General features: G+C 71.8%; 51 protein-coding genes and 1 pseudogene (1 of these 52 cut by a window edge). 26 read left to right on the top strand and 26 right to left on the bottom strand.

The window, feature by feature from the left end:
- The 7 genes from ACFXJ5_RS20380 to ACFXJ5_RS20350 form a co-directional block, all read right to left on the bottom strand.
- On the bottom strand, positions 1 to 62 hold the 5' end (the start) of the coding sequence (locus ACFXJ5_RS20380) for a nucleobase:cation symporter-2 family protein (protein WP_384632561.1). The gene continues 1,309 nt to the left of window position 1, outside the view; only the first 62 of its 1,371 coding nucleotides appear in the window; its start codon is at positions 60 to 62; the stop codon falls past the left edge of the window.
- Positions 63 to 269: 207 nt separating this feature from the next.
- A complete protein-coding gene (locus tag ACFXJ5_RS20375; RefSeq protein WP_384632558.1) occupies positions 270 to 1,658 on the bottom strand; it encodes an 8-oxoguanine deaminase in 1,389 nt (462 codons plus the stop codon).
- A 14-nt stretch (positions 1,659 to 1,672) separates the two neighbouring features.
- Entirely contained in the window at positions 1,673 to 2,587 is a 915-nt protein-coding gene (gene pucL / locus ACFXJ5_RS20370; protein WP_384632555.1) for a factor-independent urate hydroxylase, read from the bottom strand.
- A 5-nt stretch (positions 2,588 to 2,592) separates the two neighbouring features.
- Positions 2,593 to 2,979, bottom strand: coding sequence for a hydroxyisourate hydrolase (gene uraH, locus ACFXJ5_RS20365; protein WP_384632552.1), 387 nt, complete (start codon positions 2,977 to 2,979; stop codon positions 2,593 to 2,595).
- On the bottom strand, positions 2,976 to 3,479 hold the full coding sequence (gene uraD, locus ACFXJ5_RS20360; RefSeq protein WP_384632549.1) for a 2-oxo-4-hydroxy-4-carboxy-5-ureidoimidazoline decarboxylase: 504 nt from the start codon (positions 3,477 to 3,479) through the stop codon (positions 2,976 to 2,978). The genes uraH and uraD overlap by 4 nt, the downstream gene beginning before the upstream one ends.
- Positions 3,480 to 3,590: 111 nt before the next feature.
- Positions 3,591 to 3,914, bottom strand: coding sequence for a helix-turn-helix domain-containing protein (locus tag ACFXJ5_RS20355; RefSeq protein WP_384632860.1), 324 nt, complete (start codon positions 3,912 to 3,914; stop codon positions 3,591 to 3,593).
- 53 nt (positions 3,915 to 3,967) lie between these two features.
- A complete protein-coding gene (locus tag ACFXJ5_RS20350) occupies positions 3,968 to 4,219 on the bottom strand; it encodes a hypothetical protein (RefSeq protein WP_384632857.1) in 252 nt (83 codons plus the stop codon).
- 122 nt (positions 4,220 to 4,341) lie between these two features.
- Between ACFXJ5_RS20350 and ACFXJ5_RS20345 the strand changes: the two genes are divergently transcribed.
- From ACFXJ5_RS20345 to ACFXJ5_RS20325, 5 genes are all read left to right on the top strand, one after another.
- Entirely contained in the window at positions 4,342 to 5,166 is an 825-nt protein-coding gene (locus ACFXJ5_RS20345) for a TIM barrel protein (protein WP_384632547.1), read from the top strand.
- 15 nt (positions 5,167 to 5,181) lie between these two features.
- Positions 5,182 to 6,099, top strand: a complete 918-nt coding sequence (locus ACFXJ5_RS20340; RefSeq protein ID WP_384632544.1) for a 2-hydroxy-3-oxopropionate reductase — start codon at positions 5,182 to 5,184, stop codon at positions 6,097 to 6,099.
- 134 nt (positions 6,100 to 6,233) lie between these two features.
- On the top strand, positions 6,234 to 7,691 hold the full coding sequence (locus ACFXJ5_RS20335) for a catalase (RefSeq protein ID WP_384632542.1): 1,458 nt from the start codon (positions 6,234 to 6,236) through the stop codon (positions 7,689 to 7,691).
- A gap of 153 nt (positions 7,692 to 7,844) precedes the next feature.
- Positions 7,845 to 8,600: a hypothetical protein gene (locus ACFXJ5_RS20330; RefSeq protein WP_384632539.1), complete on the top strand. Its 756-nt coding sequence runs from the start codon at positions 7,845 to 7,847 to the stop codon at positions 8,598 to 8,600.
- Positions 8,601 to 8,708: 108 nt separating this feature from the next.
- A complete protein-coding gene (locus ACFXJ5_RS20325; RefSeq protein ID WP_384632536.1) occupies positions 8,709 to 9,254 on the top strand; it encodes an EF-hand domain-containing protein in 546 nt (181 codons plus the stop codon).
- Positions 9,255 to 9,269: 15 nt separating this feature from the next.
- On the opposite strand, the gene gcl is transcribed toward ACFXJ5_RS20325, so the two are convergent.
- The gene (gene gcl, locus ACFXJ5_RS20320) at positions 9,270 to 11,057 is read right to left on the bottom strand and encodes a glyoxylate carboligase (protein WP_384632533.1); all 1,788 of its coding nucleotides are present in this window, start codon (positions 11,055 to 11,057) and stop codon (positions 9,270 to 9,272) included.
- A gap of 151 nt (positions 11,058 to 11,208) precedes the next feature.
- Between gcl and ACFXJ5_RS20315 the strand changes: the two genes are divergently transcribed.
- Positions 11,209 to 12,021, top strand: a complete 813-nt coding sequence (locus ACFXJ5_RS20315) for an LppU/SCO3897 family protein (RefSeq protein WP_384632530.1) — start codon at positions 11,209 to 11,211, stop codon at positions 12,019 to 12,021.
- On the opposite strand, the gene ACFXJ5_RS20310 is transcribed toward ACFXJ5_RS20315, so the two are convergent.
- From ACFXJ5_RS20310 to ACFXJ5_RS20290, 5 genes are all read right to left on the bottom strand, one after another.
- A complete protein-coding gene (locus ACFXJ5_RS20310) occupies positions 11,967 to 13,445 on the bottom strand; it encodes an FAD-dependent monooxygenase (protein ID WP_384632527.1) in 1,479 nt (492 codons plus the stop codon). The genes ACFXJ5_RS20315 and ACFXJ5_RS20310 overlap by 55 nt on opposite strands.
- Before the next feature lie 19 nt (positions 13,446 to 13,464).
- Positions 13,465 to 15,153, bottom strand: coding sequence for an AMP-binding protein (locus tag ACFXJ5_RS20305; protein ID WP_384632524.1), 1,689 nt, complete (start codon positions 15,151 to 15,153; stop codon positions 13,465 to 13,467).
- A 137-nt stretch (positions 15,154 to 15,290) separates the two neighbouring features.
- Positions 15,291 to 16,253, bottom strand: a complete 963-nt coding sequence (locus ACFXJ5_RS20300; protein ID WP_384632522.1) for a hypothetical protein — start codon at positions 16,251 to 16,253, stop codon at positions 15,291 to 15,293.
- Between the two features lie 156 nt (positions 16,254 to 16,409).
- The gene (gene dmpI, locus ACFXJ5_RS20295; RefSeq protein ID WP_384632519.1) at positions 16,410 to 16,592 is read right to left on the bottom strand and encodes a 4-oxalocrotonate tautomerase DmpI; all 183 of its coding nucleotides are present in this window, start codon (positions 16,590 to 16,592) and stop codon (positions 16,410 to 16,412) included.
- Positions 16,593 to 16,707: 115 nt separating this feature from the next.
- Entirely contained in the window at positions 16,708 to 17,607 is a 900-nt protein-coding gene (locus ACFXJ5_RS20290; RefSeq protein WP_384632516.1) for a LysR family transcriptional regulator, read from the bottom strand.
- 79 nt (positions 17,608 to 17,686) lie between these two features.
- Between ACFXJ5_RS20290 and ACFXJ5_RS20285 the strand changes: the two genes are divergently transcribed.
- The 3 genes from ACFXJ5_RS20285 (at position 17,687) to ACFXJ5_RS20275 (ending at position 24,468) form a co-directional block, all read left to right on the top strand.
- Positions 17,687 to 20,539, top strand: a complete 2,853-nt coding sequence (locus ACFXJ5_RS20285) for an AAA family ATPase (RefSeq protein WP_384632513.1) — start codon at positions 17,687 to 17,689, stop codon at positions 20,537 to 20,539.
- Positions 20,540 to 20,799: 260 nt separating this feature from the next.
- Complete coding sequence (locus tag ACFXJ5_RS20280) at positions 20,800 to 21,594, top strand: S1 family peptidase (RefSeq protein WP_384632510.1); 795 nt, start codon at positions 20,800 to 20,802, stop codon at positions 21,592 to 21,594.
- A gap of 141 nt (positions 21,595 to 21,735) precedes the next feature.
- Positions 21,736 to 24,468 (top strand): SpoIIE family protein phosphatase, encoded by a 2,733-nt coding sequence (locus tag ACFXJ5_RS20275; protein WP_384632507.1) that lies wholly within the window; start codon positions 21,736 to 21,738, stop codon positions 24,466 to 24,468.
- A 4-nt stretch (positions 24,469 to 24,472) separates the two neighbouring features.
- On the opposite strand, the pseudogene ACFXJ5_RS20270 reads toward ACFXJ5_RS20275, so the two are convergent.
- The 6 genes and pseudogenes from ACFXJ5_RS20270 to ACFXJ5_RS20245 form a co-directional block, all read right to left on the bottom strand.
- A pseudogene (locus ACFXJ5_RS20270) lies at positions 24,473 to 24,604 on the bottom strand (XdhC/CoxI family protein); the annotation flags it as partial.
- A 91-nt stretch (positions 24,605 to 24,695) separates the two neighbouring features.
- The gene (locus tag ACFXJ5_RS20265; protein ID WP_384632504.1) at positions 24,696 to 25,829 is read right to left on the bottom strand and encodes an XdhC family protein; all 1,134 of its coding nucleotides are present in this window, start codon (positions 25,827 to 25,829) and stop codon (positions 24,696 to 24,698) included.
- Positions 25,830 to 25,867: 38 nt separating this feature from the next.
- Positions 25,868 to 27,322, bottom strand: a complete 1,455-nt coding sequence (locus tag ACFXJ5_RS20260) for an NCS2 family permease (protein ID WP_384632501.1) — start codon at positions 27,320 to 27,322, stop codon at positions 25,868 to 25,870.
- A 220-nt stretch (positions 27,323 to 27,542) separates the two neighbouring features.
- Positions 27,543 to 29,927, bottom strand: a complete 2,385-nt coding sequence (locus ACFXJ5_RS20255) for a xanthine dehydrogenase family protein molybdopterin-binding subunit (protein ID WP_384632498.1) — start codon at positions 29,925 to 29,927, stop codon at positions 27,543 to 27,545.
- Position 29,928: 1 nt separating this feature from the next.
- Entirely contained in the window at positions 29,929 to 30,579 is a 651-nt protein-coding gene (locus ACFXJ5_RS20250) for a (2Fe-2S)-binding protein (RefSeq protein ID WP_384632495.1), read from the bottom strand.
- The gene (locus ACFXJ5_RS20245) at positions 30,570 to 31,469 is read right to left on the bottom strand and encodes an FAD binding domain-containing protein (RefSeq protein WP_384632492.1); all 900 of its coding nucleotides are present in this window, start codon (positions 31,467 to 31,469) and stop codon (positions 30,570 to 30,572) included. The genes ACFXJ5_RS20250 and ACFXJ5_RS20245 overlap by 10 nt, the downstream gene beginning before the upstream one ends.
- 269 nt (positions 31,470 to 31,738) lie before the next feature.
- Here ACFXJ5_RS20245 and ACFXJ5_RS20240 point away from each other — a divergent pair, with 269 nt between their 5' ends.
- Entirely contained in the window at positions 31,739 to 33,403 is a 1,665-nt protein-coding gene (locus ACFXJ5_RS20240; protein ID WP_384632489.1) for a PucR family transcriptional regulator, read from the top strand.
- Positions 33,404 to 33,516: 113 nt separating this feature from the next.
- The gene (locus ACFXJ5_RS20235) at positions 33,517 to 34,290 is read left to right on the top strand and encodes a hypothetical protein (protein WP_384632486.1); all 774 of its coding nucleotides are present in this window, start codon (positions 33,517 to 33,519) and stop codon (positions 34,288 to 34,290) included.
- Here ACFXJ5_RS20235 and ACFXJ5_RS20230 read toward each other — a convergent pair.
- Positions 34,277 to 35,059, bottom strand: a complete 783-nt coding sequence (locus ACFXJ5_RS20230) for a GntR family transcriptional regulator (protein ID WP_384632483.1) — start codon at positions 35,057 to 35,059, stop codon at positions 34,277 to 34,279. The genes ACFXJ5_RS20235 and ACFXJ5_RS20230 overlap by 14 nt on opposite strands.
- Before the next feature lie 166 nt (positions 35,060 to 35,225).
- Here ACFXJ5_RS20230 and ACFXJ5_RS20225 point away from each other — a divergent pair, with 166 nt between their 5' ends.
- Together ACFXJ5_RS20225 and ACFXJ5_RS20220 are read left to right on the top strand one after the other, a co-directional pair.
- Entirely contained in the window at positions 35,226 to 36,056 is an 831-nt protein-coding gene (locus ACFXJ5_RS20225) for a (2Fe-2S)-binding protein (RefSeq protein WP_384632480.1), read from the top strand.
- Positions 36,057 to 36,241: 185 nt separating this feature from the next.
- Positions 36,242 to 37,297, top strand: coding sequence for a DUF2637 domain-containing protein (locus ACFXJ5_RS20220; protein WP_384632477.1), 1,056 nt, complete (start codon positions 36,242 to 36,244; stop codon positions 37,295 to 37,297).
- 80 nt (positions 37,298 to 37,377) lie between these two features.
- On the opposite strand, the gene ACFXJ5_RS20215 is transcribed toward ACFXJ5_RS20220, so the two are convergent.
- A complete protein-coding gene (locus tag ACFXJ5_RS20215; RefSeq protein WP_384632474.1) occupies positions 37,378 to 37,839 on the bottom strand; it encodes an ATP-binding protein in 462 nt (153 codons plus the stop codon).
- Between the two features lie 195 nt (positions 37,840 to 38,034).
- On the opposite strand from ACFXJ5_RS20215, the gene ACFXJ5_RS20210 reads away from it, so the two are divergent.
- Positions 38,035 to 38,505, top strand: coding sequence for an OsmC family protein (locus ACFXJ5_RS20210; protein WP_384632471.1), 471 nt, complete (start codon positions 38,035 to 38,037; stop codon positions 38,503 to 38,505).
- A gap of 31 nt (positions 38,506 to 38,536) precedes the next feature.
- Here ACFXJ5_RS20210 and ACFXJ5_RS20205 read toward each other — a convergent pair whose 3' ends face one another.
- Positions 38,537 to 39,958 (bottom strand): glycoside hydrolase family 47 protein, encoded by a 1,422-nt coding sequence (locus ACFXJ5_RS20205; RefSeq protein WP_384632469.1) that lies wholly within the window; start codon positions 39,956 to 39,958, stop codon positions 38,537 to 38,539.
- A 104-nt stretch (positions 39,959 to 40,062) separates the two neighbouring features.
- Entirely contained in the window at positions 40,063 to 41,466 is a 1,404-nt protein-coding gene (locus ACFXJ5_RS20200) for a protein phosphatase 2C domain-containing protein (RefSeq protein WP_384632466.1), read from the bottom strand.
- A gap of 212 nt (positions 41,467 to 41,678) precedes the next feature.
- Here ACFXJ5_RS20200 and ACFXJ5_RS20195 point away from each other — a divergent pair, with 212 nt between their 5' ends.
- From ACFXJ5_RS20195 to ACFXJ5_RS20165, 7 genes are all read left to right on the top strand, one after another.
- Positions 41,679 to 42,701 carry a helix-turn-helix domain-containing protein gene (locus tag ACFXJ5_RS20195; protein ID WP_384632463.1) on the top strand — a complete coding sequence of 341 codons (1,023 nt, stop codon included), beginning with the start codon at positions 41,679 to 41,681 and terminating at the stop codon, positions 42,699 to 42,701.
- 52 nt (positions 42,702 to 42,753) lie between these two features.
- Positions 42,754 to 43,236 (top strand): DUF456 domain-containing protein, encoded by a 483-nt coding sequence (locus tag ACFXJ5_RS20190; RefSeq protein ID WP_384632460.1) that lies wholly within the window; start codon positions 42,754 to 42,756, stop codon positions 43,234 to 43,236.
- A 106-nt stretch (positions 43,237 to 43,342) separates the two neighbouring features.
- Positions 43,343 to 44,302: a polysaccharide deacetylase family protein gene (locus ACFXJ5_RS20185; RefSeq protein WP_384632458.1), complete on the top strand. Its 960-nt coding sequence runs from the start codon at positions 43,343 to 43,345 to the stop codon at positions 44,300 to 44,302.
- 175 nt (positions 44,303 to 44,477) lie between these two features.
- A complete protein-coding gene (locus ACFXJ5_RS20180; RefSeq protein WP_384632456.1) occupies positions 44,478 to 45,521 on the top strand; it encodes a LacI family DNA-binding transcriptional regulator in 1,044 nt (347 codons plus the stop codon).
- 52 nt (positions 45,522 to 45,573) lie between these two features.
- Positions 45,574 to 46,224, top strand: coding sequence for a DUF2238 domain-containing protein (locus ACFXJ5_RS20175; protein ID WP_384632454.1), 651 nt, complete (start codon positions 45,574 to 45,576; stop codon positions 46,222 to 46,224).
- A 53-nt stretch (positions 46,225 to 46,277) separates the two neighbouring features.
- Positions 46,278 to 46,493: a type II toxin-antitoxin system VapB family antitoxin gene (locus tag ACFXJ5_RS20170; protein ID WP_384632451.1), complete on the top strand. Its 216-nt coding sequence runs from the start codon at positions 46,278 to 46,280 to the stop codon at positions 46,491 to 46,493.
- Positions 46,490 to 46,906: a PIN domain nuclease gene (locus tag ACFXJ5_RS20165; RefSeq protein WP_384632448.1), complete on the top strand. Its 417-nt coding sequence runs from the start codon at positions 46,490 to 46,492 to the stop codon at positions 46,904 to 46,906. The genes ACFXJ5_RS20170 and ACFXJ5_RS20165 overlap by 4 nt, the downstream gene beginning before the upstream one ends.
- 26 nt (positions 46,907 to 46,932) lie before the next feature.
- On the opposite strand, the gene ACFXJ5_RS20160 is transcribed toward ACFXJ5_RS20165, so the two are convergent.
- Positions 46,933 to 47,577 (bottom strand): class I SAM-dependent methyltransferase, encoded by a 645-nt coding sequence (locus ACFXJ5_RS20160; RefSeq protein ID WP_384632445.1) that lies wholly within the window; start codon positions 47,575 to 47,577, stop codon positions 46,933 to 46,935.
- Complete coding sequence (locus ACFXJ5_RS20155) at positions 47,570 to 48,352, bottom strand: SAM-dependent methyltransferase (protein ID WP_384632442.1); 783 nt, start codon at positions 48,350 to 48,352, stop codon at positions 47,570 to 47,572. The genes ACFXJ5_RS20160 and ACFXJ5_RS20155 overlap by 8 nt, the downstream gene beginning before the upstream one ends.
- Before the next feature lie 226 nt (positions 48,353 to 48,578).
- On the opposite strand from ACFXJ5_RS20155, the gene ACFXJ5_RS20150 reads away from it, so the two are divergent.
- The 4 genes from ACFXJ5_RS20150 to ACFXJ5_RS20135 all read left to right on the top strand — a co-directional run bounded on the left by ACFXJ5_RS20150 (position 48,579) and on the right by ACFXJ5_RS20135 (position 53,791).
- Complete coding sequence (locus ACFXJ5_RS20150; protein ID WP_384632439.1) at positions 48,579 to 49,886, top strand: extracellular solute-binding protein; 1,308 nt, start codon at positions 48,579 to 48,581, stop codon at positions 49,884 to 49,886.
- Between the two features lie 167 nt (positions 49,887 to 50,053).
- Positions 50,054 to 51,004, top strand: coding sequence for a carbohydrate ABC transporter permease (locus ACFXJ5_RS20145; protein ID WP_384632436.1), 951 nt, complete (start codon positions 50,054 to 50,056; stop codon positions 51,002 to 51,004).
- Entirely contained in the window at positions 51,001 to 51,909 is a 909-nt protein-coding gene (locus ACFXJ5_RS20140) for a carbohydrate ABC transporter permease (protein WP_384632433.1), read from the top strand. Before ACFXJ5_RS20145 ends, ACFXJ5_RS20140 begins: the two co-directional genes overlap by 4 nt.
- Positions 51,910 to 52,390: 481 nt before the next feature.
- Complete coding sequence (locus ACFXJ5_RS20135; protein ID WP_384632429.1) at positions 52,391 to 53,791, top strand: GH1 family beta-glucosidase; 1,401 nt, start codon at positions 52,391 to 52,393, stop codon at positions 53,789 to 53,791.
- Here the strand turns inward: ACFXJ5_RS20135 and ACFXJ5_RS20130 are convergent.
- Positions 53,766 to 54,563 (bottom strand): rhomboid family intramembrane serine protease, encoded by a 798-nt coding sequence (locus tag ACFXJ5_RS20130; RefSeq protein ID WP_384632426.1) that lies wholly within the window; start codon positions 54,561 to 54,563, stop codon positions 53,766 to 53,768. The two genes, ACFXJ5_RS20135 and ACFXJ5_RS20130, sit on opposite strands and share 26 nt — an antisense overlap.
- A 99-nt stretch (positions 54,564 to 54,662) precedes the next feature.
- On the opposite strand from ACFXJ5_RS20130, the gene ACFXJ5_RS20125 reads away from it, so the two are divergent.
- Positions 54,663 to 55,874, top strand: coding sequence for an alginate lyase family protein (locus ACFXJ5_RS20125; protein ID WP_384632423.1), 1,212 nt, complete (start codon positions 54,663 to 54,665; stop codon positions 55,872 to 55,874).
- Positions 55,875 to 56,056: the final 182 nt, after the last annotated feature.

Here is a 56,056-nt window from a genome sequence, read left to right as displayed (position 1 = left end):
GTGACGAGCTTTCCGGGCGGGAGTGTCTGGTCTACGGGGTGGGGCTCTACGGGGTGGGGCACGGTGATCCTCCGGTCGGTGACGCGGTGCGGGTTCAAGGAGGTTGCGCGCGAGGGGTGGCGGACAGCGGTGTGCGGCAGCTGGTACTGCTGGTACGACACCGCCCCCGGATTCGGACCGGGGGCGGTGTCTGCCGGGACCTGCGTCAGGGCAGGGACCGGCACCGGTCGGAGGGCCGTCCCTCCCCCGACCGGCTGTGCTTGGGAGGGCTAGGCCAGGCCGGCGATCCGGGCGAGGCGCTGGGCCTCGGCGCGGGTGGAGCGGGCGATGGCGTCCTCGTCGACCGTGGTGAGGCGGCCGGACTCGACGACCGCGCGGCCGTTGACGAGCGAGAGGGTGACCGGGGCCGCGGCGCCGAAGACCAGCGCGGTGACCGGGTCGGCGATGGAGGCGTGGGCGATGGTGTCCAGCTTCCACAGCACCAGGTCGGCGAGCTTGCCCGGCTCGATGGAGCCGATCTGCTGCGAGCGGCCCAGCACCTGCGCGCCGCCGTACGTCCCCAGGCGCAGCGCCTGGCGGGCGTTGAGCGCGGCCTCGCGGTGGGCGCCGAGGCGGTTGATGAGGAGGGCGTTGCGCAGTTCGGTGTGCAGTTCTCCGGACTCGTTGGAGGCGGTGCCGTCGACGCCGAGGCCGACCGGGACGCCGGCGGCGAGCATGTCGGGGACGCGGGCGATGCCGGCGGCGAGGCGGGCGTTGGAGGAGGGGCAGTGGGCGACGCCGGTCTTCGTACGGGCGAAGGCGGCGATGTCGGAGTCGTTCATGTGGACGCAGTGCGCCATCCACACGTCGTCGCCGAGCCAGCCGGTCGACTCGAAGTAGTCGGTCGGGCCCATGCCGAACAGTTCCTTGCAGAACTGCTCCTCCTCCACGGTCTCGCTGCCGTGGGTGTGCAGCCGGACGCCCCTCCGGCGCGCCAGCTCCGCGCCCTGCTTCATCAGCTCGGTGGAGACGGAGAACGGCGAGCAGGGGGCGACCGCGATCTGGGTCATCGAGTCGAAGGAGGCGTCGTGGTGCCGGTCGATCGTCGCCTCGGTGGCGGCGAGGGCGCCCTCCAGCGTCTCGACGGCGAAGTCCGGTGGCAGGCCGCCGTCCGAGGTGCCGCGGTCCATGGAGCCCCGGGCGAGGGTGAAACGTACGCCCATCTCGGAGGCGGCCCGGATGATGGACCCGGACAGGTCGCCCGAACCCCGCGGGAAGACGTAGTGGTGGTCCATGGCGGTGGTGACGCCGCCACGGGCCATCATGCCGAGGGAGCCCTGCGCGGCGGCGTACGTCATCTGCTCGTCGATGCGTGCCCAGGTCGGATAGAGGGTGACCAGCCAGTTGAAGAGGTTGTGGTCGGTGGCCAGGCCGCGGGTGATCCACTGGTAGAAGTGGTGGTGGGTGTTGATCAGGCCGGGGGTCAGCAGATGCCCGGTGCCGTCGACCCTGCGCACGACGCCTTCGAGTCCCGCCGGTGCGGGGCCGGCGCCGACCGACTCGATGCGGTTGCCGGCGACGACGACATACCCGGTGGCGTACTCGGTGTCGTCGGCGTCGACCGTCGCGACCGAACAGTTCTCGATGACAATGCGCTCTGTCGATGCGGATGCAGTCATGATCGGCGCGCCTTTCAGTCCGTGACCGGGATGCGGGCCTCGACGCCGTCGCGCAGGACGGTGCCCTCGATGAGGCCGTAGGGGCGGTCGGCCGCGAAGTAGACCTCGTTGTCGTTCTTGAGGTCGAAGGGGCTCAGGTCCACCAGGAAGTGGTGCTTGTTGGGGAGCGAGAGGCGGACCTCGTCGATCTCGGAGCGGCTGTTGATGACCCGCGAGCCCATCGCGTAGAGGGTCTGCTGCAGAGACAGGGAGTACGTCTCGGAGAAGGCCTCGAGGAGGTGCTTGCGGGCCTGCTCGTACGAGCGCTCCCACTGCGGCGCGCGCTGGTCGTCGTGGGTCCAGTTGAAGCGCCAGCGGGCGTTGACCTCGGTGGCGAGGATCCGGTCGTGGGCTTCCTTGAGGGTCGTGTACTTGTCCTTGACGTAGCCCCAGAACTCGGAGTTGGTGGAGTTCATGACCACCAGCCCGGTGAGACCCGAGATGACCTGCCAGCTCTCGCCGTCGAAGGTGATCTCGCTGATCCGGGTCTCCTGGCCCTTGCGTACGAAGGAGTGCCGGACCTCGTCCGCTCCGATGAAGCGGGAGTTGGCGTCGGAGGCCGGGATCCGCTCCCAGGTGTACTCCTCGATGCGGATGCGGGCCTGCTTGATCGGCTCCTGGCTGGTGACGAAGTGCCGGGCGAGGTGGATGCCGAAGGCCTCCGCCGACTCGATGCCGTGTTCCTTCGCGAAGGCGAAGACGGTGTTCTTGGTGGTGTCGGTCGGCAGGACGTTGGCGTTGCTGCCGGAGTAGTGGACCTCGTCCATGTCGCCGGAGAGGGCGACGGAGACGTTGAGGTCCTTGATGTGGTGGGTCGCGCCGTCGCGGGTGATCTTGACGACGCGGTTTTCCGCCTTGCCGTACTGGTTCTGGCCGAGATACGTGGGCATCGGTGCTAGCTCCCTCGGTATACGGAGTAGCCGAACGGGTTGAGCAGCAGCGGTACGTGATAGTGCTCGCCCGGCTCGACGGCGAAGACGATCGCCACCTCCGGGAAGAAAGCTCCGGCTCCGCTGTCCCTTACGCGGGGGGCGTCCTGCTGTTCCTCGGCTTGCTGGTGGTTGGTGAAGTACGGCTCGGTCTCGAACCGCAGCCGTACGTGTGTGGTGCCCTCCGGCAGCTCCGGCAGGTCCTTGCAGCGCCCGTCGGCGTCGGTCTTGGACGCGCCGTGCGGTGCCCAGGGGGCGTCCGCGCCGCCGCTGCGGACCGCCAGCTCGACGGCCACGGCCTCGGCGGGGCGGCCGATGCTGGTGTCCAGGATGTGCGTGGACACGGACGTCATGACGGGTCCTCCTCGACGAGCCTGGCAAGGCGAATACGGTTGATCTTCCCCAGTTCGGTGCGGACGATCTCGCGTTCGGTGTCCGCGTCGTTGCCGATCCGCTCCTTGAGAGCGGCGAGCATCTCGTCGCCGGTGCGTCCGGTGGCGCAGATCAGGAAGACGTGTCCGTGCCGGTCCTGGTACGCGAGGTTGAGTTCGAGCAGTTCCTCGCGCAGGGATGCCTGCACTCCGCTCTGCTCCCGCGCCGAGGTCGGGTCGCCGGGCCGGGGGCGGCCGATCGGCGGGTGCCCGGCCATCGCCTCGGCGAGGTCGTCGGCGGTCAGCGCCGCCATGGCGGCGTCACCGGCACCGAGGAGTGCGTCGAGGCTGTCGTACGGGCGGCCCGCGGCGACTGCCGCGCCCCATGTCCGGCTGCCGCACACCTCGTGCAGCAGCCGGGCCGCCTCCGGCTCGTCGGCCGAGTTGAACCGGGACAGGCCCGGCGTAGCGCTGGAAGTCACATCCGCAAGCTACGAGCGCCCGACACACCGCGTCAACACTTTGTTGAAAACTTCCGGTTACATTGCGGCCATATGGCTGTCAGTACCCGGATGAGCACCGCCGGCGGCGGGTCACTCCCGCTCCTTGGCCGCATTCTCCCTGTTCAGGTAGTTGTAGACGGTGAAGCGGCTGACGCCGAGGGCCGAGGCGACCGTCTCGACCCCGTGCCGGACCGAGAACGCGCCCCGCTCCTCCAGGATCCGCACCACCGTCTGCTTGTCCTTGCGGTCCAGCTCCGACAGCGCCCTGCCGTGCCGGCGTCGCAGGTCCGCCAGGATGTGCTCCAGCGAGTCCGCGAGGTGCGGCAGCCGTACGGCAACGACCTCCTCGCCTTCCCAGCTGAGCACGACGTCGTCGCCGCGCGCCTCACCGACGGCGACCAGCTCGGCGCCCATGGCGTCGACGAGCGGCTTGACCGCCGCACTGAATGGGTGATCCCCGACCCCGCTCACCGGCCGCCCTCCCCGATAACGTTGACCTGCAGCGAGACCCGCGTGGCCCCGGCGTCCAGGCTCCGCCGCAGCACGTCCCCCACGGCCGCCACCACCTGGTCGACACTGCCCTCGGCGGTGTTGCCGAACGGGCCGACGTCGACCGCGTCCAGGTCCGCCGTCTGCACGACCTCGCGCGCGACGAGCGCGTGCCGTGGGGCCTCGTCCAGGTCGAACGGCTCGGTCGTGAATTCCAATCTCAGTCGCACCATGCCCCCACGGTAGCCGCGCAGGTCGGAGTCGCACCCACCCCCTTGACAACGGCCGCCGGACTCATTCAGTCTTCCGTTAAGCAGAATATTGTTTCCGCAATACGGAAGGAGCGCCCCGGATGAGCCTCGACGACACGCGCTTCGATGTGAACCTCTCGATCCTCTTCACGGAACTCCCGCTCCTGGAGCGCCCCGCGGCCGCCGCAGCGGCCGGTTTCACCGCCGTTGAGCTGTGGTGGCCCTGGATCGACGCCCCCGTTCCGGCGAAGTCCGAACTCGACGCCCTGCGCGAGGCGTTGACCGACGCCGGTACGCAGCTGGTCGGCCTGAACTTCTACGCCGGGCAGCTCCCCGGACCCGACCGGGGCGCGCTGTCCATCCCCGGCGAGGAGTCCGACCGGTTCCGCGCCAACATCGACGTGGCGGCCGACTTCGCCGCCTCCGTCGGCTGCAAGGCGCTCAACGCGCTGTACGGCAACCGGGTCGAGGGCGTGTCCGAGGAGGAGCAGGACCGGCTCGCCCTGGAGAACCTGGTGATCGCCGCACGGGCCGCCGACCGGATCGGTGCGGTGCTGCTCGTCGAGGCCCTCAACCAGCCCGAGTCGCCGCTGTACCCGCTGGTCAGCGCCCCGGCCGCGGTCGACGTCGTCGACAAGGTCAACGCCCTGTCCGGCCTCGGCAACGCGAAGTTCCTGCTCGACCTCTACCACCTGTCGATGAACGGCGAGGACCTGTCCGAGGTCATCGACCGCTACGCCGACAAGACCGGGCACGTCCAGATCGCCGACAACCCCGGCCGCGGCGCCCCCGGCACGGGCGCGCTGCCGCTCACCGAGCTGATCGGCCGCCTGCGCAAGGCGGGTTACGACGGCTGGGTCGGCCTGGAGTACAAGCCCGGCCCCGACGGCAGCCCCGCCTCCTTCCGCTGGCTCGCCGACAACTGACCTCGAGAGGACATCATGAGCACCGCACTTGCCGGATCTTCCCGCCCTACCCGCCCGGCGATTGCCTGGATCGGCCTCGGCATCATGGGCTCCCCCATGGCCGAGAACCTGATCAAGGCCGGTTACGACGTCACCGGCTACACCCTGGAGCAGGACAAGCTCGACCGCCTCGCCGCGAACGGCGGCACCGCCGCCGCCTCGATCGCCGCGGCGGTCAAGGACGCCGACGTCGTCATCACGATGGTCCCCGCCTCCCCGCACGTCGAGGCGATCGCCTACGGCGAGGACGGCATCCTGGAGAACACCAAGTCCGGCGCCCTGCTGATCGACATGTCCTCGATCACCCCGCAGACCTCCGTCGACCTGGCGAAGGCCGGCGCCGAGAAGGGCATCCGCGTCCTGGACGCCCCCGTCTCCGGCGGAGAGGCCGGTGCCATCGAGGCCGTACTGTCCATCATGGTGGGCGGCGAGCAGGCCGACTTCGACGAGGCCAAGCCGATCCTCGAGGCGCTGGGCAAGACCATCATCCTGTGCGGGCCGCACGGCTCCGGCCAGACGGTGAAGGCGGCCAACCAGCTGATCGTCGCGGTCAACATCCAGGCGTGCGCCGAGGCCGTGATCTTCCTGGAGAAGTCCGGCGTGGACCTCGAAGCCGCGCTGGAGGTCCTCAACGGCGGCCTCGCCGGCTCCACGGTCCTCACCCGCAAGAAGCAGAACTTCCTGACCCGCGACTTCGCCCCCGGTTTCCGGATCGACCTGCACCACAAGGACATGGGCATCGTCACCGACGCCGCCCGCAACGTCGGTGCCGCCCTCCCGGTCGGTGCGGTCGTGGCGAACCTCGTGGCCTCTCTCCGCGCCCAGGGCGACGGCGGCCTGGACCACTCCGCCCTGCTGCGCGGCGTCGCCCGCCTCTCGGGCGTCGAGGCGTAACACCCAGACTTCCGGGCGGCGGCGCCCTGACCTGTCCTGTCGCGCCAATGGGCGCCGCCGCCCGGGATACCACCACCCGCCCGCGAGGGCGGCGTTGAACATCAGAGCCGCACGGAAGGTCTCCCTCGTCACCCATGTCGAAGCCCACGCTGACGACCGAGTCGGGCGCACCCGTCGCCGACAACCAGAACTCCGCCACCGCAGGCATCGGCGGCCCGCTCCTGCTTCAGGACCAGCACCTGCTGGAGAAGCTCGCCCGGTTCAACCGGGAGCGGATCCCGGAGCGCGTGGTGCACGCCCGCGGCTCGGGCGCGTACGGGCACTTCGAGGTGACGGACGACGTCACGGGCTTCACGCGGGCCGCCTTCCTGGGCACGGTCGGCAGGCGCACCGACGTCTTTCTGCGCTTCTCGACCGTCGCGGACAGCCTGGGCGGCGCGGACGCGGTCCGGGACCCGCGCGGCTTCGCGCTGAAGTTCTACACCGAGGAGGGGAACTACGACCTCGTCGGCAACAACACCCCGGTGTTCTTCATCAAGGACCCGGTGAAGTTCCCCGACTTCATCCACTCCCAGAAGCGCGACCCCTTCACGGGCAGGCAGGAGCCGGACAACGTCTGGGACTTCTGGGCCCACGCCCCCGAGGCGACGCACCAGGTGACCTGGCTGTTCGGTGACCGCGGCATACCGGCGTCGTACCGCCACATGAACGGCTACGGCTCGCACACCTACCAGTGGACCAACGCCGAGGGCGAGGCCTTCTTCGTCAAGTACCACTTCAAGACGAACCAGGGCATCCGCTCGCTGTCGAGCGAGCAGGCGGCCGAGACCGCGGGCAAGGACGCCAACTCGCACCAGACGGACCTGCTGCAGGCCATCGAGCGCGGCGTGCACCCGTCCTGGACGCTGTACGTGCAGATCATGCCCGCGGCCGAGGCGGTGGACTACCGCTTCAACCCCTTCGACCTCACCAAGGTGTGGCCGCACGCCGACTACCCGCTGCAACGCGTGGGCCGGCTCGTCCTGGACCGCAACCCGGACAACGTCTTCGCCGAGGTCGAGCAGGCCGCCTTCTCGCCGAACAACTTCGTGCCCGGCATCGGCCCGTCCCCGGACAAGATGCTGCAGGGCCGGCTCTTCGCGTACGCCGACGCGCACCGCTACCGCCTGGGCGTCAACCACACCCAGCTCGCGGTCAACGCGCCGAAGGCCACCGACGCGCACAACTACGGCCGGGACGGCCTGCACGCGACGAACCGGGGCGGCCGTTACGCCAAGAACTACGAGCCGAACTCCTACGACGGCCCGGCGCAGACCGACGCGCCGCTGTCCGCCCCGCTCGCGGTGAGCGGCTGGACGGGCACACACGCCGCGCCCGAGCACGCCAAGGACGACCACTTCTTCCAGGCCGGCGAGCTGTACCGGCTGATGTCGGAGGAGGAGCAGGCCCGGCTGGTCGCCAACATCGCGGGCAGCCTCTCCCAGGTCACCCGGGACGACGTGGTCGAGAAGAACCTCGCCCACTTCCACGCCGCCGACGCCGGCTACGGCAAGCGCGTCGAGGAGGCGGTCCGCGCCCTGCGCGAGGACTGATCCGCCGGCGGATCACCGGTGAACTCGCCTGCGGCGTGACGGACTTCTGAGGGGTAGGCCGTCACGCCGCGGGCGTCTTTCTGTGTGCATCGGGCCCCGTATGCGAGAGCATGGTGCCGCACAACATCCGACCGGTGACCCGGAGAGCCAACCATGGCAGAGAGCGTGCCCGTGCGCTGCCCGGCCTGCCGCCGGCCGCACGCGTACTCGTCCCCCGTCTTCCCCTGCGCCTGCGGTACGCCGCTGTCCCTGCCGCTGCTGCGCGGCGGCGTCCCGGTCCAGGTGCGGCACCGCTCCTGGGACGACTCCTGGGTGGGGATGCGCTGCCCGGACTGCGGGCGCAACGACCAGTGGCCGCAGCCCGAGTTCGGCTGCGAGTGCGGCGCGGTGATCCGGCTGCCCGTGGACACCGTGGCCCTCAAGGGGCCCGCCCGTACGCCGGCCCCGTTCCCGGTGGCGTCTTCCGCCGACCCGGCAGCCCCCGGCCCCGAGGCCGAGGCCGGCCCGGCCCATGCGCGGCCCCCTTTCAACCCGGTGACGATCCGTACGGCGCGGGACGCGCTCACCGCCGCCGCGCAGTATCTGAAGTGGCTCGGCTACACCGGCGTACGGATCGCCTCCGACCGCGTCGCCAACGGCGTGGACCTGCGCGGGGAGGGCGTGGTCGCCCAGATCGACCCGACCACCCGGCCGACCGGGATGCGCGACATCGAGTGCCTCTGGCTGAACTGCCTGAACGAGGACTCGGCCGGCGCCTTCTTCTCCCTGGCGGGCTATGCCCACGACGCCCGGATGCGCGCCGACCAACTGGGTGTACCGCTGTTCGTCATGGATCTGACGGGCACCCCGCAGCCGGTCAACGACGCCGCGGACTCGCTGATCAGGGCCGACCCCCGGGCGCGCCCGTAGGCGTCACGCTTCGTGTTCACTCGGGTCGCGCGTCCGACGGCACCGGGAGAGGATCGAGAGGTTCCCTTTCCCCATACGTCTGGACTACGACTACGTCAGGACGCAGCGATGTCTACGGCCCTTCTGAAGCGCAAGCTCGCCACATCCTTCCGCCGCCTGGACACGGACGACAACGGATATGCCGAGCGCGCCGACTTCCAGGACGTCGGCGCGCGGCTGATTCACGGTTTCGGGCAGTCCCCGACCTCCCCCAAGGGCAGGGCGGTCGCGGCCCGGCTGGAGGCGGTCTGGGCGGAGCTGGCGGCGTACGCCGACACCGACCGCGACGGCCGGATCTCCTCCGCGGAGTACGAGCACGGCATGACCAAGGCCTTCATCGAGGGCCCCGGCTTCGACCCGGTCTTCCATCCGGCCGCCGAGGCCGTCGCCGAGCTGTGCGACACCGACGGCGACGGCCAGGTGCGGCGGGAGGAGTTCGAGGTCCTGCAGCGCGCCTTCAACACGCCGCCGTCCGATATCGCAGCCGCGTTCGAGCGGATGGATACGGACGGCGACGGAACCCTCAGTACGGAGGAGCTGGTGGCCGCCATCCGCGCCTACTACATCGGCACGGATCCGGAAGCCCCCGGCAACTGGCTGTTCGGGCCCTTCTGAGGCCCTGCCGGCCTGTTAGGCGGTGGCCAGCGGCAGGATCGAGGTCGGGGCGTGGCCCGGCTCGGTCGCGACCTCCTCGAACTCGACCACCTTGTCGATGTCACCGCTGGGGCTCATCGAGATGTTGGTGATCCGCTCCAGGATGGCCTCGACGACCACCGGCACGCGGTACTCGGCGGCGAGCTTCTTGGCCTCCTCGAAGGCCGGCAGCAGCTGGTCCGGCTCGGTGACCCGGATCGCCTTGCAGCCCAGGCCCTCGGCGACCTTGACGTGGTCGACGCCGTAGACGCCCAGCTCGGGTGAGTTGATGTTCTCGAACTCCAGGTTGACCTGGAAGTTGATGTCCAGGCCGATCTGGGCCTGGCGGATCAGGCCCAGGTAGGAGTTGTTCACCAGGACGTGAACGTACGGGATCCGGTGCTGCGCGCCGACCGCCAGTTCCTCGATCATGAACTGGAAGTCGTAGTCGCCGGACAGCGCCACCACGCTGGCCTCGGGATCGGCGGTGGCCACCCCGAGCGCCGCCGGGACGGTCCAGCCGAGCGGACCGGCCTGCCCGCAGTTGATCCAGTGCCGGGGCCGGTAGACGTGCAGCATCTGGGCGCCGGCGATCTGGGAGAGCCCGATGGTGGTGACGTACCGGGTCTCGGGGCCGAAGGCGCGGTTCATCTCCTCGTACACACGCTGCGGCTTGAGCGGCACGTTGTCGAAGTGCGTGCGGCGCTGGAGGGTCGCCTTGCGCTCCTGGGTGGAGGCGGCCCACTCCGAGCGGTCCGGGAGGCGGCCGGCGGCCCTGAGCTCGCGGGCGACGGTGACGAAGAGCTCCAGGGCGGCCTTGGCGTCGGAGGCGATGCCGTAGTCGGGTGCGAAGACCCGGCCGATCTGGGTGGGCTCGATGTCGACGTGCACGAAGGTGCGGCCCTCGGTGTAGACGCCGAGGTTGCCGGTGTGGCGGTTGGCCCAGCGGTTGCCGATGCCCAGGACGAAGTCCGAGGCGAGCAGGGTGGCGTTGCCGTAGCGGTGCGAGGTCTGCAGGCCGACCATGCCGGCGTTGAGGGCGTGGTCGTCGGGGAGGATGCCCCAGCCCATGAGGGTCGGCACGACCGGGATGCCGGTCAGCTCGGCGAACTCGACCAGCAGCTCACAGGCGTCGGCGTTGATGATGCCGCCGCCGGCGACGATCAGCGGGCGCTCCGACGCGCCCAGCATCGTGAGCGCCTTCTCGATCTGGGCGCGGCTCGCGGCGGGCTTGTAGACCGGCAGCGGCTGGTACGTCTCCGGGTCGAAGTCGATCTCGGTCAGCTGGACGTCGATCGGCAGGTCGATCAGGACCGGGCCGGGCCGTCCGGAGCGCATCAGGTGGAAGGCCTGCTGGAAGACGCCCGGCACCTGGGCGGCCTCCAGGACGGTGGTCGCCGCCTTGGTGACCGTCTGGGCGATCGAGGAGATGTCGACGGCCTGGAAGTCCTCCTTGTGGAGGCGGGCCACGGGCGCCTGCCCGGTGATGCACAGGATCGGGATCGAGTCGGCGATGGCCGAGTACAGGCCGGTGATCATGTCGGTGCCGGCCGGGCCGGACGTGCCGATGCACACGCCGATGTTGCCGGCCTTGGTGCGCGTGTACCCCTCGGCCATGTGCGAGGCGCCCTCGACATGCCGGGCCAGCGTGTGGTCGATCCCGCCGCTCGCCTTGAGCGCGGCGTAGAAGGGGTTGATCGCGGCGCCGGGCACCCCGAACGCGGTGTCAACGCCCTCGCGCTTCAGGATCTCCACGGCCGCGCGGGCGGCGGTCATACGAGGCATTCGGTCACCAGCTTTCCGTAATGCGGAAACATACTTCTGTTATGTGGAACTGTACTGAACATAGGCCGCCCCGTGCGCAGCGTCAAGAAGGAAGGCGCTACGGTGCGTGCTTCGGATCAGCCGAAGATCACATCGACAACGGGGAACTTCCGTGACCACACCGCCCGTTCAGCCACCCGTCCCACAGAACCCGTACGCGCAGCCCGTGCCGCCGCAGTACGCGCCCCCCGCCCCTGCGTACGCGGGCGCGCCCGCGTACGCCCAGCAGCAGTACGCGCCGCAGCAGAACGGGCAGCAGCCGTACGCACCGCCGGCCCCGCAGCCGGCGCCGCCCATGGGGTACGGCCCCAGCTGCCGCTTCTGCGGCTCCGTGCCGGCGGTGGAGGCGACGATCCGGGGCCACCAGGGCTTCATCGTCGTGATGCGCTTCCTGAAGCTCCGCGGCCCGTTCTGCCGCCGCTGCGGCACAGCCGCGCACCGCGACATGACCGCGAAGAGCATGTGGCAGGGCTGGTGGGGCATCGGGTCGATGATCATCAACCCGATCACGATGCTCATCAACCTCGGGCAGCGATCGAAGATCAACCGCCTCCCCGAGCCGATCCCGGGCGGCCCCGGCAGGCCCATGGACCCGGGCAAGCCGATCTTCCGCCGCCCTGCCGCGCTGGTACTGCTGGTCCCCGTCGTCGCCTTCGCGCTCTTCGTCACGATGATCGTGGTCGGCGCGCAGAGCGACCCGCAGTACGCCGCCGTCGGCGAGTGTGTGCACAACTCCGGCAGTTACAGCAGCCCGAACATGACGGTCACCGACTGCGCCTCGTCCGACGCCGACTACGAGATCGTCGGCAAGCTCGACGACACCACGGACGACTCCGGCTGCAAGGCCTTCGCGAGCACCACGGTCTCGTACTACGAGGAGTACGGCTCCTCGAAGTACGTGCTCTGCCTGGCCTCGAAGAGCTGAGAGCCGCACCACTCGCGCAGCGCGGCCCGGACCGCGGCCGGCTCCGGTGCATGCTCGGCCCAGGCGGCGTAGCCGTCGGGGCGGACGAGGATGGCGGTGCGCAGGTGGCCGGCCGGCGCCGTGGCGCGGACCTGGCCCGCCCAGTCCTCGGCGACCCGGCGGGCCCGGGCGTCGTCGGCGACCAGCACGAACCGGCCGCCGCGCAGCGCCTCGTACAGGCGGCCGCAGTCGAGCCGCAGGTCGGGCAGGCGGCGGCCGGTGAGGGGGTGCGAGCCGCGCGGCGAGGGGTAGCGGATGCCGATGCCGGAGATCATGCGGGCGCCGCGCGTCGTCAGGGGCCGGACCCGGCCGGCGACGGCGGGCAGGACCCGGCGCGAGAGGCGGGCGCGCGCCGACTGGCCGAGCGCGGCCCGGGTCAGGGTGCCGGACATGCGCAGCACCATGCGGCCCACCGGGTGGCGCTCGGCCTGGTACGTGTCGAGCAGCGCGTCGTCGGCCCGGCCCTCGATGACGGCGGCGAGCTTCCAGCTGAGGTTGGCGGCGTCCTGCAGCCCGGTGTTCATGCCCTGGCCGCCGGCCGGGGAGTGGACGTGCGCGGCGTCGCCGGCCAGCAGCACCCGGCCGCAGCGGTAGTCCGCGACCTGGCGTTCGTCGCTGTGGAAGCGGGACATCCAGCGCGGGTCGTGCATCCCGTGGTCGGTGCCGAGGACCAGCCGGACCACCGCGCGCAGCTCCTCGAAGTCGACGGGCGCGTCATCGGGCAGCTGCCGGTCGGGGTTCCAGGCGATCACCCGGTACCAGCCGTCCCCGAACGGCGCCAGGAAGGCGAACCCCTCCCGGCCCGCCCCCACCGTCAGCACATCCGCCGGGGCGTCACCCAGCCGTACGTCGGCCAGCATCACCGACCGCGCCACCGACTCACCGGGGAAGTCCGCGCCCAGCGACTCCCGTACGGTGCTGCGCACCCCGTCGCACCCGACCGCGTAGCGCGCCCGGAGCACCCGCCCGTCGGCGGTGTCCACCTCCACGCCGTCCGCGTCCTGCCGCAGTCCCCGCACCTCGGTCCCGCGCATCAGGTCGGCGCCGGCCGCCTTCGCCCGGTCCTCCAGGAGCCGCTCGGTCTCGTACTGAGGGGTGATCAGCACATACGGAAAGCGGGTCCGCAGCCGGGACAGATCGACCCCCAGCTCCCCGAAGAGCCGCAGGCCGCCGAGCGCCGTCCCGGTGCTGACCAGCGCGTCCGCCACGCCCCTGGCGTCCAGCTGCTCCAGGGTCCTGGCATGCACGGCGAAGGCCCGGGTCAGGTTCGACTCCTCGGCGCGCCGCTCGACCAGCGTCGTACGTATCCCCGCCGTGGCGAGATCGCCCGCCAGCAGCAGCCCGGTCGGGCCGCCGCCGACGACAAGTACGTCTGCGTTCGTCATAAGTGACGCCTGCCCCGCGCTACTGCGGGAAGTCCTCTTCTCGGTACTCCACCGTGACGTCGCCGGCCGCTGTGCGCTCGCGCAGTTCGACGCGGCGGATCTTGCCGGAGACGGTCTTCGGCAGCTCGGCGAACTCCAGGCGGCGCAGCCGCTTGTAGGGGGCGAGGACGGCGCGCGAGTGGGCGAAGAGGGCGCGGGCGGTGTCCGCGTCGGGCTTCCAGCCCTCGGCGAGGACGACATAGGCCTTGGGGACGGCGAGGCGCAGCGGATCGGGGGCGGGGACGACGGCGGCTTCGGCGACGGCCTCGTGTTCGAGGAGGGCGCTCTCCAGCTCGAAGGGCGAGATCTTGTAGTCGCTGGCCTTGAACACGTCATCGCTCCGGCCCACGTACGTGATGTAGCCGTCGGCGTCGCGCGAGCCGATGTCGCCGGTGCGGTAATAGCCGCCGGCCATGGCCTCGGCGGTACGGTCCGGGTCGCCGGCGTAGCCGGTCATGACGCCGACCGGGCGGCCGGCGGGACCGGCGAGGCTGACGCTGATCTCGCCCTCGTCGGCGGGCTCGCCGGTGAGGGGGTCGAGCAGCGCGACGGTGAAGCCGGGGGTCGGGCGGCCCATGGAGCCGGTCTTGAGGGGCTGGCCGGGGCTGTTGGCGACCTGGACGGCGGTCTCGGTCTGGCCGAAGCCGTCGCGGATGGTCAGGCCCCACGACCGGCGGACGTGCTCGATGACCTCGGGGTTGAGCGGCTCGCCGGCCGCCACGGCCTCGCGCGGCGGGGTGCGCAGCGCGCTCAGGTCGGCCTGGATGAGCATCCGCCAGACGGTGGGCGGGGCGCAGAAGCTGGTGACGCCGGCGCGGTCCATCTCAGCCATGAGGCGGCCCGCGTCGAAGCGGGTGTAGTTGTGGATGAAGACCGTCGCCTCGGCGTTCCACGGCGCGAAGAGATTGCTCCAGGCGTGCTTGGCCCAGCCGGGCGAGGAGATGTTGAGGTGGACGTCGCCGGGGCGCAGCCCGATCCAGTACATCGTCGCCAAGTGGCCGACGGGGTACGAGACATGGGTGTGCTGCACCAGCTTCGGCTTGGCCGTGGTGCCCGAGGTGAAGTACAGCATCAGCGGCTCGTCCGCCGGGGTCGGCCCGTCGGGCTCGTACGCCTCCGGGCTGCCGTAGGCGTCCTCGTACCGCAGCCAGCCCCCGGGAGCCCCGCCGACCGCGATGCGGGTGTAGTCGCCCGGTACGGCGTCGAACTTGGCGGTGTCCCCCGACCGTACGATCACCTGCCGCGCCCCGCCGCGCTCGATGCGGTCGGCGAGGTCGGCCGGGCCGAGCAGGGGCGTGGCGGGGATGACCACGGCACGCAGCTTCATCGCGGCCAGCGCGGTCTCCCACAGCTCGGCCTGGTTGCCGAGCATGACGACGATCCGGTCGCCTGGGCGGACGCCCTGGGCGCGCAGCCAGTTGGCGACGCGGTTGGAGCGGGCGGACAGCTCGGCGAAGGACTGCCGGGTCTCGGTGCCGTCCTCCTCGACGATCCACAGGGCGGGCCGGTCATTGGCCTCGGCGATCACGTCGAACCAGTCGAGCGCCCAGTTGAAGTGGGCGGGCCGGGGCCAGTGGAAGCCCGCGTACGCCGTGGCGTAGTCCTCGCGATGCCGCAGCAGGAAGTCACGGGCCGACCGGAACTCCTCGGTCGCGCTGGTTGCCGCCATGTGTCGTCGTCCTCCTCGTCGTCACCGGACCACTCGCGGCTATCCTCTCGCCCCGGGCCGGAGGCCCACTACCCCCCTGCAGGCCGCCGACGCCGGAGGAGGAGCGGCGGCAGCCCGCGGGGGGGCCGGGCCTCGGATCAGGCCATACGGTTGCGGCGACGGCGCGCCGCGCGGATCACCATCAGGCCACCGCCGGCGGCGGCACCGGCCGCGAGCGTTGCGCCCGCGGCGATCTCACCGGTGCCGGCGGCGGCTGCGGAACCGCCCAGGCCGGTGTGCGGACCGCTCTGCGGCCAGAAGTGGTGCTGGTGGTGGCCGTGGCCGCCGTAACCGTTGTTGTCACCCCAGTTGTCACTGCCCCAGTTGTCGTTGTTGCCCCAGTCGTTGCGGCCCCCGTTGTCGCTGCCCCAGTCGTCGCGGCCGCCGTTGTCGCCACGGCCGTTGTCGCCACGGCCGCCGTTGTCGCCACGGCCACCGTCACCGCGGCCGCCGCCGTCGCTGCCGTCGCCGCTCCAGTTGGCGTTCGTGCCGGTGCCGTCGGGCTGGGCCTGGTCGTTGGCCGCCGCCTGGACCGCGCCGGCCTGGTCGTCGGCGGTCGCGGGGCAGGCGACCCGGAAGGTCTTCTCCTTGCCGGCCTGCTCCTGGCCCTGGAAGCTCCAGGTCAGCTTGTAGGTGCCGTCCGGCAGCTTCGGCGCCACTGCGGCCGTCACACCGGCACCGGCGGTCAGCGAAATGGTCCCGGAACGGGTCGGGCCCTCGGCCTGGGCCGGGTCCGGGGTGATCTGCCAGTTGGCCTGGTTCACGGTCTCGAAACCGCTGGCGTCGAGGTAGAAGTTGCAGACGCTGGTCTCACCACCCCGCGCGGGCGCGGCGGGGGCGGCAGGCGTGGCCGCAGGGGCCGCCGGGGCGGCAGGAGCCGCAGGGGCCGCGGGCGATGCGGCAGGCGCGGTCGCGGGCGTGGTCGCGGTGGTGCTGCCGACCTCGCGGATGTCCACGACGCCGTTGTCGCCGGGTGCGGCGAAAGCGGGCGCGGCGGTGACCAGCGCGACACCTCCGAAGGCCAGGGCAGCGAGGGCGATTGTCCCCGAGCGTGCGTTCACTTGAGTACTCCTTCGTGGGCCAGGACGGACTTGTCATACCGTCATATATGGCGACGATCTGACAGATACAGCCCAGAAGGGTGGGTACGACACGGCGTGCGGGCGATGATTCATTCGATCGGATCAACGCCCACACGCCCGTCGGGCGGGTGGCGGCTACTTGTCGGCGGTGAGCTTCCCCGCGCTGCCCCAGCTGTCGGCGGGGACCTCATGGATCCAGACCTGGACGGACTCGGCCGGGACCTTGTACGCGTCCACGAAGGCGTCGGTGATGCGCTGTACGAGGTCCCGCTTGAGCTCGGCGGTACGGGGACCCTGCTGAACGGTGACGATGGGCATGCCACAACTCCCTTGTCAGCGGCGGCTTCCCGGCGCTTCCGGGCCGCTCACCGGCATGCCCCCAGTCCAGCGGAGTGAGCCGCCCCGACCAAGAAGCGGATCGCGCAGACAGCGATCACGAATCGAGATCGCGGCCGGCGGTGCACGCCGTGAGCAGCGGCTCCAGCAGTGCGGGCGGGTCCCCGTCACGTACCGCCAGGCCCGTGGTGAGCGCGAGACCGGGCCCGCGGAAGGGGAGGAAGGCCACCCGCGGGGTGCGCAGGAGGTGGGCGTGGGAGGCGTAGACGACGGTCCACGAGTCGGCGCCGGCGCCGATCGCCGCCAGGGTGTCGTGAAGCGACCCGGAGCGCGGGCCCGGCACCGGCTCGAACCCGGCGGCGGCACACGCCGTCAGGACCAGGTCGACCAGCGCGGGATTGTTACGGCGCGGGGTGAGCCGCAAGGCCAGCGGGGCGAGGTCGGTGAGCGCGACCCCGGAGGCGCCGGCCAGCGGATGGCGGGCCGGGACCGCGGCCACCAGCGGGTCCGGCCACAACGGCAGGATCCGTATACCGGGTACGGGACCGTCTCCGCCGCCCCGCACGAAGGCCGCGTCGAGCCGCCCGTCGGCGACCTGCCCGAGCCGCTCCCCCACCGGCGCCGAGACCAGCTCCACCCCCGCGCCGGGGGCCAGCTCCGCGAAGGCGTCCAGCACCCGGTCCAGGTGCTCGCCGAGCCCGGTACTGGTGCCCAGCCGCAGCACGGCCGCGCGCTCCGATGTGAAAGCCGCCACTGCCTCCCGCGCCCGCCGCTCCGCTTCGAGGACCGTACGGGCCTCCGGCAGAAAGCACTCTCCGGCCGCCGTGAGCCGTACCCGACGCGGGGAGCGGTCGAAGAGATCCACCCCCAACTCCCGCTCAAGACGGCGGATCTGCTGACTTACCGCCGATTGCACGATATGCATGCTTTCGGCCGCCCGTCCGAAGTGCAATTCCTCCGCGACCGCGACGAAATACCGGAGCTGCCGCAATTCCACAGGCTCACCGTAGTCGTCCGCACCACGAGATCCTTTGCATACCATTGTCCGAACACGACACCGGAGGGAGCGGCTACCCGTGGAGCAAGGCTTCGGCGTGCCGGCCAGAACCCGTCCTGACCAGGTGATCGGGCGTAGCGACGTGCTTTCGCGTGCGCGCGGACAACTGAGCCAGGGGGGCAGCGTCCTGCTGTACGGACCCGCCGGGATCGGCAAGTCCGTCATCGTGCGTACGCTCGGCGCGGAATACGCCGGGGAAGGAACCACGGTTCTGAGGTGTTCGGCGACGGAGTCGGAATCGCATCTGCCGTTCCTCGCCCTCGTCGATCTGCTGGGTCTGGTGGCGGAGCAGGTGTCCGACGCGCTGCCCGCCCCGCAGCGCGCGGCGCTCGAGTCGGCGCTCACCGGCCGTAGCGAGTCCTCCGAGCAGCGTGACGGCCTCGCGCTGCGGCTGGCGGTGCTGTCGGTGCTGCGCGCGCTGGCCGCCCGGGGCCCGGTGCTGATCGTGGCCGACGACCTGCAGTGGATGGACCCGGCGAGCGCGGAGCTGCTGGCGTTCGCGGCACGCCGGGTGAGCGGGCTGCCGGTGCGGATGATCGGCGCCGTACGGACCGACGGGGATCCGCAGGACCACCATGACCGCTATGTGCGGGCCTTCCCCTCACAGGCGCTGACGCTGCGCATCCCGGCGCTGTCGCGGGCGCAGGTGTCCGAGCTGCTGGCCGACCGGGGGCAGGGCCACCTGCCCCGGGCGGTGCTGCGGGACATCCACCGCACCAGCGGCGGCAATCCGCTCTTCGCCCTGGAGCTGGGCCGGGCGCTCGCCGAGAGCAAGACCCCGCCCCGGCCGGGCGAGCCGCTGCCGGTGCCCACCTCGCTCCGTACGCTGGTGCTCAACCGGCTCGGCATGCTCTCGGCCGAGACCCGCCGCACCCTGCTCATCACCAGCGCGGGCGCGCGCCCCACCCTGTCCCTGCTGCGCAGTGCGGGCCGGGCCAATGCCGAGGCCGAGATCTCGGTGGCGTCCGCCCTCGGGCTGGTCGAGACCGACCAGGACGGGGTCGTACGGTTCGCCCACCCCTTGATATCGGCGGCGCTGTACGCGGAGGCGCTCCCGGAGGACCGGCGCACGGCACACGCGGCGCTGGGCGCGGCGGCGTCGGACGTGATCGAGCGGGCCCGCCACCTCGCGCTCGCCTCGCCGGGCAAGAACGAGCGGGTCGCGCAGGGCCTGGCCGAGGCCGCCACCGTGGCCCGGGGCCGGGGCGCCCCGGCGGTGGCGGCGCAGCTCGGGCTGCTCGCCGCCCGGCACACCCCGGACGACAAGGGCGCGGTCATCATCCAGCGGCGGCTCGACGCGGCCGAGGACGCCCTGCTGGCCGGCGAGACCGAGCTCGGCCGGAGCACGGCCCGCGATGTGCTGGCCGTCGCCACCGACCCCGCCGACCGGGTGCGGGCCTGGATCGCGGTGATCGACTCGGTCGGCCACGCCCTGGGCGAGGTGGACGACGTCTATCCGCAGGCCCTGGCCGACGCGGGCGACGACCCCCGGCTGCTGGGGCTGGTCCGCTACCAGATGGCGTGGCGGCATGTCGTGGTGGACGGCTCGATCCGGGAAGGGGCCGCGGAGGCAGGGCGCGCCGCCGAACTGGCCGCGCAGGCGGGCGACCGGCGTACGGAGCTGCTCGCGCTGTCCTTCCAGGCGTTGCAGGAGTCGCTGATCGGCGACCCGCGCGCGCCGGAGACCCTGGAGCGGGCGCTGCGCGAGCCGCAGCTTCCCGATGTGGCGTGCAGCCACAACGGGCCCGGCTACACCCGCTTCCGGTACCTGATGATGATCGACGAGCTGGACGCCGCCCGCGCCACCATCGCGCCGCTGGTCAGCGAGGCCGCCCGGCGCGGCGCGGTGGAGAGCGAGCTGCTGTTCCGGCGCAATCTCGCCGAGACCGAGCTGCGGGCCGGCCGCTGCGGCGCTGCCCTCGAACTGGCCCACGAGAGTCTGCGGCTGGGCCAGGACTCGGGCGTCGGCGAGGGCTGGGCGCTGCAGATCGCCTCGCTGGCCGAGGCGGCCGGCGGGTCCACCGAAAAGGCCCTGTCACTGGCCGCCGAGGCGGTCAGCAGGGCCGAGGAGGCCGGCGACCCGATGTCGCTGTCGCGGTATCTGTACGCGCTCGGACACGCCCGGCTGGTCTCCGGTGACGCGCCCGGCGCGGTACAGGCGCTGCGCCGGGTACGGCAGCTGGAGCGCGAGCTCGGGGTGACCGAGCCGGCACGCGGGCGCTGGCAGGCCGACCTCGCCGAAGCCCTCGTACTCGTCGGCGAGCTGGCTGAGGCCCAGGAGGTCATCGACACCACCCGGGTGTTCGCGGCCCGGCTCGGCCGGGCCAGCATCCTCGCTGTCCTCGACCGCTCCGACGGCCTGGTCAAGGCCGCCCGCGGGGACCTGGACGCCGCTGCCGCGCTGCTCGCCGCCGCGCGGCAGCGCCTCGGGGTGCTCGGGTACGGCCTGGAGGAGGCCCGGGCGGCCCTCGCGCTCTCCCGTGTCGAGCGGGAGCGCCGCAATCCGTCCGCCGCCCGTACGGCGCTCCAGGATGCCGCCCGTATCTTCAAGCGCGCCAAGGCCCTGCCCTGGCTCCAGCTGGTCGGCTCGGCCCCGGCCGGGGCCCCGGCGCCGGTCGCGCCCGCGGAAGCGTCGGCGGCCGCGGAGGGCCAGGACGACCAGGGGATCCCGGACTTCAGCACGCTCGCCGCGATGGAGCGTCAGGTCGCCGCGCTCGTCCTGGAGGGGGCGACCAACCGCGAGATCGCGGCGACCCTCTTCATCAGCGTGAAGACCGTCGAGGCCACGCTCACCCGGGTCTACCGCAAGCTGGGGATCCGCTCCCGCGTGGACATCGTCCGGCTGGCCGCGCGACGCCGCGCGGCAGGCTGACGGGACGTCAGGGAGGCGCGGACCAGGGGTAACCAAGGGTTATCCCTACCCGCCTCCCGCGAGGGGCTTCCCTCATTGGGGCCGGGGTGCGGTCGCTTCTACCTTAAGGATCGCACCAGTAGCAACAACCTCTTCAAACACGGCAGTTGACGGCAACGGCGTCGTCCGCTCCGTGCCGTGCGCGCGGTGATCCACACCGCCATCCCCCCACACCCGCAGGGCCGCGCGCTCCCCCCACCGGCAGTCTTTGAGGAGTACACATGTTCCGCTCCACCCGTGCAGGGAAGGCTGTCGCCGCGGCCCTCGCGACCGCGGCGACCGCCGCGGCCTTACTCTTAGGCGCCCCCGCCGCCCAGGCGGACGTACACGCCGACATCGTCGGCGGCTCCACCACGACGACGACCACGTACCCGTTCATGATGCAGATCACCGACGCCTCGCAGAACCAGTTCTGCGGCGGGACGCTGGTCTCGTCCAAGAAGGTGGTCACCGCGGCCCACTGTATGGTCGGCGAGACCACCAGCAGCGTCCGCGTCGTCGGCGGCCGTACGTACCTCAGCGGCACGAACGGCACCGTCAGCAAGGTCAGCAAGATCTGGATCAACCCGGCCTACACCGACGCCACCAACGGCGACGACGTGGCCGTGCTCACCCTCTCCACCGCGATGTCGTACACCACGGCCTCGTACGTCTCGTCCTCGGACACCGGCGTCTACGCGGCCGGCACGACCGCCCGCATCCTCGGCTGGGGCACCACGTCCGAGAGCGGCAGCTCGTCCAACCAGCTGCGCACCGCGACCGTCCCGATCGTGTCCGACTCCAGCTGCAAGAGCTCCTACGGTTCCGACTTCGTCGCCACCGACATGGTCTGCGCCGGATACACCTCCGGCGGCGTGGACACCTGCCAGGGCGACAGCGGCGGTCCGCTGCTCATCGGGGGCGTCCTGGCAGGCATCACCTCGTGGGGTGAGGGCTGTGCCGAGGCCGGCTACCCCGGCGTCTACACCCGGCTGACGACCTTCTCGTCGCTGGTGACGACGCAGATCAACTCCTGACTACCCGTCAGGTTGCGCCAGGGGGCGCTGCGAGCCGCTACGAGCGGCTCCCGGCGCCCCCTATCCATGGGCGCACGTCCGAGCGGCCCGGGAAGCCCGTAGCAGTCGCCTCATGGGACGGGGCAGTGTAGACATGGGCTTATGGTCCGGCTGTGGGGCCGGGTACGCAGCGTTGCCGGTCAGGTCTTCGTCCTGCAGGTAGTGATCGTGTTGCTGCTCGGCGTGGGCGCGGTAGCGGCCCTCGTGCTGCAGTCGGAACACGACAGCACCACGGAGGCCCGCAACCGGTCGCTCGCCGTCGCCCAGACTTTCGCGAGCTCGCCAGGGATCGTGCAGGCACTGGCCTCGCCCGACCCGACGGCGGTGATGCAGCCACGCACCGAGGCGGCCCGAAAGCGGACCGGCGTGGACTTCATCGTGGTGACGAACACCAAGGCCATCCGCTACACCCACCCCAAGCCGAACCGCATCGGCAGGAAGTTCGTCGGCAACATCCAGCCGGCGCTGCACGGCCACGTCGTCACCGAGAAGATCAACGGGACCATCGGCCCGCTGGTGCAGGCGATCGTGCCGGTCTTCGACACCAAGGGCAAGGTCGTCGGGGCCGTCTCCGCCGGCATCACCATCAGCAAGGTCCGGGGCGTCGTCGACCGCCAGCTGCCGGTGCTGCTGGGCGCAGCGGCGGCCGGCCTGGCGCTGGCCACCGGCGGGACGGCGCTGATCAGCAGGAGACTCCGGCGGCAGACCCACGGCCTGGGTCCGCTGGAGATGACCCGGATGTACGAACACCACGACGCCGTGCTGCACGCGGTGCGCGAGGGCGTGCTCATCGTCGGCGGAGCCGAGAGCGGGGGCGGGGGCCCGACCCGGAACGGAAAGGGCAGGTCCGAGGCCGACGGGGAGCGCCTGCTGCTGCTCGCCAACGACGAGGCCCGGCGCCTGCTGGACCTGCCCCCGGACGCCGAGGGCCGCCCGGTCACCGAGCTGGGCCTCAATCCGCAGGTCACCGAGCTGCTGGTGTCGGGGCGGGTGGCCACCGACGAGGTCATGCTGGTCGGCAGCCGGCTGCTCGCGGTGAACAACCGGCCCACCGACCGGGACGGCGGGCCCTCGGGCAGTGTCGCCACCCTGCGTGACTCCACGGAGCTGCGGGTGCTGTCCGGCCGGGCCGAGGAGGCGCAGACCCGGCTGCGGCTGCTGTACGACGCGAGCATGGCGATCGGCACCACCCTGGACGTCGTACGGACCGCCGAGGAGCTGACGCAGGTCTCCGTCCCCCGGCTGGCCGACTTCGTCACCGTCGGCCTGGTGGAGACGGTGCTGCGCGGCGAGGAGCCCCGGGCGGGCGACGGCGCGGAGCTGCGCCGGGTCGCCGTGCACGGCATCCGGGACGACCACCCGCTCTATCCGCCGGGCCGGCTGATCAGCTGGGCCCCGAACACCCCGCAGGGGCGGGGCTTCGGCACGGGCAAGGCGGTCCTCGTACGCGATCTGCGCGAGGCCTGGGAGTGGCGGGCCCAGGACCCGGAACGTATGCGGCGGGTGCTCGACTACGGGATCCACTCGCTGATGACGGTCCCGCTGCGGGCCCGGGGCGTGCTGCTGGGCATGGTGAACTTCTGGCGCTCGGAGAAGCCCGAGCCCTTCGAGGAGGAGGATCTGTCGCTGGCGGAGGAGCTGGTCGCCCGGGCCGCGGTCTGCATCGACAACGCCCGCCGCTACACCCGCGAGCACGCCCTCGCCGTGACCCTGCAGCGGAGCCTGCTGCCGCGCGTGCTGCCCGAGCAGAGCGCCCTCGACGTCGCGCACCGCTACCTGCCGGCGCAGGCCGGGGTCGGCGGGGACTGGTTCGACGTGATCCCGCTGCCGGGCGCCCGGGTCGCGCTGGTGGTCGGCGACGTCGTCGGGCACGGGCTGCTGGCCGCCGCCACCATGGGCCGGCTGCGGACCGCCGTGCACAACTTCTCGACCCTCGACCTGCCGCCCGACGCGCTCCTCGGGCACCTCGACGAGTTGGTCAGCCGACTCGACCGGGACCAGGCCGAGGAGGGCACGGAGGGCACCCAGGCCGGCGCGCTCGCCGTCGCCGGGGCCACCTGCCTGTACGCGATCTACGATCCGGTGTCCGGGCGCTGCACGCTGTCACGCGCCGGGCATCCGGTGCCCGCCCTGGTCGCGCCCGACGGCGGCGTCACCTACCCGGACGTGCCCGCCGGGCCGCCGCTGGGCGTGGGGGGCCTGCCCTTCGAGACCACGGAGCTGACCCTCCCCGAGGGCGCGCTGCTGGTCCTCTACACCGACGGCCTGGTCGAATCGCGCGACCGGGACATCGACGTCGGCCTCGGTCTGCTGCACGACGCCCTGGCCGGCCACCCCGGCCGCTCCCCCGACGACACCTGCACCGCCGTCCTCGACGCGCTGCTCCCGGAACGCCCCGGCGACGACATCGCCCTGCTGATCGCCCGTACGCACCGGCTCCACGCCGACCGCGTCGCCGAATGGGAGATCCCCAACGACCCGGCCGCCGTCGCCGGTGTCCGGGCCTCGGTCTCACGCCGGCTGGCGGAGTGGGGTCTGGACGAGCTGACGTTCAGCACCGAGCTCATCCTCAGCGAGCTGATCACCAACTCCATCCGCTACGCCACCGGCCCCATCCGCGTCCGCCTCCTCCGCGACCGCACCCTCGTCTGCGAGGTCTCCGACTCCAGCAGCACCTCCCCCTACCTCCGCTACGCGGCCACCACCGACGAAGGCGGCCGCGGCCTCTTCCTCGTCGCCCAGTTCGCCGAACGCTGGGGCACCCGCTACACCGACGACGGCAAGGTCATCTGGGCCGAGCAACAGCTCCCCCCAAGCGCCCCGCCGCCGGACTGACCCGTCAAGCCGCCGGCACCACACGCCCCGCGGGCGCACCGCCATCATGGTGGATCGGCGTATGCGCGCCCGTGAGCGGAACACCCGTGCCACCGCGGCGGTTGGCGACGATCTCGGCGCCGATGGACAAGGCGGACCCCTATCCCCAACGCCGCCCTCGCGGGCGCTTCGCCGGCTTCAGGCGGCTGCGCCGGACTCCGTCCGCCGGGCCACGACCCCCGGCGCCGTCAAGCCGCCGGCACCACACGCCCCGCGGGCGGGGCCGCGTCATGGTGGATCGGGGTATGCGCGCCCGTGAGCGGGACACCCGTGCCACCGCGGCGGTTGGCAACGATCTCAGCGCCGATGGACAAGGCGGTTTCCTCGGGGGTGCGGGCGCCGAGGTCGAGGCCGATGGGGCTGCGGAGGCGGGCGAGTTCGAGTTCGGTGAGGCCGACGTCGCGGAGGCGTTGGAGGCGGTCGTGGTGGGTGCGGCGGGAGCCCATGGCGCCGACGAAGGCGAGGGGCATGCGGAGGGCGCGCTCGAGGAGGGGGACGTCGAACTTGGCGTCGTGGGTGAGGACGCAGATGACCGTGCGGCCGTCCACCGCGGTGGACTCGAGGTAGCGGTGCGGCCAGTCGACGACGACCTCGTCGGCGTCGGGGAAGCGGGCGGGGGTGGCGAAGACGGGGCGGGCGTCGCAGAGGGTGACCCGGTAGCCGAGGAACCTGCCGACGCGCACGACGGCGGCGGCGAAGTCGATGGCGCCGAAGACCAGCATGCGCGGGGGCGGCACGATGGACTCGACCAGCAGCGTGAGGGGTTCGCCGCAGCGGCTGCCGTCGGCACCGATGTGGGCGGTGGCGGTGCGGCCGGCTTCGAGGAGCGCGCCGGCCTCGGCGGAGGCCGTACGGTCCAGCTCGGGGTCGCCGAGCGTGCCTTCGTACGAGCCGTCGGAACGGATGAGCAGGCCGCGCCCGAGCAGTTCCGCGGGGCCCTCGACGATCCTGGCCACCGCTGCCGCGTCCCCGGCGACGGCGGCGGCCAAGGCCGCAGTGAACTCCGGTCGGCCGGATACCCGTTGGATGAAGATGTCGATGACGCCGCCGCAGGTCAGGCCCACGGCGAAGGCGTCGTCGTCGGAGTAGCCGAAGCGCTGGAGCACGGGTTCGCCGGTCTCCAGGACTTCCTGGCACAGGTCGTAGACCGCGCCTTCCACGCACCCGCCGGACACGCTGCCGACCGCCGTCCCGTCGGCGTCGACGGCGAGTGCCGCGCCGGGCTGCCGGGGCGCGCTGCCGCCGACCGCGACGACCGTCGCGACGGCGAAGGACCGCCCCTGCTCGCACCAGCGGTGCAGCTCGTCAGCGATGTCCAGCATCTGGGTGCCTCCTTACGCGCATGTGCGCGACGTACGTGCTATTTGACGCCGAGCCAGGACTCGATCGGGTTGAGGGCGAAGTACACCGTGAAGACGCCCGTGAGGATCCACATGAACAGTCCGGGCTCGCGGAACTTGCCCTGGGCGGCCTTGATGGCCGTGTACGCGATGACCCCGGCGCCGACGCCGGCGGTGATGGAGTACGTGAACGGCATGAGGGTGACCGTCAGGAAGACCGGGATCGCGATGGAGCGGTCGGCCCAGTCCACGTGCCGGGCGTTGCCCATCATCATCGCGCCGATGACGACCAGGGCGGCGGCCGCCACCTGCCCCGGCACGATCTGCGCCAGCGGGGTGAAGAACAGCCCGGCCGCGAAGAGCAGGCCCGTGACGACCGAGGACAGGCCGGTCCGGGCGCCCTCGCCGACGCCGGTGGCCGACTCGATGAAGACGGTCTGCCCGGAGGCCCCGGAGATGCCGCCGATCGCCCCGCCCGCGCCGTCGATGAACAGGGCCTTGCTCAGCCCTGGCATGCGGCCTCTGGCGTCGGCCAGCTTCGCTTCCGTACCGACGCCGATGATGGTGGCCATGGCGTCGAAGAAGCCCGCCAGGACCAGGGTGAAGACGATCATGCCGACCGTCATCGCGCCGACCTGGCCCCAGCCGCCGAACTCGACATGGCCGAAGAGCCCGAAGTCGGGTGCGGAGACGACCTTGCTGGGCAGCTCGGGAACGGTCAGGCCCCATACCTTGGAGTCCAGGCCGGCCGCCGCGTTGACGATCATCGCGATGACGGTGCCGGTGACGATGCCGATGAGGATCGCGCCGGGGGTGTTGCGGGCCTGCAGCATGAAGATCAGCAGCAGGGTGACGCTGAAGATCAGCACCGGCCAGCCGGACAGCTGCCCACCGGAGCCGAGGGTGACCGGGGCGGAGGCGCCCTTGCCGACGAAGCCAGCGTTGACCAGGCCGATCAGCGCGATGAACAGACCGATGCCGATGGTGATGCCGTGCTTCAGCGGCAGCGGGATCGCGTTCATGATCACTTCGCGCAGCCCCGACACGACCAGCAGCACGATCACCGTGCCGTAGATCACGCACATCCCCATGGCCTGCGGCCACGTCATGTGCGGGGCGACCTGGGTGGCCAGTACGCCGGAGACGCTGAGCCCCGCGGCGAGTGCGAGCGGGACCTTGCCGACGAAGCCCATGAGCAGCGTCGACACGGCGGCCGCCAGGGCGGTCGCGGTGATCAGGCCCGCCTGGCTGAGCTTGTTGCCCTGGACGTCGGCGCCGGAGAGCAGAAGGGGGTTGAGGAGCAGGATGTACGCCATGGCCATGAAGGTCGTCAGACCTCCACGCACCTCGCGGGCGACCGTCGAACCGCGTGCGCTGATCAGGAAGTACCGGTCCAGCCAGCCGGCTGCTCCCGGGACTCCGGCCGGGGATCCGTCGTCGGTGACGGTGTGCGGCTCAGTGGATATCTGGGTCATGCGGTGCCACTCCCAAGGTTCACAGGGACACCCGTACCTCTCTGTACGGGATTTGGGATGGTGCGTCGGCATCACGACCCGGGGGACGGCCCGGAGGTGGTGCGGTTGCCCGACTGCGGACGGCCCGGTCGCGGTGCGCTGGGCACCGCCGGCCGTCACGGTCGGGCTTCTCGGCGGCGCGGCGGAATGGCTCCGCCGCGCCGGCGGGAGTTCTGAGCGGTTACGTTCCGGTGATGTGCTCGGGGCGCACCGGGACCCGCTTGAGCGCCAGGCCCGTCGCGGCGCGGATGGCGGCGACGACGGCGGGCGTGGAGGACAGGGTGGGGGCCTCGCCGACGCCGCGCAGCCCGTACGGGGCGTGGTCGTCGGCGAGTTCGAGGACGTCGACCGGGATGGGCGGCGTGTCGAGGATGGTGGGGATCAAGTAGTCCGTGAAGGACGGGTTGCGTACCTTCGCGGTCACCGGGTCGACGAGGATCTCCTCCATGACGGCGAGGCCGAGGCCCTGGGTCGTACCGCCCTGGATCTGACCGACGACCGACAGCGGGTTGAGTGCCTTGCCGACATCCTGGGCGCAGGCCAGTTCGATGACCTTGACCAGGCCCAGCTCGGTGTCGACCTCGACGACCGCGCGGTGAGCGGCGAAGGAGTACTGGACGTGGCCGAAGCCCTGTCCGGTGTGCAGGTCGAAGGGCTCGGTCGGACGGTGCCGCCATTCGAGCTCGAGGTCGACGGCCTCGTCGCCGAGGACGTCCACCAGGTCGGCCAGCACCTCGCCGCCGTCGGTGACGACCTTGCCGCCCTCCAGCAGCAGCTCGGCGGTGGCCCATGCCGGGTGGTACGTGCCGAACTTGGCGCGGCCCAGCTCAAGGACCTTCTCGCGGACGGCCTCGCAGCTGTGCTTGACGGCGCCGCCGGTGACGTACGTCTGGCGGGAGGCGGACGTGGAGCCGGCCGAACCGACCTGCGTGTCGGCCGGGTTGATGGTGACCTGCGTGACGCCCAGCTCGGTCCGGGCGATCTGGGCGTGGACGGTGACGCCGCCCTGGCCGACCTCGGCCATCGCGGTGTGGACGGTCGCGACGGGCTCGCCGGCGATGACCTCCAGGCGGACCCGGGCCGTCGAGTAGTCGTCGAAGCCCTCGGAGAAGCCGACGTTCTTGATGCCGACCGCGTAGCCGACACCCCGCACGACACCCTCGCCGTGGGTGGTGTTGGACAGGCCGCCGGGCAGGGCGCGTACGTCGGCGGTTTCGCCGGCGGACAGCCACTGCTGCTCGGGCGGCAGCGGCATGGCCTTGACCCGGCGCAGCAGCTCGGCGACGGGCGCCGGGGAGTCGACGGCCTGGCCGGTCGGCAGGAGTGTGCCCTGGGTCATGGCGTTGAGCTGCCGGAACTCCACCGGGTCCATGCCCAGTTGGGCGGCGACCTTGTCCATCTGGGCCTCGTAGGCGAAGCACGCCTGGACCGCGCCGAAGCCGCGCATGGCGCCGCAGGGCGGGTTGTTGGTGTAGAGGGCGATGGCCTCGATCTCGACGTCCTCGACGATGTACGGGCCGACGCTCAGGGATGACGCGTTGCCGACGACGGCCGGGGAGGCGGACGCGTAGGCGCCGCCGTCGAGGACGATCCGGCACTTCATGTGGGTGAGCTTGCCGTCGCGGGTGGCACCGTGCTCGTACCAGAGCTTGGCGGGGTGCCGGTGGACGTGCCCGAAGAAGGACTCGAAGCGGTTGTAGACCATCTTGACCGGCTTGCCGGTCCGCAGCGCCAGCAGGCAGCCGTGGATCTGCATCGACAGGTCCTCGCGGCCGCCGAAGGCGCCGCCGACGCCGGACAGCGTCATGCGGACCTTGTCCTCGGGCAGGCCGAGGACGGGGGCGATCTGGCGCAGGTCGGAGTGCAGCCACTGGGTGGCGACGTAGAGGTCGACGCCGCCGTCCTCGGCGGGGACGGCGAGGCCGGACTCGGGGCCGAGGAAGGCCTGGTCCTGGATGCCGACCTCGTACTCGCCGGTGACGATGACGTCGGCGCGCCTGGCGGCCTCGTCGGCGTTGCCCCGGATGATCGGCTGGCGGTGGACGATGTTGGGGTGCGGGACGTGGCCGATGTGGTGGTCGTCGCGGCCCTCGTGGATCAGCGGGGCGCCGGGGGCGGTCGCGGAGGCCTCGTCGGTGACGACGGGGAGCTGCCGGTAGTCGACCTTGATCTTCGCGGCGGCGCGGCGGGCGGTCTCCGGGTGATCGGCGGCGACCAGCGCCACCGGTTCGCCGTGGTGGCGGACCCGGCCGTGGGCGAGGACGGGGGTGTCCTGGATCTCCAGGCCGTAGTTCTTGACGTCGGTCGGCAGGTCGTCGTAGGTGAGGACCGCGTAGACGCCGGGCTGGGCGAGCGCCTCGGAGATGTCGATGGAGACGATCTCGGCGTGGGCGTGCGGGCTGCGCAGGGTCTGGCCCCACAGCATGTCCTCGTGCCACAGGTCGGAGGCGTAGGCGAACTCGCCGGTGACCTTGAGGGTGCCGTCGGGGCGCAGCGTGGACTCGCCGATGCCGCCCTTGGTCTGGCTGCCCTGGGTGAGCTTGGTGGGGATACCGGTGGCACCCATGTCAGGCCTCCTGTCGGGCGGCCGCCAGGCGGACCGCGTCGAGGATCTTCTCGTAGCCCGTGCAGCGGCACAGGTTGCCGGACAGGGCTTCGCGGATGTCGGCGTCGGTGGGCTCGGCGTTGCGCTCCAGCAGCTCGTCGGCGGCGACCAGCAGGCCGGGGGTGCAGAAGCCGCACTGGACGGCGCCGGCGTCGATGAACGCCTGCTGGATCGGCGACAGGTCGAGGGACTCGTCGGTCGGCCGGGCCTGCCACCGTTGCGCTTCGCTGAGAGGGACCCCGGTGGGGTCGGACGAAGCAGCGCGTGCGTCGGCCGCACCGGCGGCTGTGGCCCCGGCGGCGGCCGAAGCCTCGTCGCCGGCTACGCCACATGCGCCAGAGCCCTGGTTTCCCGCCGCACGGCGCGTCGCGTGCTCGGCCAGGCCCTCGACGGTGACGATCTCGCGGTCCTGGCACTGGCCGGCGGCGACCAGGCAGGAGCACACCGGCACGCCGTCGAGGCGGACCGTACAGGAGCCGCACTCGCCCTGCTCGCAGGCGTTCTTCGAGCCGGGCAGGCCCATGCGCTCGCGGAGCACGTACAGAAGGCTCTCGCCCTCCCAGACGTCGTCGGCCTCCTGCGGGCGGCCGTTGACGGTGAAGGTCACGCGCATCGGATGGTCCCCTCTTCGCCGCGGGCGTTGCCGCGGTACTCGTCCCAGGTCCAGCCCAGCGTGCGGCGGGCCATGACGCCCAGCGCGTGACGGCGGTACGAGGCGCTGCCCCGCACGTCGTCGATGGGGCTGGCGGAGCCGGACACCAGCTCCGCGAACTGCCGGGCCACCGCCGGCGGGATGATCTTGCCGTTGTCCCAGAAGCCGCCCTCTTCGAGCGCGGCGGCCAGGAACTCCTCGGCCGGCCTGGCCCGGACCGGGGTGGGGGCGGCCGAGCCGATGCCGGTGCGGACGGTCCGGGTCTCGGGGTGCAGCGCCAGCCCGAACGCACAGACCGCGATCACCATGGCGTTGCGTGTGCCGACCTTGGAGAACTGCTGGGGGCCGTCGGCCTTCTTGATGTGCACGGCCCGGATCAGCTCGTCGGGGGCGAGCGCGTTGCGCTTCACGCCCGTGTAGAAGTCATCGATCGGGATCAGGCGGGTCCCGCGTACGGACGCCGCCTCGACCTCGGCACCGGCCGCGAGCAGCGCGGGGTGGGCGTCACCGGCCGGGGAGGCGGTGCCGAGGTTCCCGCCGACGCCGCCGCGGTTGCGGATCTGCGGCGAGGCGACGGTGTGCGAGGCCCGGGCGAGACCGGGCAGTTCTGCGCGCAGGTTCTCCATGATCCGGGTGTAGGGGACCGAGGCGCCCAGCCGTACGGTCTCCTCGCCGGTCTCCCACTCCTGGAGCTCGCCGATACGATTCAGGTCGAGGAGCACGTCCGGCCGGCGGTGGTCGAAGTTGATCTCGACCATGATGTCGGTGCCGCCCGCGATGGGCACGGCTGTCGGGTGCTCCGCCTTCGCGGCGAGCGCCTCCTCCCAGCTGGCTGGGCGCAGGAAGTCCATGGGGGCTGCTCTCTTCTTCGAGTCTCGAATGGGGCTTGTTCATGTCCTGTTCACGCGCGTCAAGGCCAGTACACCGCTGTGGCCCCGTCCGGGCGCAGTCACTGATTGCATGAAGCACTTGGCTGGCCAGCCCCCATGTCTTGTAGATTCCTATGAAAGACCGGGCTACGAAACATCACGGCATCCGCCCGGCAATACCGATGGAACGAAGCGGGCGCGACCCTGGTACCCCTTGCACCAGGGACACGTTCGAGACAAGGCGACACACGATGCGGCTGCGCGCACTGCTGGACACCGACGCACTGGGCCTCCGGCTGCTGGGCGGCGAGGAGGAGCTGGACCGCGCGGTCCGCGGGGTGATGACCACCGACCTGCGCGACCCGAGCCGCTACCTGACGGGCGGGGAGCTGGTGCTCACCGGACTCGCCTGGCGGCGCGACCCCGACGATTCGGAACGCTTTGTCCGTATTCTCGCATCGGCAGGGGTCGCCGGGCTCGCAGCGGGCGAGGCCGAGCTCGGCTCCGTCCCCCAGGACCTGGTCCTGGCCTGCGCCCGGCACCGGCTCCCGCTGTTCTCGGTGTCGGAGGACGTCGCCTTCGCGTCGATCACCGAGCACGTCGTACGGCAGGTCTCCACCGAGCGCGCCGGCGACCTGGCCGCCGTGGTGGACCGGCACCGGCGGCTGATGTCCTCGGGGCCGGCCGGGGGCGGCCCCGACGCCGTACTGGACCTGCTCGGCAGCGACCTCGATCTGCGCGCCTGGGTACTGTCCACCACCGGCCGCCAGATCGCCGGGTCCTCGCACCCCCTCCCCGCCGCGCTGCGCGCCGAGCTGGCCGGCGAGCACCTGGCCGCCACCCGAACCGCCCGCCCCTCCCCGCACCGCACCCTCATCGGCGGCCGTACGTACTCGCTGTTCCCGATCCGCACCGGCGACCCCCGGGACGACCCCCGGGCAACCCTGCTGTCCGACTGGTTCCTGGCCGTCGAGGCCGACGCCGGTGACTGGCCCGGTGAACGGCTCGACCTGCTGCATGGCGTCACCCAGCTCATCTCGGTCGAGCGGGACCGGCGGGAGGCCGCCCGCACGGTGCGCCGGCGCCTCGCCCAGGAGGTCCTGGAGCTGGTGCAGGCCGGCGCCCCGCCCGCCGAGGTCGCCGCCCGGCTCCGGGTCGCCGCGCCGGTCCTGGTGCCCGGCCACGGCGCGGCACCGCACTGGCAGGTCGTCGTCGCCCGCGTCGAATGGTCCGGCGCCGAGCTGCCGGGCGGCGCGGGGCCCGTCGCCCAGGCCCTGCTGGAGGAGGCCCTGGTCGACCCCGCCGCCGTCGGCCCCGACTTCGCCGACCGCCTGGCCGTCGCCCACACCGGCGACGAGGCCATGGCGCTGGTCCCCCTCTCCTCCGTGGGACCGGCCTCCGTGGGACCGGACGAGACATCCGAGCTCACCGCCGACGGCCTCCTCACCGCCCTGCGCGGCCCCCTCACCCGCGGCCTCGACGGCGACGGCCGCCTCACGCTCGGCGTCAGCGCCACCGTCCACTCCGCCGAAGCCCTCCGCGGCGCCCTGGAGGAGGCCCGGCACGCCCGGCGGGTCGCCGCCGCCCGCCCGGGCCGGGTCTGCGTCGCGGGGCACGAGGAGCTGGCCTCGCACGTGCTGCTGCTGCCCTTCGTCCCCGACGACGTGCGCCGCGCCTTCACCGCGCGGCTCCTGGATCCCCTCCGGGTCTACGACCGGCGGCACCGGGCCGAGCTCATCCCCACGCTCGAGGCGTTCCTGGAGTGCGACGGGTCGTGGACGCGCTGCGCGACCCGGCTCCACCTGCACGTCAACACGCTGCGCTACCGGATCGGGCGTATCGAGCAGCTCACCGGACGCGACCTTTCGCGGCTGGAGGACAAGCTCGACTTCTTCCTCGCGCTGCGCATGAGCTGACCAGGTCGGCGCGGTTGCCCACCGCCGACCCCTTGGCGTGACACCCCGTGCCGTGCTGAACTTCCGGCACCGGCTCGATGACGCGCTTGGGAGGGCATGTGGCGGACACCGCCATGTCGGACGCAGAGGTGGATTCCGAACCGAACCCGACGGCGGGCGGCTCCGTGCCCCATGTCTGGCGGCTGCGGGCCCGCGGCTGCTGGACGGAGGCCGCGACGCTGCTCGCGCCGTACGCACTGACCGCCTACGGCCCCGCCCTGGAACGGGCCGCACTGCTCAGCGAGCAGTGTCTGTTCACCCTCGACGGCTGGCCGGAGGCCGAGGACGCGCTGCGCACCGCCGAAGCCCTGGCCCGTAGCGACGACGAGCGCGGCGAGGCGGCCTGCGAGCGCGGCCATCTCGCCTACCTGGCAACGCAGTTCGCGGTACGCGACCGCGCCGACGAGGCCAGCGCGGCGCTCGGCCGCAGCGCGGCGTTGCTCACCCCGGGCGCCCCGGGGCGGCCGCTGCTGGACTTCCGGCGCGGCCTGGTCGCCGAGAACCTCGCCGATGACCCGGTGGCCGCCCGGGCCGCGTACCGCCGCGCCCACGCGGGTGCGGTCGCGCACGGCGACGCACTGCTGACCTCGTTCACCTGGCGGCACCTGGCCGGGCTGGCCGCCCGCGACGGCGACCTGGCGGAAGCCCACCGCGGCTTCACCGAATCCCTCCGGATCCGCACCGAGCTCGGCTATCTCATCGGCGCCGCCCCCGCCCTGGTGTCCCTCGCCACGGTCGAGCCGGAGCCCGAGGCGGCCCGGCTGCGCGCGGAGGCGTGCCGCCTGCTCCGGCTGCTGGGCGGCGTACCGGTCTGGCTGGCGGACGAGCTGGGCGTCAACGGCCGGTGAAGTGCTCCCGTACCAGGCACTCGACGGAGGCGACGTCGCCGGCGACGAGCGCTTCGAGCAGTACGGCGTGCTCGCCGGCGTCGGCCACCAGCTCGGCGGAGACGGTGCCGGTCCGCCGGCCGGGCGAAGTGGTGGCGTGGCCGCGCCTGGCGGCGGCGACCGGCCACTGGGCGCGGCGGTGCAGTTCGTCGGCGACGGCCACCAGCTGGCGGTTGCCGGAGAGTTCGAGCATGGCCCGGTGGAAGGCGCGGTCGGCCTCGGCGTAGGCGGCCCGGTCGCCAAGCGCGGCGGCGGCGACGGTGGCCTCGGCGTAGGGGCGCAGGGCCTCCCAGCGCTCGGCGGGGAGGGTGCGGGCGAGGCGGACGACGACCGGGACTTCGAGGAGGGCCCGGACCTCCGCCAGCTCGGCGCGCTCGCGGGCGCTGCGCTCGGCCACGCGGAAACCACGGTTGGGCATCGCTTCGACGGCGCCCTCGCGGGCCAGCAACTGCATCGCCTCGCGTACCGGGGTGGCGGACACCCCGAAGCGCTCGGCCAGGGCCGGGGCGGAGTACACCCCGCCGGGCTCCAGCTCGCCGGTGACCAGGGCGCTGCGCAGGGCGGCGAGGACCTGGTCGCGTACGGAGTGCCGCTCGGGCATCCGGCGCGGCAGGGGTACGGCGACCCCCTGCTCGGCATGCGGGTGCTCGCCCCGTACCTGCTCGGCCCGGCCCGGCGGCAGGGCCGAGCCCAGGTCGGGGTGCCGGGCGGCGCGGGGGCCGTACTCCACTGGGGCTCCTTCGTGCGGGGGCGCGCGGCTGCATCGGCGCGCGCTGTCTCTATTGGACCACTCCAATGGAGCAGCTCCGAGAGAGTAAACCTCGACCCTAATGGATAAGGTAAGCCTTACCTCCTCTCCCGAGCCTGCCCCCCGAACCCTCCCGTGGACGGTCCCCATGCACCTTGCCGCCCCCGTCTCCCCGCTGACCGGCGCCTACGAACGCCTCGGCGCGGCCTTCCCGGGCCTGCGCGTCAGCGAGGAGGCGCCCCGGACGGACGAGGGCTGGGTCACCGCCCGCGAACTCGCCGACGGCGGCACGGCACTGGACGCCTTCCTCGCCTGGGACGACGCCCAGATCATCGCCGACCACGGCCGCCGGGGCCGCCCCGACGTCGTCGCGAGCTTCGGACTGCACCGCTACGCCTGGCCGGCCTGCCTGCTGTTCACCGTCCCCTGGTTCCTGCACCGCCGCGTCCCCCGCCTCACCGCCGACGACGTGTCCTTCCACCGCACGGAGGGCCGTATGACGGTCCGTCCGCGCGGCTTCACCTGCCTGCCGGGCGACCCGGCCGCCGCGCTCCCCGACGCCACGACCGTCCCGACCCCCGAGGCACTGCGGGCCGACCTGCGGGCCGCCGTCGCCGAGCATCTCGCCCCCGTCCTGGGCGGGTTCCGCTCCCGCACCCGGCGCGGCCCGCACGCGCTGTGGGGCATGGCGACCGACGAGATCACCGAAGGCCTCTGGTACCTGGGGCACTTGCTCGGCGAGGAGGACCGCGCGGTGGCCGAACTCGGCCTGCTGCTCCCGGGACACACCCAGCCGTACGCCGGTGGCGCGGGCTTCCGGGACCTCGCGGGACCGGACGACGCCGCGCTCCGCACGCGTGACCGGATTTCCTGTTGCCTCGTCTACACCCTTCCGGGCGCGGAGACTTGCGTGACCTGCCCGAGGACCTGCGAAGCGGACCGCGTCAACCGGATGTCCACAGATCTCACACACAGCTAACGCAACTGTGCGATTCAGGCACCTCAGTTCGTATATTCTGTCCGCCTCGCACCAGCCAACCCCTCCGTTGGCGTTCTCTTGTCCCGAAACCGCTTCACGCGCCCGAGGCGTTCGCCAAGATGTCGCGCGAACGCCGTCTCGCGGCCCGAGCGCGACGGTAAGCGACCGACGCTAGGAAACGCACGATGAGACTTACAGACATATCGCTGGACTGGACGCTCTCGGGCGCCGTGGGCCTGGCGGTCGCCGCCGCCGTGGCGGTCTTCTTCCTGCGCAACCGCAAGGCCCAGCAGAACAGCGAGGCGGACTCCTGGGAACGGTCGGAGGACAGGCGCCGCAAGAAGGAAGCCGTATACGGCAGCGCCTCGTACATCCTGCTCTTCGCCTGCGCCTCGGTCGCCGCCGCCCTGTCCTTCCACGGGCTGGTCGGCTTCGGTCAGCAGAACCTCGGCCTGACCGGCGGCTGGGAGTACCTGGTGCCGTTCGGCCTGGACGGCGCGGCCATGTTCTGCTCGGTCCTCGCGGTGCGCGAGGCCAGTCACGGTGACGCGGCGCTCGGCTCCCGCATGCTGGTCTGGCTGTTCGCCGGCGCGGCGGCCTGGTTCAACTGGGTGCACGCGCCGCGCGGTGGCGGCCACGCGGGCGCACCGGAGTTCTTCGCCGGCATGTCGATGTCCGCGGCCGTCCTGTTCGACCGGGCCCTGAAGCAGACCCGCCGGGCGGCGCTGCGCGAGCAGGGTCTCGTCCCGCGGCCGCTGCCGCAGATCCGCATGGTCCGCTGGCTGCGGGCGCCCCGCGAGACGTACAGCGCCTGGTCGCTGATGCTGCTCGAGAACGTGCGCACCCTGGACGAGGCGGTCGAGGAGGTTCGCGAGGACAAGGTCCGCAAGGAGCAGGACGCCATACGCCGCCGGGACCACGAGCGGCTGGAGCGGGCCCGGGTGAAGGCCATAAGCCGTCAGCACCGGGTCTGGAACCGCGGCGGCGGTGGGCGCCAGGTCGAGCTGCCGAGCGGGTCCTCCGCCGGCAGCCAGGCCAGCGCGGAGCCTGCCATAGAAGCCACACCGGAAGCAGCCGAACTCCCCGTGCGCTCCCGCCCGGCCCTCTCGCCGGTACGCGGTGAGACGCCGCGCCCCAGCACCAGCGCCATCGACCTCACCGCCGAGGACGACACGATGACACTGCCGAAGCTGGACTCGCTGGAGCGCAAACTGGCGGACCTGGAGCGCCAGTACGGCTGACGGGCCGGCCCCGCAGAAACCGTTCAGCAACACAGTCGGCAGCAGACCGTGAGCCCCGGCGACCCGTTGGTCGCCGGGGCTCACGCCGTGTCGATGCTGAGCTCGAACCACACCACCTTGCCGGTCCCCTCCGGGTGCACGCCCCACGCGTCCGCCAGCGCCTGCACCAGCAACAGCCCCCGCCCCGAGGTGACCTGGTCACCGGGGGCCCTCAGCCGGGGATGCCGGGCGACGAAGTCGCGCACCTCGACGCGCAGTCGGCGGCTTCGGGGCGCGATGCCCGGGGACAGCGTCGCGGTCAGGACGGCGCCGCGGTCGGTGTGCTGCAGGGCGTTGGTGACCAGTTCGCTGGTGAGGAGTTCGGCGGTGTCGGAGAGTCCCGGTACGCCCCAGCCGCGCAGGGCGTCGCGCAGCACCTTGCGCGACTCGGCCACCGCCGGGAGGTCGGCGTGCTGGAGCAACCGCCGCAACTGCCGTCCCTGGGCGGCCGCTTCGACCCCCCGGCCCCCCTCACCACTCGACTCCGCAGTATGACGTTCCATCGGCTCCGCTCCGGCCGCGTTCGTCGTACCTCCATCGAACATCCTCGCGCAATGCATGCCCATCGGCGGGGAGGTCCAGTCCTCTCGACGCTTACCTGCGGTGCACGGAGGAAATACGGTGGGTTGCATGCAGGAGCACGCCCTGGACACCTGCGGCGCCCCCGCCGGGTCCGGCGTCCACGACAAGGAGTAGCCGTGATCACGCACACGTACGCCGCCACCGTCACCTGGACGGGCAACCGCGGCACCGGCACCAGCGCCTACCGCGCCTACGACCGCGCCCACGACGTCACCGCGGGCGGCGTCCCGCCCATCCCCGGCAGCTCCGACCCCGCCTTCCGCGGTGACCCGTCCCGCTGGAACCCCGAACAGCTGCTGCTGGCCGCCCTCTCCCAGTGCCACATGCTGTCCTACCTGCACGCCTGCGCCGTCGCCGGAATCGTGGTCACCTCCTACACCGACGATGCCCAGGGCTCGATGACCCAGACCCCGGACGGCGGCGGCCACTTCACCGAGGTCGTCCTCCACCCACGCGTGGAGGTCACCTCCCCCGGGATGGCCGACGCCGCCGTCAAGCTCCACGAGGAGGCCCACCGCACCTGCTTCATCGCCAACTCGGTCAACTTCCCGGTGCGGCACGAGCCCGTCGTCACGGTGGCCGGCTGAGGCCGTTGCCTCCGTCCACCACTTGAGGCCGCTACTTGAGGCCGCGCAGCACATTTCCCTCCGTACTCAGGTAGTTGTCCCGGTAGTCGAAGCGCGACGCCTTCGCGAAGAGCAGGTAGTAGTACTTCATGTTCTCGCTGTACCAGTAGCCCGGGGTGAGGTCGCCGAGCCGCATCGGACGGGCGGTCACATCGTCCACCACCGTGTAGCCGCGCGCCACCTTGCAGTGGCGCTTCTGCCGCGCGTAGAGCTCGCGCGCCCGTGAGCGGTAGAGGTCCTTGCCGGTCGTCAGCCACAGGAAGAGACAGGAGTCGACGTACTCGGGCCGCAGCGGGTAGGCCGGATTGAGCGCCCGCATCGCCCGGTAGTCCAGGTACTCCGGCGGGAGCCGGAACGTGCCGAGTGCCGCCGTCCAGGAGTCGTGGTAGCGCTCGCCGTCGGCCGTCCTGCCGCTCTGGGCGAGCAGTCCCGCGTAGAAGGCGGTGAGCTCGGACTGGCCGTGCCCCGTGATCCGCCCGGTCGTCATGTCGGCCTGCCGGAACCACAGCCGCCCGTCGCGCCGCTCGGCCAGCCGGTCGAAGACGGCGGCGGTGAGCGTGTCGTACCAGGTGCGCAGGTCCTGGTCCCCGAACAGGGTCCAGCCGTCCCACAGATACTCGTAGAAGGAGTCGACGGGCGGGTCGAGGGTCGCCGTCGTGCCGACCCAGGCGCCCGTCTCGACGTTGATGGTCGTGCCGACCAGATCCAGCGGCGAACGCCGATCGTATACGGCCTTCAGCGCCTTCTTCGCCACGTCGAAGTACGTACGGTTCCCCGTCAGCCGGGACAGCTCGCCGAACTCGGCGACGCAGGTGCCGACCTCCGCCAGCGGGGCCTCGGCACCGTTCACCTCGCCGGTGGCGAGGTTGACGTACCGGTAGGGCGCCCCGGTCGCCGAGCGCTGGAAGGCGGGCAGCAGGCGGTCGGCGAGTTCGCGGGCGCGGTCCAGGAGGGCGGAGTCCTTGGTGGCGGCGTAGCCGGAGAGCAGTCCGCCGACGAGCCGGATGATGGCCTCGAAGACCTGGACGGGGGCCCGCTGGTCGAGGCGGAGGTCGTTCTTGACCCAGTCGACCGCCGCGCTCAGCTCGGTGTCGAGCTCCATCAGATAGAGGGTGTCCAACGCCTCGATGATCGTCAGGCCGAGGCTGCCGCCGGGGATGAAGAAGTCGGACCCGCTACCGCTGAGCGGCCGCAGCTCGTCCCGTCCCCAGGCGAGCCGGCGGTAGGAGTCCCAGGCGGTGCGGAATTCGGTGACCACGTCGGCGCCGAGGGCGGCGTACGGATCCGGGGCCGCCGAGGCCGCGGAGGCCAGGGAGGCGGTACCGGCCAGGGCCGCCGCGGGGGTGAGCGTCGTCGCCAGCCCGCCCAGGAGCCTGCGCCGGGTGAGTCCGCCGGGACGCGAGTGTTTCGTCATACCCGGCAAACCCCTCACCCCTCCGGGGCGTTACGGGGCAGCGGCTCCCGGTTGGCCTTCGCCTCCCTACGCCTCCCTACGTCTCCCTTCGCCTTTACGTCTCCCTACGTCTCCCACACGGCGACCGCCGTACGGTCGTCCGCGTAGCCCTTGACCCGGGTCTGGGCGTCGCCCAGGAAGGCCGCCAGCCCCGGCGCCTCCCCCGAGCCCCACCGCCGGGTCAGGTGCGCGGCCAGGCCCGGTTCGCCCCGCAGCGGCTCGGCCAGGCCGCCGCTGCAGAGCAGCAGCGTGTCGCCGGGCTGCGCGACGGACGCACGGAAGCGGAAGCGTATGGCCGGCCCGGCGCCGGGGATGCTGTCCTCGGGGTCGGGGTCGGGGTCGGGGTCGGGGTCGGGGTCGGGGTCGGGGTCGGCGCCGGCTGCCTCGTCGGGCCGCTGCGCGTCCAGGTCCTGCCACTCGCCGTCGCGGATCCGGAAGAGCCCGCCGTCGCCCGCGCCGAAGAAGAGCCGGGTCCGGCACTCCGGGTCGGCGGGCAGCAGCAGGCAGCGCAGAGCCGCGCTGTACTCGGCGGGGTCGAGCCCGAGCTCCTCACCCCGGGCGCGCAACCGCCCGTAGCAACGGTCGGTGAGCCGGTGCAGCCCGGACTTGAGCGCGCCGCGCCGGGCCGCCCGGATGTCCTCCGCCAGCCGGGCGTGGCTGCGGCCCACCGCTCCGGCGATCCAGCGGCAGGCGTCCTGCGCCGCCCGGTGCGCGGCCTCGGCGGCCCGGGGCCCGCTGGCCACGGCGAGCAGCAGCAGCGCGTCGTCGCCGGTGCCGAAGCGGGCCGCGAGCAGCGCGTCGCGCCTCGGCTCGCCCCGGTAGCGCGCCGAGTCCCCGCGTACGGAGGCGGTGCGCACCGTCAGCACCCCGTACCGCGCGCCGTCGAGCACGGTGTCCGGTACGAGGTCGTCGAGGTTCACCGGATCCGCCAGGGGCCAGGCGGTGGGCTCGGCTTCGTAGGTCGGCGGTCCGTCGCCCACGAACCCGACCTCGATCTCGGGACCGATCTCGGGCTCGGCGGCGGTTTCGGCCCGGGGCCCGGCGTCGATCTCGAGCCCGGGCCCGGCGTCGGCCGGCGCCCACCCGGGCGGAAGTGCGGGCGGGGGCGCCTGAGGCAGCGTCATCCGCCCGTCACCGGAGGTCGTGGGCGCGGCGGGAGATCCTTGGTACTCCCAGGGCCGTGGCTCGGGCACCCGCGCACGCGGTGGTTCGGCCGGGACTGCGGGCCGGACGTCGGCCGGCGGGGTGGCGGGGCCCTCGGGCCGGACGTCGGGCCGGACCGCCGGCCGTATGTCGGGCTGGGCGCCCCCGAGGGCGTCGAGCGCGGAGGCGTACCGGTCGTCGACCGTGTCGTCGCCGCCCCGGCCGTCCGGGTCGCGCGGACCTGGGACCGCCGGGTCCGCTTCCCCGTACAACTGCCGCCACCACTCGTCCTCTTGACGGTGGTCGGTTTCCCCCTGCTGACTCATGCCCTTATTGTCCACCGGGACACGCCGCAGGAAACCAGAAAACACCAATGGCCCGACGGTCGGCCGGCCCCCTCCGCGGGCCGCTCGTCGGGCGAACTGGTAGAGATACCTTGCCAGGACATGGGTTCGAACAGCGATGATGTGCGCGGCGGGATTGCGCCATGGCTCATTTCCGCCACTCCGTTTCCGCATACGCTCCGGAAGGGGTGCCAGTGCTCGGCGCCATTGGACTGGACGAGGACCAGGAGTCGGTCTACCGCGTTCTGGTGGGGCTCGGCGCGGCCGAGGTCACCGACCTCGCGCACCGGCTGGGGCTGCCCGAGGAGGGCACCGTGCGGGCGTTGCGGCAGCTCGAACGCCGGGGACTGGTCGCCCAGTCGTCCGCCTCGTCCGGCCACTCGGGGCGCTGGGTGGCGGCTCCTCCGGCGGTGGCGCTCGGCGCGCTGCTCACCCAGCAGCGGCACGGCCTGGAACAGGCCGAACTCGCGGCCGCCCTGCTCGCCCAGGAGTTCCGGGCCGAGGCGGCGGAGTCGATGGTGCACGACCTGGTGGAGGTGGTGAGCGGCGCGAGCGCGGTCGCCAACCGCTTCGCGCAGCTGCAGCTGGGGGCGGAGAAGGAGGTCTGCGCTCTCGTCACCGGCAAGCCGGTGGCCGTGACGGGGGTGGAGAACGTCGCCGAGGAGCAGGCCGTCGGGCGCGGCGTCACGTACCGGGTGGTGGTCGAGCGCGAGGTCATCAGCGCGGAGGCGGGGCTGTCCGAGCTGGCCGCCGCGCTGGGCCGCGACGAGCAGGTGCGGGTGATCGAGCGGGTGCCGACGAAGCTGGTCGTCGCCGACCGTTCACTGGCGATGGTGCCGCTCGCCCGCAACACCGCCGGGCCGGCCGCGCTCATCGTGCACGCCAGCGGGCTGTTGGAGTCCCTGATGGGCCTGTTCGAGGCGGTGTGGCGGCAGGCTCTGCCGCTGCGCCTCGACGCGGTCGGCGTCCCGCAGGAGGAGGGCCCCGACGGCCCGGACGGCGTCGACCTGCAGATCCTGTCGCTGCTGCTGGCCGGGCTGACGGACGCCAGCGTCGCCAAGCAGCTCGACCTGGGACTGCGCACGGTGCAGCGGCGCGTGAAGCGGCTGATGGAGATCGCCGAGGTCAGCACCCGGCTCCAGTTGGGTTGGCACGCCTACGAGCGTGGTTGGGTCGCGCGCGACGGCATTCGTGGTCGCGCGGACATGGACTGGTGACGCCGCGTAAAACCAGGGGGCAGAGCCGACCGCCTTACGGCACAGTGTGCGCATGGGGACCGCACAGCTGTGCCTGATCGGCGCCGTGATGGTGCTCGGCCTGCTGGGCGTGCTCGTGCCGGGTGTTCCGGGGCCTCTGCTGTGCTGGGCCGCCGTGCTGTGGTGGGCGACCCACGAGCACACCACGCTGTCGTGGGGCGTGCTGGCCGCGACGACCGGGGTGCTGCTGCTCAATCTCGTACTGAAGTGGCTGCTGCCGACCCGTTCCATCCGGGCCGCCGGCGTGTCGTGGCGTGCCCTGTTCGTGGCGGGGGCGACGGCCATCGCCGGTTTCTTCGTGGTGCCGGTCGTCGGCGCGCTCCTCGGTTTCGTGGTCGGGCTGTACGTCTTCGAACGGGTGCGGCTCGGCAGCCACGGCGGGGCCTGGGTCTCGACGCGGACCGCGATGCGGGCGATCGGGCTCGGGATTCTGATCGAGCTCTTCGCGTGCCTGCTCGTCGCGGGTGCGTGGGTGGGCGCGGTCATCGCCGGATGACCCGCCGACGGTTTGTCCGAGGTCCGTAACAAAGGGATCCGCGCCGCTCCCGATAACGTCCTCTCATGCGCAACACCAGCGCACACGGCAACGGGAGTACGGCACCATGGCACGGAACGGCATACGGGGGAACCGCGAACGCGTGGCGATGGCGGCTGCCGCCGTCGGCGTCGCGGGGGCGGCCGCACTGACGTCGATCTGGACGGCACAGGCCGGCGGCGGGGGACGCACGACGGCCGCGACGCCGCGCCCCAGGGCGACGACCAGGACGGCCGACCCGACGGTCAGCCCCACCGCCCCGACCACCGCGCCCGCCGTTCCCACCGCCACCGACCCGGCCGACGCCTCCGGCGCCACGGCCAAGGCCGGGAACTCCGCCACCGCCAGGCCCGGCAGGACTGCCACCGCGCCGCTGATCCCCGGCCAGACCTCGACGCCCGACCCGAAACTGCCCGCCCCCCGCGTGAACATGGACATCGCGCACGCCTCCGACGAGGGCCAACACGCCGTCAACATCACCATCGACGACGGCCCCGACCCGGTCTGGACCCCGCGGATCCTCCAGGTCCTCAAGGACAACGGCGTGAAGGCCGTCTTCTGCATGATCGGCCCGGAGGCAGCCGCCCACCCGGAGATCGTGCGGCAGGTCGTCGCCGCCGGGCACCGGCTCTGCGACCACTCGGTCTCGCACGACACGACCATGGGCGAGAAGTCGACCGCGTACCAGTCCAAGGAGATCCTGGACGCCGAGCAGATGATCGAGCAGGCCTCCGGCGGCGTGAAGCCGCTCTACTACCGTGCTCCCGGTGGCGCCTTCACCCCGTTCAGCCGCCAGCTCGCCGCCGCCCACGGCATGCGGCCGCTCGGCTGGAACGTGGACTCCAAGGACTTCGAGCGCCCCGGCACGGCAGCGCTGGTCGCCACCGTCAAGAACGAGATCTCCAACGGCCCGACCATCCTCTTCCACGACGGCGGCGGCGACCGCAGCGAGACCGTCGCCGCGCTGCGCAAGGTGCTGCCGTGGCTCAGGCAGCAGGGGTACGGTTTCGGCTTCCCGGTGCGGTGAGGCTCCGCGTGCGGTGACTTGTGCGGTGACCCGTGCGGTGACCTGTGCGGTGACCTGTGGGACCGGCGGACGAACCGTGGGCGACCCGGGGAGGTAGGGGTGGGGATGCGGGATCGAGAGAGCGCTCTCTCGATCACCGGCTAGGCTGTTCCCGTACCGGAGAACGGAGCCTGCCTTGACCGACCGCCACGCCGCGCCCCGCCCCACCCTCGAAGCCGTCGCCGAGCGGGCCGGCGTCTCGCGGGCCACCGCGTCCCGCGTGGTGAACGGCGGCGCGGGCGTGCGCGCGCCGCTCGTCGAACGCGTACGGCAGGCGGTCGCCGAACTCGGTTACGTACCGAACCAGGCCGCCCGCACCCTGGTCACGCGCCGGAACGACGCCGTCGCCGTCATCGTCGCCGAGCCCGAGTCCCGGGTCTTCGCCGACCCCTTCTTCGCCCAGCAACTGCTCGGCATCAGCCGCGAGCTCACGGCCCATGACTCCCAACTCGTCCTGCTGCTCGTCGAGGGCACCGAGGACTACGACCGCGTCGGCCGCTACCTCGGCGGCGGCCACGTCGACGGTGCCCTGGTCTTCTCCCTGCACGCGGACGACCCGCTGCCCGGCATCATCAGCCGGATCGGTCTCCCCACCGTCTTCGGCGGCCGCCCCGGCTGGTCCGGCGCGGAGGACGACCGCGGCATCCTCTACGTCGACTCGGACAACCGCGGCGGTGCCCGCGACGCGGTACGTCACCTGGCCTCCCTCGGCCGGAGCCGCATCGCCACCATCACCGGCCCGCTCGACCAGACCGCCTCCGTCGACCGCCTCGACGGCTACCACGACCTCCTCCCGGACACCGACCCCCGCCTCATCGTCGAGGGCGACTTCTCCGCCGCCGGCGGCGAGCGCGCCATGGCCGAACTCCTCGGCCGCGTCCCCGACCTGGACGCCGTCTTCGTCGCCTCCGACCTCATGGCCACCGGCGCCCTGCGCGCCCTGCGCGAGCACGGCCGCCGCGTCCCGGACGACGTCGCGGTGGTCGGCTTCGACGACATGGCGTCCGTCGCCGAAGCCGCCGACCCCCCGCTCACCACGGTCCGCCAGGACATCGAGGGCATGGGCCGCCTCATGGTCCGCCTCCTGCTGCGCGGCCTCGAACGCCCCGAGGACGGAGTCCCCCGCCCCCTGTCGTCGGTGGTCATCCCGACCCAACTGGTGAGGCGTACGTCCGCGTGAATGAGTAGCGGTACTCATGTCCGGGGCCCCGGCCCCCGTCACCCTTACCGGCATGACAGAGCTCTCCGCCCGTCTTTCCGCCCGTCTTTCCGGCCGGCGCGCGCTCCCCCCGTTGCTGGCCGCCCTCGTCCTCGCGATCCTCGTCGTCTCCGGCCTCCAGCCCCATGACCGCCCCACCTGGGTCATGGAGACCTTCTGGATCATGCTCGGCCTGCCCACCGTCGTCCTGCTCCGGCGCCGCTTCCCCCTCACCGGTCTGCTCTGCTGCCTCCTGGCCCTCCACGCCCTCGTCCTCGCCGTCGGCGGCCACTACACCTACGCCCAAGTCCCCCTCGGCGACTGGCTCCGGGACTCCCTCGGCCTCTCCCGCAACCCGTACGACCGCATCGGCCACCTCATGCAGGGCTTCGTCCCCGCCATCCTCGTCCGCGAACTCCTCATCCGTACCTCCCCCCTTCGCGGCTCCCGCTGGCTCCCCCCGCTCACCGTCTGCGCCTGCCTCGCCTTCAGCGCCTTCTTCGAACTCCTCGAATGGTGGGCCTCCCTCATCGGCGGCCACTCCGCCGACGCCTTCCTCGCCACGCAGGGCGACGTCTGGGACACCCAGTGGGACATGTTCTGCGCCCTGATCGGCGCCGTCGTGTCGCTGCTGCTGCTCAGCCGCGTCCACGACCGCCAGTTGGCGTCGCTGCAACGCGCTTGATATCGGATCCCGCAGTATTCGATATCGTGGTGCTCAGCCAGAAGGAGGACCGCATGACACGAACTGTCATAGATGTCGATGACCGGATGCTTGCCGAGGCAGCGGAGATTTTCGGTACAACGACCAAGGTCGCCACCGTGAACGCCGCCCTCGATGATGCGATCAAACGCCGCAAGCGCTCATCGTTCCTGAACTGGCTCGCCGAGGGCGGTCTGCCCGACCTGACAGGCCCCGTCGAGACTCCGGCGGATCCACACCGGGCCGCATGACCAACCGGTTCCTCATCGACAAGTCCGCGCTGGCCCGCTACCCAAAGCCTGCCGTCCGAGCTGTGATCGAGCCGCTGCACAACGCCGGGCTGCTCGCGATCTGCGGGGCGGTCGAACTCGACGTCCTGCACAGCGCCCGATCCAAAGCGGACGCCGAGCGGATTCGCGACGAGATGAGCGGCTTCGCCTGGCTCTCCACCCCGGACGAGGCCTGGGACCGCGCCGTGGATGTGCAGACCCAGCTCATCAGGGCGGGAACCCGGAAAGCCCTCTCCGTCTCCGACCTGCTCATCGCCGCGACAGCCGAGCGTCACGGCGCGACCGTCCTGCACTATGACGGCGACTTCGACATGATCGCCGCCATCACGGATCAGCCGACGCAGTGGGTCGTACCACCGGGCACGGCCGACTGACGGCGACCACGTTCAGACGCCCCGGCTCACACCTTGCGGGCCAGGATCTGGATCCCGGCCGACTGGTGCCCGTTCATCGTGCCGACCGTGATGCGCCGGCTGTCGGTGAGCTCGAAGGCCGTGAGCAGGGACGTGAACCAGTCGTCCGGATGGTGCCGGCAGACCGCTCCGTCGCTCGTCTCGAACACGCCGTACGTGCCGTAGCGGTCGGCGAAGTGCCGGTAGCGGTCGAGGTTGCGCTCGTCCTCCTGCAGGAGCAGGTCGCTGACGTACAGCAGCCCTCCGGGCTTGAGGACGCGAGCCAGTTCGGCGACCAGCGCGCGCTGCGCGTCGTCGCCGGGGATGCAGGTCAGCACCGCGAAGAGCAGAACCAGGTCGACGCTCGCGTCCGCGTCGGCCAGGGCCGGTGGCGCGTCCAGTACGGCGAATCGCGTGCCGGGGTGCAGGCTGCGGGCCCGGTCGATCATGGCGGGGGAGGTGTCGACGCCCGCGAGGTTGTCGAAGCCCCGTTCTTCGAGCGTGGCCGGCGTCCGGCCGTATCCGCAGCCGTAGTCGAGGATCGCCGCGTGCGGGTCCACGCCGTCGAGCCACGGCAGATGCAGCGGGTGGGTGAACGTCTTGCTGGTGGCCACGGCATCCCAGTAGCCGACCTGGCTGTCCAGATCACGCATGCGGGGCCTCCCCGTCGACGGGGGCCAGGGTGAGATAGGCCATCCCGAGGGCGCCATGGTAGCCGCGCAGCCAGGCGGCGCGGTGTTTGTCGACCCGGTCGCGGGTCTGGGCGGCAAGGGGGTGTCCGGGGTGGGTAGCGAGCCATTCCTCCAGGTCGGACTGGTAGCCGGACTCGAACTCCTCCCATTCGTCGTCGTTCGCCGTCTCGATCCATACGGGGCGGAAACCGGCCTCGACCGCAAGATCGGTGAGCCCGGCGAGGTCGTGGAACTCCTCGACGGATGCGTCCGGCCACATGACGGCGAGTTGGGCGGGCGTGGGGGTACGCCGCCAGAAGCCTTCGCCGAGCAGGACACGTCCGCCGGGGGCGACCAGGCGGCGGAGGGTCTTGAGCGCCGCGGTGGTGTGGTGCGGGGGCTGCGCATCGCTGAGGGCGTGGCTGGCGCCGAGACACAGTACGAGGTCGGCCGGCGCGCGCGTGGTTCCGGAAGCCGACTCCTCCGCGAACTCGACGCGACCGCCCAGGCCCCGCGCTTCGGCGTTGCGCCCGCCTCGGGTCAGGTCGGCCGCGTTGACGTCGATGCCGACACCCTTGGCGCCGGGTAGCGCCTCAAGCATGCGGAGCATCAACTCCCCCCAGCCGCAGCCGATGTCGAGCACCGTGGCGGGCCCGGTCCGGATGAGCCTGTCAACGGCGCGCGCGGCCCGCGCTTCGGACAGCGGCCCGTGGAAGGTGAGCCGGGTGAGCCGGGGCGGGAGATCGGTGTCGGTCATACGCCGGGACGCTAGCGAGGGCCCGGCGCCGCGGACAGCGAATATCGGCGCGAACCGCGGGACCCCCTGTCAACACTTGGAAAGTGGCAGGCATTTGGGGCCGCGTTCGGAACGTTACGGGTTCGACTCTTGACGGCGGCGGCGGAGGCGGGCAGTCTCCTGGGCAGTCCTTGAGAGCGCTCTCAAAGGCGCGCTCATGCCCGCCTTGAAGCCATGGGAGGCTTCCATGCCGATCGCCCGAGCCGCCAGACGCACCGCCATCCGACTCGGGGCGGTGGCGCTTGCCGGGGCATTGCTCGCCGCCTGCGGATCCGGGTCGTCCGGGGGGTCCTCGGACGGAGCCGCCGGGGGCAAGGTCACGCTCACCGTCGATCTGTTCGGTACGTTCGGCTACAAGGAGGCCGGGCTGTACAAGGAGTACGAGAAACTCCACCCCAACGTCACCATCAAGGAGAGCAGCACCGAGAACGAGGCCGACTACTGGAAGGCCCTGCAGACGCGCCTCGCCGGTGGCGGCGGCCTGGCGGACGTCCAGGGCATCGAGGTCGGCCGGATCGCGGCGGTGACGCAACAGCAGGCGGACAAGTTCGAGGACCTGAACAGCCTCGGCGCGGCGAGCCTCAAGTCCGACTTCTCGGCGGCGAAGTGGTCGGCGGCGACCACGACGGACGGCCGCACCCTCGGGCTCGGCACCGACGTCGGCCCGGAGGCGATGTGCTACCGCGCGGACCTGTTCAAGAAGGCCGGCCTGCCCACCGACCGCGCCGAACTGGCGAAGAAGTGGGCCACCTGGGACGGCTACCTCGCCCTCGGCCGGCAGTACAAGGCGAAAGCGGCCGCCAAGAGCTACTGGACGGACAGCGTCGCCAGCCTCTACTCCGTGATCAACGGCCAGCAGAAGGAACGGTATTACGACTCCTCCGGCAAGCTCGTCTACGCCACCAACCCCGCCGTCAAGGCCTCCTGGGACACCTCGGTCCAGGCCGCCCAGGACGGCCTGAGCGCCAAGCTCGCCGAGTGGACGCCCGCCTGGAACCAGGCCTTCAGCAGCGGCACCTTCGCCACGATCGCCTGCCCGGCGTGGATGCTCGGCTACATCAAGGGCCAGGCCGGCGACACCGGAAAGGGCAAGTGGGACGTGGCGACGCTGCCCGGCGGCGCGGGCAACTGGGGCGGCTCGTACCTGGCCATCCCGAAGGGCTCCGCGCACGCCAAGGAGGCCTTCGCGCTGGTCAAGTGGCTGACAGCCAAGGAGCAGGAGGCCAAGCTCTTCAAGAAGCAGGGCAGCTTCCCCTCCAACCTCGGTGCGATCTCCGCCGTCCAGGACGTCAAGGACCCGTACTTCGGTGACGCGCCCATCGGCCAGATCTTCGGCACGGCCGCCGAGCAGTCCCCCGTCCAGATCCTCGGAATCAACGACAACGACGTGAACACCCAGATCACCAACGCCCTCGGCGAGGTCGAGCGCAAGGGAGTGTCGTCCTCGACGGCCTGGTCACACGCCGAGAAGGGCATCAAGAACGCCCTCGGCTAGGGGCTCCGCCCGCCTGCCGGGTCCGGTCCGCCCTCCTCGGCCAGGGGCTCCGCCCGCCTGCCGGGTCCGGTTCGCCCTCCTCGGCCAGGGGCTCCGCCCGCCTGCCGGGTCCGGTTCGCCCTCCTCGGCGCCGGACCCGGCGCCCCCTCCGACCGAAGGTCCTGCTCATGACCCTCGCCGCCACGGCCCCACCCCCACCCAGGCACCTGCTGCGCACCTTGTCGCCGTACGCGTACGTCGCGCCCTTCTTCGCCCTGTTCGCCGCGTTCGGGCTGTTCCCGCTGCTCTACACCGCGTACGTCTCCCTCTACCGCGTCGAACTCCAGACGCCCGGCCAGATGGAATGGCGTGGCCTGGACAACTACACCGCGCTGTTCGGCGACGACTACTTCTGGACCGCGCTGCGCAACACCTTCACCATCGGCGTGATCTCCACCGTCCCCCAACTCCTCATGGCCCTGGGCCTCGCGCATCTCCTCAACTACAAGCTCCGCGGCCGCACCTTCTTCCGGGTCACGATGCTGCTGCCGTACGCGACCTCCGTCGCCGCCGCCACGCTCGTCTTCGCCCAGCTCTTCGGCCGCGACTACGGCCTGATCAACTGGCTGCTCAGCCTGGTCGGCGTCCACGCCGTGGACTGGCAGTCCGGCACCTGGACATCTCAGATCGCCGTCTCGACCATCGTGACCTGGCGCTGGACCGGCTACAACGCCCTCATCTACCTCGCCGGCATGCAGTCCATCCCCGGCGACCTCTACGAGGCCGCGGAGCTCGACGGGGCCTCGCGCTTCAAGCAGTTCCTCCACGTCACGCTTCCCGGGCTCCGGCCGACGGTCCTCTTCACCATCGTCGTGTCGACGATCGGCGCGACCCAGCTCTTCGGTGAGCCGCTGCTTCTGGAGAACAGCATCTCCGGCGGCATCTCGCACCAGTACCAGACTCTCGGCCTCTATATGTACGAGCAGGGCTGGGGCTTCTTCCATCTGGGGCGGGCGGCGGCGATCGCGTGGGTGATGTTCCTGCTCATCGTGTTGCTCGTGCTGGTGAACACGGCGATCGCGCGGCGCCGGGGTCGTGCCCGTGTTGGTGGTCGTGTTCGTGGGGAGGGCGACCGATGACCGCGCTTGCCGCGCCCCCTCGCGGGGCGGATGCCGGTGGTCAGGCCCCGGCCAGGAAACTGCGGCTCCGGACGACCGGTGCGGGGCGCCAGCATCACGGGGGGCGGCTGGCTTACGCGATTTTGATCGTGGCCGCGCTCTTTTCCGCTTTTCCTTTTTACTGGACCATCGTCGCCGCGACCCGGTCCAACGCGGAGCTGGCGCAGTCCCCGCCGTCCCTGTTGCCGGGCGGGAATCTCATGCACAACTTCGACCAGGTGCTGCAGCAGGCCGATATCGGCAAGGCGCTGCTCAACTCTTTGGTCGTCTCGGGTTCGGTGACGGTCGGTACGGTGCTGTGCTCGACGCTGGCCGGATTCGCCTTCGCGAAGCTGCGGTTCCGGGGCCGGAACGCGCTGCTCGCGCTCACCGTCGGGACGATGATGATTCCGCCGCAGTTGGGGGTCATCCCGCTTTTCATGCTGATCGCCAAGTTGCACTGGGTGAACCAGTTGCAGTCGGTCATCCTGCCTGGGCTGGTCTCGGCCTTCGGGGTGTTCTTCATGCGGCAGTACCTCGTGCAGGCGCTTCCGGACGAGCTGATCGAGGCGGGCCGGGTCGACGGGGCGTCGACGGCGAGGATCTTCTGGAGCATCGTCATACCGATCGCCCGGCCGGGCATGGCGGTGCTGGGGATGCTGACCTTTATGGCCTCGTGGAACGACTTCTTCTGGCCGATCATTGCGCTGACCTCCCAGGAGCCGACGGTCCAGGTCGCGCTGCGCCAGCTGGGGGGCGGCTATGTGCACGACCAGTCGGTGATCATGGCAGGGACGCTGCTCGGGACGTTGCCGGTGCTTTTGGTTTTCGGCTTGTTGGGGCGGCAGATCGTCGGCGGGATCATGCAGGGTGCCGTCAAGGGGTGACCGCGCCCTGGCCCGTTCGCTGCCGGTCCGGGGCCTCCGGGGCTGGAGGTCCTGGACCGACATATTTACGTGCGTGACGGGCCACCGGTTTTCTTGCCCGGCATGCCGCACACAAATATGCGGAGCGTCCAGAACCCCCACCCCTCCGACCCCGGCCCTCCCGCCGTCCTCTTCTGCTCCCCCGAGTGGGTGGCTCCGACCCTGGCCCTCCCGCCGTCCTCTTCTGCTACCCCCGGGTGGGTGGGTGGCTCCGACCCCGGCCCTCCCCGTCGCCCCTCTTCTGCTACCCCCGGGTGGGTGGGGTGGCTCCGACCCCGGCCCTCCCGCCGTTCACTTCTTCTCCCCCCGGGTTGGGGGTAGGCCGTCCGCCTGAGGCGGACGGGCTGGCCCAACCCGGCCACCCGGCGAACGCCGCACGACAAACCCCAGCCACCCGACCGGCGCAGGCGGCATACAGAAATCGGTCCCATTGGAGGCCCCCATGACCACGACCGCCCCCCAAACCGCACCGCGCGCAGCGCAGTTGATGTTTCCGCCGGGGTTCCGGTGGGGCGCGGCGACGGCGGCGTATCAGGTTGAGGGGGCGGCGGAGGAGGACGGGCGGACGGCGTCGATCTGGGACACGTTCAGCCGGACGCCGGGGAAGGTGCGGAATGGGGATACCGGGGACAGGGCGGCGGACCATTACCACCGGATGCCGGAGGATGTGGCGTTGATGGCGGAGCTGGGGCTGACGGATTACCGGTTCTCCGTGTCGTGGCCGCGGGTGCAGCCGACGGGGCGCGGGCCGGCGGTGCAGAAGGGGCTGGACTTCTACCGGAGGCTGGTCGACGCGTTGCTGGGCAGGGGCATACGGCCCGTGCTGACGCTCTATCACTGGGATCTGCCGCAGGAGTTGGAGGACGCGGGCGGCTGGCCGGAGCGGGGGACGGCGGGGCGGTTCGCGGAGTACGCGGCGTTGGTGGCGGATGCGCTGGGGGACCGGGTGCCGATGTGGACGACGTTGAACGAGCCGTGGTGTGCCGCGTTCCTCGGCTATGGGGAGGGGGTGCACGCGCCGGGGCGTACGGATCCGGTCGCGGCGCTGCGGGCGGCGCACCATCTGAACCTGGGGCATGGGCTGGCGACCGCCGTGTTGAGGGATCGGTTGGCGCCGGGGGCCGAGGTGTCGTTGACGCTGAATCCGGCGGCGGTGCGGCCGGCGAGCCGCTCGCCGGAGGATCTGGATGCCGCGCGCAGGGTCGACGCGCTGGCGAACCGGGTGTTTCTGGACCCGGTGTTCAACGGGCGGTATCCGGAGGATCTGCTGGCGGACACGGCGGGGCTGACCGCGTGGTCGTTCGTACGGGACGGGGACCTGGCCGAGATCTCCCGGCCGATCGACTCGCTGGGCCTGAACTACTACACGCCCACGGTGGTCGGCGCCGGGTCGCACGAGACGCCGTCCCCCTGGTCGGGCGCCGAGCGGCGGGTGCGGTTCGTGCCGGCGCCGGGCCCACGGACGGCGATGGGCTGGACGGTGGACGCGGACGGTCTGCGTGAGGTGCTGGGGAGGCTGCGGGACGACTTCCCGGGCGTGCCGCTCATCGTCACGGAGAACGGCGCGGCCTACGACGACTATGCCGACCCGGAGGGCGCCGTCCATGACCCGGACCGGATCGCGTATCTGCACGCGCATCTGAGCGCCGTGCACCGGGCGATCGGGGAGGGCGCGGATGTACGGGGCTATTTCCTGTGGTCGCTGCTCGACAACTTCGAGTGGGCCTTCGGGTACAGCAAGCGCTTCGGCGTGGTGCATGTGGACTTCGCGAGCCAGCGCCGTACGCCCAAGGACAGCGCCCGCTGGTACGCGGACGTCATCGCACGCGGCGGACTGGCCTGACCGTGGGTGGCGGGGGCGTGCCCGCCCGCAGGGGGATGGCGAGCAGGGCGCCCAGGATGAAGCCGACGACGTGGGCCAGATAGGCGACCGTGCCCGCCGCCGAGGTGCCGTAGCCGGCGGAGTAGAAGGCCTGGAGGACGAACCAGAAGCCGAGCACCACCCAGGCGGGCAGTCGCAGGGGGAGGAAGAAGAGGAAGGGGACCAGGCCCCAGACCGGGACCCGGGGGAAGATCACCAGGTAGGCGCCCAGGACGCCCGCGATGGCACCGGAGGCGCCGATGAGGGGGACGGTGGACGAGGGGTCGGCGAGGGCGAAGCCGTAGGCGGCGGCGTAACCGCAGACCAGGTAGAAGAGCAGGTAGCGGATGCGGCCGAGGCGGTCCTCGATGTTGTTGCCGAAGATCAGCAGGAAGAGCATGTTGCCGAGCAGGTGGGTCCAGCTGCTGTGGACGAACATCGCGGTCAGGACGGACAGCACGGATGACTTGGTGTACCCGGGCGGCCCGAGCAGGCAGCCGGGTCCGCCCGCGCCCACGCCCACGCCGCCGGTGGGCACCAGGCGGGGCATCCGGCTCTCGATCAGTTCTCGGGGGACGGCGCCCCAGTGTTCGACGAAGGCCTGCTGGTGGCAGAGGGTGTCGAGGGAGGTCCCGCCGGTGATGGAGGCCACGCCGGGGGTGCGCAGGAAGACCACCACGTTGACGGCGATGAGGGCGTACGTGATCCACGGGGTCCGGCGCACCGGGTTCAGGTCGTGTACGGGAATCACCACACGGCCATTCCTACCCCGGACCTGAACGGCCTATCAGATTCTGCGGAGGAACGGTCCGTCGGGCGACGCTGCGAAGGCGAACTCGCCTCGGAGGTGCTCATGCGACCGCGTGTCAATCGTCTTGTCAGCGCTGTGCTCTTCATACCCCTGCTGCTCATACCCGGGCTGACCGCCGCCCCCGCTGCCGCCGCGCACGCCTGGGGCGAGCCCGGCTTCCACCACCCGGGCGTGCTGGTCAGCCGCGCCCAGCTCGACACCGTCCGGCGCCGCGTCCGGGCCGGGCAGCAGCCCTGGGCCTCGGCCTTCGCGGCGATGCGCACCAGCCGCTACGGTGCCCACGGCTACACGCCCCACCCCCGCGACGTAATCGTCTGCCCCGGGGACAACGGGCCGAGCGCCGGCTGCGTCGAGGAGCGCGAGGACGCTCTTGCCGCCTACACACAGGCGCTGCTCTGGTACGTCACGCGGGACCGTACGTACGCGGACACCGCGATCCGGGTCATGGACGCCTGGTCGGGGACCATACGGGACCACACCGAGGGCGACGCGGATCTGCAGGCGGCGTGGGCCGGCGCCTCGTGGGCGCGGGCGGCGGAGATCATCCGGTGGACGTACAAGGTCGGCGGCGGCTGGCCGCAGTGGGGGGTGCAGCGCTTCTCGGACATGCTGCGCAACGTCTATCTGCCCAAGGTCTCGAGCGGGGTCCCGGACTACAACGGCAACTGGGACCTGGCGATGGAGGACGCCGCCACCGGCATCGCGGTCTTCCTGGACGACCGGCACGCCTTCGAGGAGGCTCTGGGTCGCTTCCGCGACCGGGTGCGGGCCTACTTCCACCTGGCCTCGGACGGGCCGCTGCCGCCGGCCCCGGAGGGCAGTTCGATCAGGACGCCGGACCAGCTCGCGACGTACTGGTTCGGGCAGCGGCAGTATCCGGACGGGATCGCGCAGGAGACCTGCCGCAACTTCCGGCATGTGGGGTATTCGCTGGCGGCGACGGCGCACATCGCGGAGACCGCCTTCCACCAGGGCGTGGACGTGTGGGGCGAGATCCATGAGCGGGTGCGGGCGGCGCTGGAGTTCCACGCCCGGTACGAGATGGGCGCTCGGGTGCCGGAGTGGCTGTGCGGCGGGCATGTGCAGCTGGGACTCGGGGCGGTGACGGAGGTCGCGGTCAACGATCTGCGGCACCGGCTGCACATGGAGATGCCTCAGACGCTGCTCTTCACGGCGCGGCAGCGGCCGGCCGGGACCGACGATCTGTTCGTGGCGTGGGAGACGTTGACGCACGCGGACAACCCCGGCAGGTGACCCGGCCGGGGTTGTCCGTGGTGGTGCGGTCTGGCACTAGTGCCGTGACCGGCAATGTTTGCCCGTCAAGGAGCGTCGTCCGGTGCGTGCGATCGCAAGGCGGCCGGAAGTCCTTGATGGGGGTCCCCCCTGCTCGAGCGAAGCCGAGAGCTTGGGGGTGGGGGTACCTCCCGGCCGAAGGC

It is taken from the genome of Streptomyces sp. NPDC059373, assembly GCF_042751495.1.
Lineage (GTDB): Bacteria > Actinomycetota > Actinomycetes > Streptomycetales > Streptomycetaceae > Actinacidiphila.
This window is presented reverse-complemented; position numbering and strand designations above follow the sequence as displayed.

Excerpts from the sequence above, each read along its gene's own strand:
- ACFXJ5_RS20375 (WP_384632558.1), bottom strand. The coding sequence starts at position 1,658 with ATGACTGCATCCGCATCGACAGAGCGCATTGTCATCGAGAACTGTTCG.
- pucL (WP_384632555.1), bottom strand. The coding sequence starts at position 2,587 with ATGCCCACGTATCTCGGCCAGAACCAGTACGGCAAGGCGGAAAACCGC.
- uraH (WP_384632552.1), bottom strand. The coding sequence starts at position 2,979 with ATGACGTCCGTGTCCACGCACATCCTGGACACCAGCATCGGCCGCCCC.
- ACFXJ5_RS20355 (WP_384632860.1), bottom strand. The coding sequence starts at position 3,914 with ATGGGCGCCGAGCTGGTCGCCGTCGGTGAGGCGCGCGGCGACGACGTC.
- ACFXJ5_RS20345 (WP_384632547.1), top strand. The coding sequence starts at position 4,342 with ATGAGCCTCGACGACACGCGCTTCGATGTGAACCTCTCGATCCTCTTC.
- ACFXJ5_RS20340 (WP_384632544.1), top strand. The coding sequence starts at position 5,182 with ATGAGCACCGCACTTGCCGGATCTTCCCGCCCTACCCGCCCGGCGATT.
- ACFXJ5_RS20335 (WP_384632542.1), top strand. The coding sequence starts at position 6,234 with ATGTCGAAGCCCACGCTGACGACCGAGTCGGGCGCACCCGTCGCCGAC.
- ACFXJ5_RS20330 (WP_384632539.1), top strand. The coding sequence starts at position 7,845 with ATGGCAGAGAGCGTGCCCGTGCGCTGCCCGGCCTGCCGCCGGCCGCAC.
- ACFXJ5_RS20325 (WP_384632536.1), top strand. The coding sequence starts at position 8,709 with ATGTCTACGGCCCTTCTGAAGCGCAAGCTCGCCACATCCTTCCGCCGC.
- gcl (WP_384632533.1), bottom strand. The coding sequence starts at position 11,057 with ATGCCTCGTATGACCGCCGCCCGCGCGGCCGTGGAGATCCTGAAGCGC.
- ACFXJ5_RS20310 (WP_384632527.1), bottom strand. The coding sequence starts at position 13,445 with ATGACGAACGCAGACGTACTTGTCGTCGGCGGCGGCCCGACCGGGCTG.
- ACFXJ5_RS20305 (WP_384632524.1), bottom strand. The coding sequence starts at position 15,153 with ATGGCGGCAACCAGCGCGACCGAGGAGTTCCGGTCGGCCCGTGACTTC.
- dmpI (WP_384632519.1), bottom strand. The coding sequence starts at position 16,592 with ATGCCCATCGTCACCGTTCAGCAGGGTCCCCGTACCGCCGAGCTCAAG.
- ACFXJ5_RS20280 (WP_384632510.1), top strand. The coding sequence starts at position 20,800 with ATGTTCCGCTCCACCCGTGCAGGGAAGGCTGTCGCCGCGGCCCTCGCG.
- ACFXJ5_RS20275 (WP_384632507.1), top strand. The coding sequence starts at position 21,736 with ATGGTCCGGCTGTGGGGCCGGGTACGCAGCGTTGCCGGTCAGGTCTTC.
- ACFXJ5_RS20265 (WP_384632504.1), bottom strand. The coding sequence starts at position 25,829 with ATGCTGGACATCGCTGACGAGCTGCACCGCTGGTGCGAGCAGGGGCGG.
- ACFXJ5_RS20260 (WP_384632501.1), bottom strand. The coding sequence starts at position 27,322 with ATGACCCAGATATCCACTGAGCCGCACACCGTCACCGACGACGGATCC.
- ACFXJ5_RS20255 (WP_384632498.1), bottom strand. The coding sequence starts at position 29,927 with ATGGGTGCCACCGGTATCCCCACCAAGCTCACCCAGGGCAGCCAGACC.
- ACFXJ5_RS20250 (WP_384632495.1), bottom strand. The coding sequence starts at position 30,579 with ATGCGCGTGACCTTCACCGTCAACGGCCGCCCGCAGGAGGCCGACGAC.
- ACFXJ5_RS20245 (WP_384632492.1), bottom strand. The coding sequence starts at position 31,469 with ATGGACTTCCTGCGCCCAGCCAGCTGGGAGGAGGCGCTCGCCGCGAAG.
- ACFXJ5_RS20240 (WP_384632489.1), top strand. The coding sequence starts at position 31,739 with ATGCGGCTGCGCGCACTGCTGGACACCGACGCACTGGGCCTCCGGCTG.
- ACFXJ5_RS20235 (WP_384632486.1), top strand. The coding sequence starts at position 33,517 with ATGTCGGACGCAGAGGTGGATTCCGAACCGAACCCGACGGCGGGCGGC.
- ACFXJ5_RS20225 (WP_384632480.1), top strand. The coding sequence starts at position 35,226 with ATGCACCTTGCCGCCCCCGTCTCCCCGCTGACCGGCGCCTACGAACGC.
- ACFXJ5_RS20220 (WP_384632477.1), top strand. The coding sequence starts at position 36,242 with ATGAGACTTACAGACATATCGCTGGACTGGACGCTCTCGGGCGCCGTG.
- ACFXJ5_RS20215 (WP_384632474.1), bottom strand. The coding sequence starts at position 37,839 with ATGGAACGTCATACTGCGGAGTCGAGTGGTGAGGGGGGCCGGGGGGTC.
- ACFXJ5_RS20205 (WP_384632469.1), bottom strand. The coding sequence starts at position 39,958 with ATGACGAAACACTCGCGTCCCGGCGGACTCACCCGGCGCAGGCTCCTG.
- ACFXJ5_RS20200 (WP_384632466.1), bottom strand. The coding sequence starts at position 41,466 with ATGAGTCAGCAGGGGGAAACCGACCACCGTCAAGAGGACGAGTGGTGG.
- ACFXJ5_RS20190 (WP_384632460.1), top strand. The coding sequence starts at position 42,754 with ATGGGGACCGCACAGCTGTGCCTGATCGGCGCCGTGATGGTGCTCGGC.
- ACFXJ5_RS20185 (WP_384632458.1), top strand. The coding sequence starts at position 43,343 with ATGGCACGGAACGGCATACGGGGGAACCGCGAACGCGTGGCGATGGCG.
- ACFXJ5_RS20175 (WP_384632454.1), top strand. The coding sequence starts at position 45,574 with ATGACAGAGCTCTCCGCCCGTCTTTCCGCCCGTCTTTCCGGCCGGCGC.
- ACFXJ5_RS20170 (WP_384632451.1), top strand. The coding sequence starts at position 46,278 with ATGACACGAACTGTCATAGATGTCGATGACCGGATGCTTGCCGAGGCA.
- ACFXJ5_RS20165 (WP_384632448.1), top strand. The coding sequence starts at position 46,490 with ATGACCAACCGGTTCCTCATCGACAAGTCCGCGCTGGCCCGCTACCCA.
- ACFXJ5_RS20160 (WP_384632445.1), bottom strand. The coding sequence starts at position 47,577 with ATGCGTGATCTGGACAGCCAGGTCGGCTACTGGGATGCCGTGGCCACC.
- ACFXJ5_RS20155 (WP_384632442.1), bottom strand. The coding sequence starts at position 48,352 with ATGACCGACACCGATCTCCCGCCCCGGCTCACCCGGCTCACCTTCCAC.
- ACFXJ5_RS20150 (WP_384632439.1), top strand. The coding sequence starts at position 48,579 with ATGCCGATCGCCCGAGCCGCCAGACGCACCGCCATCCGACTCGGGGCG.
- ACFXJ5_RS20145 (WP_384632436.1), top strand. The coding sequence starts at position 50,054 with ATGACCCTCGCCGCCACGGCCCCACCCCCACCCAGGCACCTGCTGCGC.
- ACFXJ5_RS20140 (WP_384632433.1), top strand. The coding sequence starts at position 51,001 with ATGACCGCGCTTGCCGCGCCCCCTCGCGGGGCGGATGCCGGTGGTCAG.
- ACFXJ5_RS20135 (WP_384632429.1), top strand. The coding sequence starts at position 52,391 with ATGACCACGACCGCCCCCCAAACCGCACCGCGCGCAGCGCAGTTGATG.
- ACFXJ5_RS20125 (WP_384632423.1), top strand. The coding sequence starts at position 54,663 with ATGCGACCGCGTGTCAATCGTCTTGTCAGCGCTGTGCTCTTCATACCC.